At 63.9% G+C, this 45008-nt stretch carries 40 protein-coding genes, 1 tRNA gene and 1 pseudogene; 16 read left to right on the top strand and 26 right to left on the bottom strand.

Annotated features, from left to right (window positions below):
• From ACOJSJ_RS03090 to miaA, 7 genes and pseudogenes are all read right to left on the bottom strand, one after another.
• A pseudogene (locus ACOJSJ_RS03090) lies at positions 1–233 on the bottom strand (hypothetical protein); the annotation flags it as partial.
• Between the two features lie 17 nt (positions 234–250).
• Complete coding sequence (locus tag ACOJSJ_RS03085; RefSeq protein WP_420143520.1) at positions 251–868, bottom strand: YceI family protein; 618 nt, start codon at positions 866–868, stop codon at positions 251–253.
• 171 nt (positions 869–1039) lie between these two features.
• Positions 1040–2059: a ketol-acid reductoisomerase gene (gene ilvC / locus ACOJSJ_RS03080; protein ID WP_420143519.1), complete on the bottom strand. Its 1020-nt coding sequence runs from the start codon at positions 2057–2059 to the stop codon at positions 1040–1042.
• Positions 2060–2148: 89 nt separating this feature from the next.
• Positions 2149–2664, bottom strand: a complete 516-nt coding sequence (gene ilvN, locus ACOJSJ_RS03075) for an acetolactate synthase small subunit (RefSeq protein ID WP_420143518.1) — start codon at positions 2662–2664, stop codon at positions 2149–2151.
• Complete coding sequence (locus ACOJSJ_RS03070; RefSeq protein WP_420143517.1) at positions 2664–3032, bottom strand: hypothetical protein; 369 nt, start codon at positions 3030–3032, stop codon at positions 2664–2666. The genes ilvN and ACOJSJ_RS03070 overlap by 1 nt, the downstream gene beginning before the upstream one ends.
• A gap of 11 nt (positions 3033–3043) precedes the next feature.
• Positions 3044–4795, bottom strand: coding sequence for an acetolactate synthase 3 large subunit (locus ACOJSJ_RS03065; protein ID WP_420143516.1), 1752 nt, complete (start codon positions 4793–4795; stop codon positions 3044–3046).
• A 112-nt stretch (positions 4796–4907) separates the two neighbouring features.
• Positions 4908–5852: a tRNA (adenosine(37)-N6)-dimethylallyltransferase MiaA gene (gene miaA, locus ACOJSJ_RS03060; RefSeq protein ID WP_420143515.1), complete on the bottom strand. Its 945-nt coding sequence runs from the start codon at positions 5850–5852 to the stop codon at positions 4908–4910.
• On the opposite strand from miaA, the gene serB reads away from it, so the two are divergent.
• From serB to ACOJSJ_RS03045, 3 genes are all read left to right on the top strand, one after another.
• Positions 5851–6729 carry a phosphoserine phosphatase SerB gene (gene serB, locus ACOJSJ_RS03055; RefSeq protein ID WP_420143514.1) on the top strand — a complete coding sequence of 293 codons (879 nt, stop codon included), beginning with the start codon at positions 5851–5853 and terminating at the stop codon, positions 6727–6729. The genes miaA and serB overlap by 2 nt on opposite strands.
• A 154-nt stretch (positions 6730–6883) precedes the next feature.
• Entirely contained in the window at positions 6884–7138 is a 255-nt protein-coding gene (locus ACOJSJ_RS03050) for a hypothetical protein (RefSeq protein WP_420143513.1), read from the top strand.
• A gap of 68 nt (positions 7139–7206) precedes the next feature.
• A complete protein-coding gene (locus ACOJSJ_RS03045) occupies positions 7207–8682 on the top strand; it encodes a L,D-transpeptidase family protein (protein ID WP_420143512.1) in 1476 nt (491 codons plus the stop codon).
• Positions 8683–8724: 42 nt separating this feature from the next.
• On the opposite strand, the gene ACOJSJ_RS03040 is transcribed toward ACOJSJ_RS03045, so the two are convergent.
• Entirely contained in the window at positions 8725–9474 is a 750-nt protein-coding gene (locus tag ACOJSJ_RS03040) for a MauE/DoxX family redox-associated membrane protein (RefSeq protein WP_420143511.1), read from the bottom strand.
• 67 nt (positions 9475–9541) lie between these two features.
• Between ACOJSJ_RS03040 and ACOJSJ_RS03035 the strand changes: the two genes are divergently transcribed.
• Positions 9542–9955, top strand: a complete 414-nt coding sequence (locus ACOJSJ_RS03035; protein WP_420143522.1) for a MerR family transcriptional regulator — start codon at positions 9542–9544, stop codon at positions 9953–9955.
• Positions 9956–9964: 9 nt separating this feature from the next.
• On the opposite strand, the gene ACOJSJ_RS03030 is transcribed toward ACOJSJ_RS03035, so the two are convergent.
• From ACOJSJ_RS03030 to ACOJSJ_RS03015, 4 genes are all read right to left on the bottom strand, one after another.
• On the bottom strand, positions 9965–10594 hold the full coding sequence (locus tag ACOJSJ_RS03030; protein WP_420143510.1) for a helix-turn-helix transcriptional regulator: 630 nt from the start codon (positions 10592–10594) through the stop codon (positions 9965–9967).
• Positions 10595–10684: 90 nt separating this feature from the next.
• Positions 10685–11092 (bottom strand): Rap1a/Tai family immunity protein, encoded by a 408-nt coding sequence (locus ACOJSJ_RS03025; RefSeq protein WP_420143509.1) that lies wholly within the window; start codon positions 11090–11092, stop codon positions 10685–10687.
• A gap of 83 nt (positions 11093–11175) precedes the next feature.
• The gene (gene ruvX, locus ACOJSJ_RS03020) at positions 11176–11649 is read right to left on the bottom strand and encodes a Holliday junction resolvase RuvX (RefSeq protein ID WP_420143508.1); all 474 of its coding nucleotides are present in this window, start codon (positions 11647–11649) and stop codon (positions 11176–11178) included.
• Positions 11650–11681: 32 nt separating this feature from the next.
• Complete coding sequence (locus ACOJSJ_RS03015) at positions 11682–12800, bottom strand: DUF3089 domain-containing protein (protein ID WP_420143507.1); 1119 nt, start codon at positions 12798–12800, stop codon at positions 11682–11684.
• A gap of 145 nt (positions 12801–12945) precedes the next feature.
• Here ACOJSJ_RS03015 and gatC point away from each other — a divergent pair, with 145 nt between their 5' ends.
• From gatC to gatB, 3 genes are all read left to right on the top strand, one after another.
• Complete coding sequence (gatC, locus tag ACOJSJ_RS03010; RefSeq protein ID WP_420143506.1) at positions 12946–13233, top strand: Asp-tRNA(Asn)/Glu-tRNA(Gln) amidotransferase subunit GatC; 288 nt, start codon at positions 12946–12948, stop codon at positions 13231–13233.
• A 118-nt stretch (positions 13234–13351) separates the two neighbouring features.
• Positions 13352–14836, top strand: coding sequence for an Asp-tRNA(Asn)/Glu-tRNA(Gln) amidotransferase subunit GatA (gene gatA / locus ACOJSJ_RS03005; RefSeq protein ID WP_420143505.1), 1485 nt, complete (start codon positions 13352–13354; stop codon positions 14834–14836).
• Between the two features lie 98 nt (positions 14837–14934).
• The gene (gatB, locus tag ACOJSJ_RS03000; protein WP_420143504.1) at positions 14935–16440 is read left to right on the top strand and encodes an Asp-tRNA(Asn)/Glu-tRNA(Gln) amidotransferase subunit GatB; all 1506 of its coding nucleotides are present in this window, start codon (positions 14935–14937) and stop codon (positions 16438–16440) included.
• 277 nt (positions 16441–16717) lie between these two features.
• On the opposite strand, the gene ACOJSJ_RS02995 is transcribed toward gatB, so the two are convergent.
• From ACOJSJ_RS02995 to ACOJSJ_RS02980, 4 genes are all read right to left on the bottom strand, one after another.
• Complete coding sequence (locus ACOJSJ_RS02995) at positions 16718–19930, bottom strand: autotransporter outer membrane beta-barrel domain-containing protein (protein WP_420143503.1); 3213 nt, start codon at positions 19928–19930, stop codon at positions 16718–16720.
• A gap of 96 nt (positions 19931–20026) precedes the next feature.
• Positions 20027–22498 carry a TonB-dependent receptor domain-containing protein gene (locus ACOJSJ_RS02990; protein WP_420143502.1) on the bottom strand — a complete coding sequence of 824 codons (2472 nt, stop codon included), beginning with the start codon at positions 22496–22498 and terminating at the stop codon, positions 20027–20029.
• 7 nt (positions 22499–22505) lie between these two features.
• Positions 22506–23426, bottom strand: coding sequence for a FecR family protein (locus tag ACOJSJ_RS02985; RefSeq protein ID WP_420143501.1), 921 nt, complete (start codon positions 23424–23426; stop codon positions 22506–22508).
• A gap of 55 nt (positions 23427–23481) precedes the next feature.
• Entirely contained in the window at positions 23482–23994 is a 513-nt protein-coding gene (locus ACOJSJ_RS02980) for an RNA polymerase sigma factor (protein WP_420143500.1), read from the bottom strand.
• Between the two features lie 134 nt (positions 23995–24128).
• On the opposite strand from ACOJSJ_RS02980, the gene ACOJSJ_RS02975 reads away from it, so the two are divergent.
• From ACOJSJ_RS02975 to glgX, 6 genes are all read left to right on the top strand, one after another.
• Complete coding sequence (locus ACOJSJ_RS02975) at positions 24129–25325, top strand: serine hydrolase domain-containing protein (protein ID WP_420143499.1); 1197 nt, start codon at positions 24129–24131, stop codon at positions 25323–25325.
• A 125-nt stretch (positions 25326–25450) separates the two neighbouring features.
• Positions 25451–27919: a glycogen/starch/alpha-glucan phosphorylase gene (locus tag ACOJSJ_RS02970; protein WP_420143498.1), complete on the top strand. Its 2469-nt coding sequence runs from the start codon at positions 25451–25453 to the stop codon at positions 27917–27919.
• Positions 27920–27937: 18 nt separating this feature from the next.
• Positions 27938–30100: a 1,4-alpha-glucan branching protein GlgB gene (glgB, locus tag ACOJSJ_RS02965; RefSeq protein WP_420143497.1), complete on the top strand. Its 2163-nt coding sequence runs from the start codon at positions 27938–27940 to the stop codon at positions 30098–30100.
• Between the two features lie 52 nt (positions 30101–30152).
• The gene (glgC, locus tag ACOJSJ_RS02960; RefSeq protein ID WP_420143496.1) at positions 30153–31412 is read left to right on the top strand and encodes a glucose-1-phosphate adenylyltransferase; all 1260 of its coding nucleotides are present in this window, start codon (positions 30153–30155) and stop codon (positions 31410–31412) included.
• Positions 31413–31420: 8 nt separating this feature from the next.
• Positions 31421–32869, top strand: a complete 1449-nt coding sequence (gene glgA, locus ACOJSJ_RS02955; RefSeq protein ID WP_420143495.1) for a glycogen synthase GlgA — start codon at positions 31421–31423, stop codon at positions 32867–32869.
• Positions 32866–34785, top strand: coding sequence for a glycogen debranching protein GlgX (glgX, locus tag ACOJSJ_RS02950; protein WP_420143494.1), 1920 nt, complete (start codon positions 32866–32868; stop codon positions 34783–34785). The genes glgA and glgX overlap by 4 nt, the downstream gene beginning before the upstream one ends.
• A 49-nt stretch (positions 34786–34834) precedes the next feature.
• Here glgX and ACOJSJ_RS02945 read toward each other — a convergent pair whose 3' ends face one another.
• The 7 genes from ACOJSJ_RS02945 to ACOJSJ_RS02915 all read right to left on the bottom strand — a co-directional run bounded on the left by ACOJSJ_RS02945 (position 34835) and on the right by ACOJSJ_RS02915 (position 38906).
• Entirely contained in the window at positions 34835–35404 is a 570-nt protein-coding gene (locus ACOJSJ_RS02945; RefSeq protein ID WP_420143493.1) for an NUDIX domain-containing protein, read from the bottom strand.
• Positions 35405–35467: 63 nt separating this feature from the next.
• Positions 35468–35543: transfer RNA gene (locus tag ACOJSJ_RS02940), tRNA-Lys, on the bottom strand.
• Between the two features lie 42 nt (positions 35544–35585).
• Entirely contained in the window at positions 35586–36098 is a 513-nt protein-coding gene (gene folK / locus ACOJSJ_RS02935; RefSeq protein ID WP_420143521.1) for a 2-amino-4-hydroxy-6-hydroxymethyldihydropteridine diphosphokinase, read from the bottom strand.
• 7 nt (positions 36099–36105) lie between these two features.
• Positions 36106–36426, bottom strand: a complete 321-nt coding sequence (locus ACOJSJ_RS02930) for a hypothetical protein (RefSeq protein ID WP_420143492.1) — start codon at positions 36424–36426, stop codon at positions 36106–36108.
• A 7-nt stretch (positions 36427–36433) separates the two neighbouring features.
• Positions 36434–37282 carry an N-carbamoylputrescine amidase gene (aguB, locus tag ACOJSJ_RS02925; protein ID WP_420143491.1) on the bottom strand — a complete coding sequence of 283 codons (849 nt, stop codon included), beginning with the start codon at positions 37280–37282 and terminating at the stop codon, positions 36434–36436.
• 179 nt (positions 37283–37461) lie between these two features.
• A complete protein-coding gene (locus ACOJSJ_RS02920) occupies positions 37462–37836 on the bottom strand; it encodes a DUF2501 domain-containing protein (protein WP_420143490.1) in 375 nt (124 codons plus the stop codon).
• An 80-nt stretch (positions 37837–37916) separates the two neighbouring features.
• Positions 37917–38906, bottom strand: coding sequence for an agmatine deiminase family protein (locus ACOJSJ_RS02915; protein WP_420143489.1), 990 nt, complete (start codon positions 38904–38906; stop codon positions 37917–37919).
• 101 nt (positions 38907–39007) lie between these two features.
• Here ACOJSJ_RS02915 and ACOJSJ_RS02910 point away from each other — a divergent pair, with 101 nt between their 5' ends.
• Entirely contained in the window at positions 39008–39460 is a 453-nt protein-coding gene (locus tag ACOJSJ_RS02910) for a DUF6265 family protein (RefSeq protein WP_420143488.1), read from the top strand.
• Between the two features lie 4 nt (positions 39461–39464).
• Here ACOJSJ_RS02910 and ACOJSJ_RS02905 read toward each other — a convergent pair whose 3' ends face one another.
• Positions 39465–39824 (bottom strand): hypothetical protein, encoded by a 360-nt coding sequence (locus tag ACOJSJ_RS02905; RefSeq protein WP_420143487.1) that lies wholly within the window; start codon positions 39822–39824, stop codon positions 39465–39467.
• A gap of 79 nt (positions 39825–39903) precedes the next feature.
• A complete protein-coding gene (locus tag ACOJSJ_RS02900; protein ID WP_420143486.1) occupies positions 39904–41568 on the bottom strand; it encodes a M28 family peptidase in 1665 nt (554 codons plus the stop codon).
• Positions 41569–41699: 131 nt separating this feature from the next.
• Between ACOJSJ_RS02900 and ACOJSJ_RS02895 the strand changes: the two genes are divergently transcribed.
• Entirely contained in the window at positions 41700–43688 is a 1989-nt protein-coding gene (locus ACOJSJ_RS02895; protein ID WP_420143485.1) for an alpha/beta hydrolase family protein, read from the top strand.
• A gap of 76 nt (positions 43689–43764) precedes the next feature.
• Here the strand turns inward: ACOJSJ_RS02895 and rpsD are convergent, their stop codons facing one another.
• Positions 43765–44379 carry a 30S ribosomal protein S4 gene (rpsD, locus tag ACOJSJ_RS02890; RefSeq protein WP_420143484.1) on the bottom strand — a complete coding sequence of 205 codons (615 nt, stop codon included), beginning with the start codon at positions 44377–44379 and terminating at the stop codon, positions 43765–43767.
• A gap of 190 nt (positions 44380–44569) precedes the next feature.
• On the opposite strand from rpsD, the gene ACOJSJ_RS02885 reads away from it, so the two are divergent.
• Positions 44570–44866 (top strand): chorismate mutase, encoded by a 297-nt coding sequence (locus tag ACOJSJ_RS02885; RefSeq protein WP_420143483.1) that lies wholly within the window; start codon positions 44570–44572, stop codon positions 44864–44866.
• Positions 44867–45008: the final 142 nt, after the last annotated feature.

Genomic DNA, 45008 nt, shown 5'->3' with positions numbered 1-45008 from the left:
TCGGGATGGGCGGGATCGATGACGACCGTCCCTTCGGGATGCAGAAAGTCGCCTTCATAGCCGCCGATCAGCGCGTTGACACGGAATTGGACTTTGGTGGCGTCGCCATGGACCAGGTACCGGCCGGGGGCATAGAGCGCCGCCCGCACCAGGGGTGCGGGCGGCGGCATGACTGGCGGCGCAGCGGACGCCGGGGCAAGCGCGACCATGCTGAAAAGCAGGATGAACCGCACCGGCGACCACATGGCACTTATTTGTGGAAAGCGGCGATGATCTTGAGTTCGACCGCATCGCCCACGACCGGGACGGCGACGGCCATGTTGTAATCGCTGCGCTTGATCGTGCCGGTGGCGACGAAGCCGACATTTTCCTTCTTGTCCATCGGACCGATGCCCGCGCCATAGAATTCGGCGTCCAGCGTCACCGGCTTGGTGATGCCCTTGATGGTCAGGTTGCCGGTGATGGTCGCGCCGGTGGTGCCGTCCAGCTTTACGCCGGTCGATACGAAGGTGGCGGTCGGGAACTTGGCGGCGTCGAAAAATTCGGGCTTGGCAAGGTGCGTGTTGAGCGCGGGAATGCCGGTGGTGAGGTTGGCGATGGGCACTTCGATCGACACCTTCGACGCGGCAGGGTTCGCCTTGTCCAGCGTCAGCGTGCCGGTCGGCATCGCGATCACGCCCATATTGTTGGTGAAGCCCATATGGTCATAGGCAAAGACGATCTGGGTATGGCTGGGTTCGACCTGATAGGTGCCGCCGGTGACCTTTGCCACATCCTTGGTGCCGGGGGTGGCGGCCCCCTGTGCGACGACGACGCTGCCGCCTGCAATGGCGGCGAGGGCGGCGGCGGGGATCAGATATTTACGCATGCGTTCAGACTCCAAAAACGCTCAAGGGGGGCGCCAACAATATGACACGCCCCCCGATTGTTCCAGAGCCGTAACCGGAAACGGATCGTTCCCTTTCCGATATGCTCCGACGTCCTGCATAAGCCGCCCCGGACCCCGGCCTGCGCCGGGGGGATGACCTATGCGTGGCCGTCAGTTCTTGTCCTTGTCGACCAGCTTGTTGGCGCCGATCCAGGGCATCATGGCGCGCAGTTTGGACCCGGTTTCCTCGATCGGGTGACGCTGGGCCGCGATACGGCTGGCCTTCAATTCCGGCTGACCGGCGCGGTTGTCGAGCACGAAGTCCTTGACGAAGCGGCCCGACTGGATGTCGGCCAGAACGCGCTTCATTTCCTTCTTGGTTTCTTCGGTGATGATGCGCGGGCCGGTCTTGATGTCACCATATTCGGCGGTGTTGCTGATCGAATAGCGCATGGTGGCGATGCCGCCTTCATACATCAGGTCGACGATCAGCTTCAGTTCGTGGAGGCATTCGAAATAGGCCATTTCAGGCGAATAGCCTGCTTCGACCAGCGTTTCGAAACCGGCCTGAACCAGTGCGGTGGTGCCGCCGCACAGAACGGCTTGTTCACCGAACAGGTCGGTTTCGCATTCTTCGCGGAAGTTGGTTTCGATGATGCCGCTGCGACCGCCGCCGACGCCGCTGGCATAGGACAGGGCGATGTCATGCGCGTTGCCGGTCGCATCCTGATGGACGGCGATCAGGCAGGGCACGCCGCCGCCGCGCTGATATTCGCCGCGCACGGTGTGGCCGGGGCCTTTGGGCGCGATCATGATGACGTCCACGTCCTTGCGCGGTTCGATCAGGCCGAAATGCACGTTGAGGCCATGGGCGAAGGCAAGCGCCGCGCCGGGGCGCAGATTGTCATGCACGTCGGCCGAATAGATGGCGGCCTGATGCTCGTCGGGCGCCAGGATCATGAACACGTCGGCCCATGCGGCGGCTTGTGCGTTCGGCAGAACCTTGAAGCCTGCGCCTTCGGCCTTCTTGGCGCTGGGCGAACCGGCGCGCAGGGCGATGCACACTTCGGCCACGCCGCTGTCGCGCAGGTTCTGGGCATGGGCATGACCCTGCGAACCGTAACCCAGAATGGCGACCTTCTTGCCCTTGATCAGGCCGATGTCCGCGTCGTGATCGTAATAAACCTTCATTGGATTAACCCCTTCTCGTCCCCCCATGCGGGGGGCGTTAGACAATGACATGGAAACAGGCACCATGTTGCCGTGGCGCAAGCGGAAATTCAGGCCGGTTCTTTCCCCCGGATGAGGCCAGCGACGCCGGTGCGGCCGACTTCGACCAGGCCGATCTGGCGCATCAGGCCGACGAAATTGTCGATCTTTTCGGTCGTGCCGGTGATTTCGAAGATGAAGCTTTCGATCGTCGTATCGACCACCTTCGCCCGGAAGACGTCGGCCAGGCGCAGCGCCTCGATCCGGTCGTCACCGGTGCCCGCGACCTTCACCAGCGCCAGTTCGCGCTCCACGAAGGGGCCGGCTTCGGTCAGGTCGGTCACCTTGTGCACCGGCACCAGCCGGTCGAGCTGGGCGATGATCTGATCGATCACCTTGGGCGGGCCATTGGTGACGATGGTGATGCGGCTGACGCCGTGATCGGGCGTGATGTCCGCCACGGTCAGGCTGTCGATATTATAGCCGCGCGCGGTGAACAGGCCCGCGATGCGCGCCAATATGCCCGCCTCGTTCGAAACGGTCAGCGACAGGACGTGCCGCTGGCTGAGTTCTTCCTGAATATGCATCAGATGCTGGTTCCGTTATCCGTATCTTCTGCGCCGTTGCCGTCTTCTTCTTCGTCATGGCGCTGCGAAATCATGGCGGCGAAAGCGAAATGCCAGCTGCCGTCCTGGCGGTGGGCGACGCGGACCGGGAAACCCGCCACCGCATCCATCATCCGGTTCAGATGTTCGCCCACATAACGGGGGCCGACCAGCAGCGTCCCGATATGCCGGTCATTATAATCGAACCCTTCGTCCAGATGGACTTCCCAATCCTCATTATCCGGATCGACATGATCGATGGTCCAGCCGGTAAGGTCGGCCGTGCCTGCGATCCTTTCGAAATCCCATGGCTCCGTCACATGGATGCGGATTTTCAGATGCTCAGTCACATCACCGACCTTTACACCAGTGCCTTTGCCTCGTCCGACATCACGCCTTCGATCTGGTTGGGATCGAGCAGCATGTCGGTATGCGCCGCGCCTGACGGGATCATCGGGAAACAGTTGGACAGTTTCGCGACACGGCAATCCACGATCACCGGGCCGTCGGTTTCCAGCATCTGGCGGATGCCCGCTTCCAGTTCCTGCGGCCCTTCGATGCGGATGCCGGTCCAGCCATAGGCTTCGCCCAGCTTCACGAAATCGGGCAGGCTGTCCGAATAGCTGTTGGAATAGCGGCTTTCATAGGTCAGTTCCTGCCACTGGCGGACCATGCCCATATATTCATTGTTCAGGATGAAGATCTTGACCGGCAGGCGATACTGGCTGGCGGTGCCCATTTCCTGAATGTTCATCTGGACCGAGGCGTCGCCCGCGATGCAGATGGCGATGCTGTCGGGATTGCCCATCTGCGCGCCGATGGCGGCCGGGAAGCCGTAGCCCATGGTGCCAAGCCCGCCCGACGTCAGCCACTTATTCGGTGCTTCGAACCCGAAATGCTGGGCGGCCCACATCTGATGCTGGCCGACTTCGGTGGTGATGATGACATCCTTGCCCGTCGCCTTGCACGCCGAATACAGATCGGCGATCGCGCGTTGCGGCATGATTTCGGTGCCGTTTTCGGCATAGTCCAGGCTGCGCTTGGTGCGCCAGCCATCGATGCGCGACCACCAGTTCGATAGGTCGGCCTTTTGATGGCCGCGCTGTTTCCACAGGGCGATGATGTCGTCCAGCGCGCTGGCGACGTCGGCGACGATGGCGACGTCGACGTCCACGATCTTGTTGATCGAGCTGCGGTCGATGTCGATATGCACCTTGCGGCTGTTGGGCGCGAAGGCGTCCAGACGGCCGGTGACCCGGTCGTCGAAACGCGCGCCGACGCAGATGATCAGGTCCGCCTGATTCATTGCCCAGTTGGATTCATAGGTGCCGTGCATGCCCAGCATGCCCAGCCACTGGTCCGACGATGCGGGGAAGGCGCCCAGACCCATCAGGGTCGACGTAACAGGCGCGCCGGTCAGGGCGGCCAGTTCGCGCAGCAGCGCCGACGCTTGCGGGCCGGAGTTGATGACGCCGCCGCCGGTGTAGAGGATCGGCCGCTCCGCAGCGGCCAGCATTTCGACCGCCGCGTCGATCCCTGCCGCGTCCGCCTTCGTCTGCGGGTGATAGCTGGCATGGGGCTTCAGTTCCGGCTTCGCATAGGGCGCGGTCGCGATCTGAACATTCTTGGGAATGTCGATGACGACCGGGCCGGGGCGGCCGGTGGTGGCGATATGGAAGGCTTCATGCACGACCTCGGCCAGACGGCCGGGCGTCTTCACCAGATAGTTATGCTTGGTACAGTGGCGCGTGATGCCGATCGTGTCCGCTTCCTGAAACGCGTCGGTGCCGATCAGCTGCGTAGGGACCTGTCCCGTGATGACGACCATCGGGATCGAATCCAGCAGCGCGTCGGTGATGCCGGTGACGGCATTGGTCGCGCCGGGACCGGATGTGACCAGAACCACGCCGGGCTTGCCGGTGGAACGGGCATAACCCTCCGCCATATGCGTCGCGCCCTGTTCGTGGCGGACGAGCACGTGGCGGATCGTGGGGTGATTATAGAGCGCGTCATAAATGGGTAGCACCGCGCCACCCGGATAACCGAACACGACTTCGACGCCCAGATCGACCAGGCATTGAACCAATATGTCCGCGCCGCTCTTTTCGGCCACGATGATACTCCTCCGTTGATGCAAGTCCATGGATACGGGACGTGCTTTGCGCCCACGCCTTTCCATTGGCAAGGCGCCTGCCTCTAGTGGACAGAAAATGACTGGTCAATCCCTATTGTTGTAATTTAATTGCCAATTCATCAATTATTTTGTCATCTATTTTGCGTTCCTCGCGCGGCCAATAGGCCGGGGGCTGATTGGTGAACCAGGTATATTGGCGTTTGGCATATTGGCGGGTGGCCAGCGCGCCCGATGCGATGCAACTGTCCATGTCGCTGTCTCCGCGCAGCAGCGCCGCGATTTCGGGCACGCCGATCGCGCGCATGACGGGCAGGTCGGGGTTGAGGTTCCGGGTCAGAAGCTGCGCCACTTCCCCGATCGCGCCGCCCTGCATCATCTGGATAAAGCGCCGGTCGCACCGGTCGATCAGCCATTCGCGCGGCGGGCGCAGGATCATGGGGGACAGGGTGATCCGGTCGGCGATCCCGCCTTCCTTATGCTGTTGCCATGTCTTAAGCGGCCTGCCGGTGGAACGCACCACCTCCAGCGCGCGGGCGACGCGGGTGGTGTCGGCGGGGGCAAGGCGGGCGGCGGCTTCCGGGTCTTCGCGGGACAGGGCGTCATGGGCGTCCGCCACCGGCATGGCGCGGACGGTGGCGCGGATGTCGGGATCGATTTCCGGTACAGGCGCGATGCCGTCCAGCAGGGTGCGGATATAGAGGCCGGTGCCGCCGACCAGCACGGGCAGTTTCCCGGCGGTATGGGCGGCGGCGATCTCCGCCTTTGCCTCCGCCGCCCAGCGCGGCGCGGTACAGGCCTGCGCGCCGTCGATATGGCCGAACAGGCGATGGGGGACATCGCCCATCTCCTGCGCCGACGGGCGGGCGGACAGGATGGCAAGGTCGGCATAGACCTGGCTGGCGTCGGCATTGATGACGATGCCGCCACTGGCTTTGGCCAGGCGACAGGCCAGCGCGCTCTTGCCGCTGGCAGTGGGTCCGGCAATAAGCGCGACGCGGGGGCGGGATTCGCCCGGATGAGTGTCAGGAGTGTGCATGTTCGTCGCGACCTTAGTGGCAAGTGGCTCAATGGGGCAGGGGGATATTGCGCAGGCTGTGGATCGGCTGACCGATGCGGGATGCCAGCCCGGCGATGTCGCATGGCTGGACGAAGGCAAGGCGGCGGACGTCTTCTTCGCCGCCGATCCGGTTGCGGCCCGCGCGGCGCTGACCGATGTGGGCGATAAAGTGGACGTCATCGTCCAGCCGGTCGAAGGGCGTGAGAAAAAGCTGCTGATCGCCGACATGGATTCCACCATGATCACCGTCGAATGTATCGACGAACTGGCCGACTATGCCGGGATCAAGCCGCAGATCGCTGAGATCACCGAACGGGCGATGCGCGGCGAACTGGATTTCGAAGGGGCGCTGCATGGCCGGGTCGCGTTGCTGAAGGGCCTGCCTGACAGCGCCATCGACCGGTGTCGCACGGAACGCGTCGTCATCATGGGCGGGGCAAGGGCGCTGGTCCGCACGATGAAGGCGCGGGGCGCACGGACGCTGCTGGTGTCGGGCGGCTTCACCCGTTTCACCGGGCCGGTCGCGGAAGAGATCGGGTTCGATGAGAATGTCGCCAATGTGCTGGAAATCGCCGATGGCGCTCTGTTGGGCACCGTCACCACGCCGATCGTGGATGCGGCGCGCAAGCGGACCGAACTGGAGGCCGCGATTGCGGGCGGCATCGACCGGGCGCTGACCATGGCGGTGGGGGACGGCGCGAACGACATTCCGATGATCGAGGGCGCCGGGCTGGGCGTCGCCTATCATGCCAAGCCCAAGACGCGCGAAGCGGCGGCGGCGGAGATCGTGCATGGCGACCTGTCAGTGCTGCTTTATGCGCAGGGGATCGCGTCGGTCGATTGGGTCGGCGCGTAACGGTCTGGCGTTGTTACGCCACCACTGGCCGTCATTTCGGTCGGGTAATGGATTGATTCTCCCCCTCGGACGTTAGCGTCGAACCGCATGGGTCGCGGTGAGGGAACTTATGGCGCAGGGCGGTTCGTCCGCCTGCGCGCCGCAGGGAGACTTTATGCATTATAAATATCTGGCTTTGGCCGCTGGCGGGCTTCTGGCGCTCAGCGCCTGCTCCAAGAACGACGCGCCGGTGACGGCGGCACCCCCGGTCGGTCCGGGCGCGATCGCCGGTACGGTGGCCGCCGACCGCGATGGCGACGGCTATGTCGATGGCTATTACACCGCCGACGGCATCTATCATGCGGTTCAGGGTCCGCCCTGTCCGCCGCCGCCCCCGCCGCCGCCCAGCCGTCGGGGAGAACGCGGCTGATCCACGCAGTTTTTCGGGCGCGGCGATACCGTCGCGCCCTTTCGCTTTCTCTTTGCCTGATGCTTGCTATGACGGCGCAGCAGGGCGCATCGGCGCAGGACGCGGCGCAGCAGGCGGCGCGTTCCAGCGTGGCGGCCGAAATCCGGTCGGGCGTCAGTGGCAAATATAAGGATTTCTATGCCCCGCGCGGCTATTGGCCGCTATGGGTGGAGGGGCGACGCATCGGGCCGCAGGCCGACGCGCTGCTGGCGCTGATCGATCAGAGCGATGCCGACGGCCTGAACCCGCGCAGCTATGATCCGGGCGATCTGCAACAGCTGATCGACACCGCTGACCGGGAGGGTAGCCCCAAGGCGCTGGCGCGCGCCGATCTGGCGCTGTCGCGTGCCTTTGCGGAGCTGGTTGCGGACATGCGCCGTCCGGCGAAAGGGGTGAAGATCCGCTATCTGGACGCGGAACTCGATACCAAGGCGCCCGGCCCCGCCGACATCATGCGCGCGGCCGCGCTGGCGCCGTCGCTGACCGACTATATCCAGACCGCCGGGTGGATGAGCCCCATCTACATGCAGCTGCGCGGTGCGCGGGCGGCCTATCTGCGCCAATGGGGCGGGCTGCCCGCCGTGCGGGTGCCAACCGACGTGAAGATGCGCCCCGGCGGCAAAATGCCGGACATCGCCATATTGCGCCACCGGCTGGGCCTGTCGGACGGGGAAGCCTATGACAAGGGATTGGTCGCAAAGGTGAAGGCGTTTCAGGGCGACCATGGGCTGAAGCCCGATGGGGTGGCGGGTGCCATGACCATCGCGGCGCTGAACGAAGGGCCGGGGCGATATGACCGGTTGCTGGCGCTGAACCTTGAACGGGCGCGGTTGTTGCCGGGGGCGTGGACGCGCCATGTCGTGGTGGATGCGGCGTCGGCGCGGCTATGGTATTATAGCAAGGGCGTGCTGGACGGCACGATGAAGGTCGTGGCGGGCGCGAAGGAATCGCCCACGCCGCTGATGGCGGGGATGATCCGTTATGCGACGCTGAACCCCTATTGGAACATTCCGTCCGACCTGGTGGAACGGAAGGTCGCGCCCAAGATATTGGCGGGCGGATCGCTCAAGGGCATGCGTTACGAGGCGCTGTCGGACTGGAGCGCGAACGCGACGCCGCTGGCGCAGAGTGCGATCGACTGGAATGCGGTAGCGTCCGGCCAGACCGAATTGCGCGTGCGGCAATTGCCGGGCGGCAGCAACGCCATGGGGCGGATCAAGTTCATGTTCCCCAACGATCTGGGCATCTATCTGCACGATACGCCCCAGCGTGACCTGTTCGCCAAGGCCGACCGGCATTTCAGCAATGGCTGCGTCCGGCTGGAGGATGCGCAAAGGCTGGGCCGCTGGTTTTTTGGCAAGATACCCAGCACCGACAGCGATGCGCCCGAACAGCATGAGCCTTTGCCGCAGGCGGTGCCGGTGTACCTGACCTATCTGACCGCTGTGCCGACGGCGCAGGGGGTGCAGTTCCTGCCCGATGTCTATGATCGGGACGGGGGCTGAACCAGAGGTCGTTCGTGCAAGTTTCTCACGCCGTTCGCGGGGTCAGTGGATGCCCGCCAGCATCCAGAGGGCCATCGCGACCATCATCACATTTTCGGTGAGTGATACGAAGCCCAGCGGCACATTGCTGTTCCCGCCGACGCAGGCGCATTTGAGTTCGCGCTTTTCGACGTAGACCGCCCTGAACACCGACACCGCACCGATGCCGCCGATGAACAGCGCCACCGGGATCGACAGCCAGTCCAGCACCCGCGTCAGCATCAGCACGCCCGCCCCCAGTTCGAGGAAGGGGTAGGCGATGCCATAGGGCGGCAGGCGGCGGGCGAGCAGGTCGTAGTTCAGGAACATCGTCGCGAACCGGTCGACATCCTGCAATTTCAGCATGGCGAGCAGCATCATGGCGATGGCGACGAAGCGTTCCAGCGCGATGAAGGAAAGGATCGGCAGGAAAGTCAGCCAGTTGACCGCCATCGCCAGCAACAGCGCCACGGCAAAGACGGCAAGGACCGGCGTATAGCTGGTCGCCTTGGGGTCTTTGACGCGCAGGCCCAGAAACCGGCGCAGGTCGTCATGGCCGCCGATCCGCTGTCCGTCGATGAAGATTTGCGGCGTGGTCTTCACATCATGCTGGGCCTTGAACGCGTCGGTTTCCGCGCGGGTCGTCAGGTGATGATCGTCCACCGCATAGCCATGGCGTTTGAGCAGCCAGCGCGCCTTGACGCCGAACGGGCATGTGTGGCCGGGCATCACCATGCGGTAAAGGCTGGCGCTTTTGGGGGCGGGGCTGGTCATGATGCGTCCTTGGATAATCCTGCAACGCGCATCATATAGGGGCCGTACCATGGTACGGAGTCAAGAGATGGGCATGACGATTTCCGCATTGGCCAAAGCGGGCGGCGTGGGGGTGGAAACGGTGCGCTATTATCAGCGGCGCGGATTGATCGGAACGCCCGATCGCGGGGCGGGCATCCGCCGTTACGATGCGGGTGATGTGCGGCGGCTGGCCTTCATCCGCTCGGCGCAGGGGGCGGGCTTCACGCTGGATCAGATCGGCGAGCTGTTGCAACTCGACGCAGGACAGGACCGGGCACGGGCGCGCGCACTGGCGGCGGAACGGATCGCGGCACTGGACGGCAAGATCGCGGAGTTGCAGGCGGCGCGCAGCGCGCTGGAACGGCTGGCACGGCAATGCCATGCGTCGCAAGAGGGGCCTTGCCCGATCATTTCCGCCTTCGACCGTGACGGCGTAACCATGGTCAGCGGCTCCGGGTGAGCCATGCCGTCATGCGCGATCCGTGGCGCTGCCCACCAATCCGCGTAGCAGCGGCAGGCGCCGGGCGCTGAACTGCCCGTTCGTGAGCGTCAGTTCATCAAGCCTGTGGGCGAAGAACTGCCGGTAATCCTTCCGCTTTTCGCACCATGCGAGCAGTTTGATCCCCTGCGGCGGGTGAACGAGCGCCAGCGGCAATGTGGTGCGGAGCGTCGCCTGTCCGGCACGGTCGGTATAGCGGAACGAAATGGCGCGACACTGCGCTATTGCAGCATGCAGTAGCGCGAGCCGGGCCGTTGCGTCATCATCGATCGCCCGCCTGCCATAATATGGATCGGCGGGTGGCGTGTCATACAGGCGATAAATGCGTACCAGCGCCGCATCTTCGGGATGGCTGGCCTCCAGCCGGGCGATGGCCGCCTCCATTTTCGCGGACAGGATGGGATCGCCAATGTCTCCGGATCGCGCCAGACCCCGCAGGGCGGCATCGCGAAATGCCGGATCGGTCGATGCCTGCACGCCAGCCGACTGCGCCGGATTATCCGCGGCCGCATCTTCCGCGACGCCCAGCGCCGCCAACGATCCGGTCATGCCGATGGCGAAGGCCCGGCGTGAAAAGGCGAAATCAGGATCGAAGGACATGGCGGCGTCTCCGGAAGGATCGGTCCACGCTATCATGCCGCCATGATCGCCCCGAATGAAATCTTCGCCGGGATGGATGGTATGCCCGCCTCAGCGTTTCTTTCTGACCGCTTTCTTCTTTGCCGTCGCTTTCTTCGCGGTGGGGCAGGGCCATGCCTTGCGCGTGGCGGCAAAGACCTGTGACGAGGCGGATTTTTTCCGGTCGATCGGGTTCTTGCTCAGATAATTGACCGTCGTGACGCGCAACTGGCTGATCGTCACGTCGCCGGGAATACAGCTTTTGAGGTTGTTGACCTCCCGCGTCGTGTTGAACGCGTCCACCGCCCCACTGATATAGCCGAGGCATTCATAGCTGCGTTCGAAATAATCCTTGCCGTCCCGGTCCGCAGTACAGGCCGCATAAAGTTCGTCGCCGCTGTAAAATCCCGCATGGGCGGTGGCGGGGAGGGCTGCTGCGGCGGCGATGATGGCGGTGGTGAGCAGATGGCGGGCGTTCATGAACATGTGCCTCCGATAGGGCGGGCGCGTCTTTGTCTGAGATCCCGGCCTGCGCCGGAGTGACGGATATGGGGAAGGCGTGGTTATTCCATGCCCGCGACCAGACCGTCGATCGCCCCCTGCAATATGTAGCTGGCGGCGAGTTTGTCGACCAGTTCGTCGCGGCGGGCGCGGCTGGCGTCGGCTTCCAGCAGGGTGCGGGTGACCGCCTGCGTCGACCAGCGTTCGTCCCACAGCAACACCGGATAACCAAGGTCGGCGATATTCTGGGCAAAGGCGCGGCTGGCCTGACTGCGCGGGGAGTTGGTGCCGTCGAGGTTCAGCGGCAGGCCGATGACGATGCCCTTCACCTGCTGTTGTTCGATAAAGGCGGCCAGCGCAGGCTTGTCCTTGCTGAACTTGCCACGATTGACGGTGTAGGCCGGGCTGGCGATGGTCCACAGCGCGTCGCACAGCGCAAGTCCGATCGTCTTCGTGCCGACATCCATGCCGATCAGCCGCCCGCCCTGCGGCAATGCCGCGCGAAAGGCGGTGCGATCCGTTGTAACCAGTGACATGGGCATTCCCCTGTCACTTCTTGCGGTCAAAGTCACTTCCTGAGAAAGGCGGCCAGTCGTTTTTGCGCGTCCTGCCGCACATTGCCCCAGAACAGGCTGTAGTCGTAGACGTGATAATTATTGCCGGGCAGGGTGAACGGACCCATGTCGACCGGCTCCCCGATCATCAGCACGCCGCTGGTGTCGCAACGGGCGGGAACGACGCCAGTGACCAGTTTGGGCGGCTGCCCCGGTTCGCGGGCGTCGAGCGTGCCGATATTGCCGCTGGCCGGGGCCGCGCCGTTGAACGCGCCAGTAATGGGGTTGGTGCACAGCATATGCGTGCCCTTGCGCGGTCGTCCGGTATAGCCGGTCTTGCGCTCGAACGTTTCGACCACGGCGGACGGATCGGCCGGTTCGGCATAGCTTTGCCAGCTGACGATGCAATGCGACTGGTCCTGCCGCGCGCAGGCGGGCAGGCCGAGCGCGGGCAGGTCCGCCTCCACCGACACCGGCCATCCCACGACATAGGCGGCGACTATACGGCTTTCGACGGGCTTTCCGGCCACCTGTTCTCGCAGCAGTTGCAACAGGTGGCGCGACCCCTGGCTGTGCCCCGCCAGGATCAGCGGGCCGGTGGGGTTGGCTTTCAGGAATGCGGCAAAGGCCTGTGCGACGTCGCGATAGGCGACGGCAAGCGCCTGATCGCCGGCGGGCTTGTCCGTCAGGAAGGCGCCATAATTGGCCTGCCGGTAACGCGGCGCCCAGACATGGCCCGCCGCGTTGAAGGCGCTGGCCTGGCTCATGACGAAACGTTGCGCCGTGGCGTCGGCATCCTTGTCACCGATGCGCGCGTTCCAGTGGGCATCGCCGAATGTGGTGATGTAACTGGTGGGATGGATGAAGAAGATCGCGGCCTTTGGCCCATCCTTTGGCGTTTCGACGCCAGCGGGGGTCCACAGCGCCACATTGCCCTTCACGATGTCGGGCCGGGCCACCCACATCTCCGCCTTGTCATAGGCGTCGGCGGGCAGCGGCTGAAGCTGGGCGAAATCTTCGCGCGGGACCATGACGGCGCGGATCAGCTGCATGCCCCAGACGCGATAGACGAGCAGCGCCGCGATCACCAGTACGACCAGCGTCGCGATGACATAGAGGAATTTGCGGGCCACCCATGCTCTCCGAAAATCTTGCCTCTTGTCTGACGCATGGCGCGGGCCTGTGCAAGGGGAAGCGGCGCGAGCAAAGCGCGCCCATCAGGCGACGCCCAAGAAACCCGCTTGAAGCTGGCAGGTGCGGATGCTAGCGGCTGGACCCATGTCGATAGACCTTCAGACCGTGAAAAAGATCGCCAGCCTTTCGCGCATTTCGGTGACCGACGCCGAAGCGCAAGCCATGGTGCCCGAACTCAACAACATCCTTGGCTGGGTGGAGCAGCTGGGCGAGGTGGACGTGACCGGCGTGCAGCCGATGACCGCCGTCATCCCCAACCATCAACGGCTGCGCGACGATGTCGTCAATGACGGCGACATGCGGGCCAAGGTGCTGGCCAACGCGCCGCAGGCCGAACATGGCTTTTTCGCGGTGCCCAAGGTGATCGAGTGACGCAACAGGCGTCGATCGATCATCCTGAACTTGTTTCAGGATCTGGTGCCTCAAGGGCGGCCCCGGTTTGTCGGGCCAAATGGATGCTGAAACAGATTCAGCATGACGGGTTGGAAATATGACTGATCTTACTGATCTTACTGTAGCCGAAATCCGCGATGGGTTCCGCGCGGGCGATTTTTCGGCGCGCGAAGTGGCGGAAGGCTTCAATGCCAATGTCGCCGCGGCGAAGGCGCTGAACGCCTTCATCGTGGAAACGCCGGAAAAGGCGCTGGAAGCGGCCGATGCCGCGGACAAGGCGAAGGCGGCTGGCGAAATGCTGGGCGCGCTGTCCGGCGTGCCGATCGGCATGAAGGATCTGTTCTGTACGCAGGGAACGCAGACCACCGCCGCCAGCCACATGCTGGAAGGCTTCGTCCCGCCCTATGAATCGACCGTGTCGGGCAAGCTGTGGGCGGCGGGCGCGGGGATGCTGGGCAAGCTGAACCTTGACCAGTTCGCCATGGGTTCTTCCAACGAAACCAGCTATTTCGGCAATGTGATTTCGCCCTGGCGGCGGAGTGGTGGCGATAATGCCGCGCTGGCGCCCGGTGGCTCCTCCGGCGGGTCTTCATCCGCCATTTCCGCACGGCTGTGCCCGGCGGCGACCGGCACCGATACCGGCGGTTCGATCCGTCAGCCCGCCGCCTTCACCGGCATCAGCGGGATCAAGCCGACCTATGGCCGTGGTTCGCGCTTTGGCATCGTGGCTTTCGCCAGCTCGCTGGATCAGGCCGGGCCGATGGCGCGCACGGTGCGCGACAATGCGATCCTGCTGGAGGTCATGTCGGGCTTCGATTCCAAGGATTCGACCAGCCTGAATTTGCCTGTGCCCCAGTGGGAAGCCGGTCTTTCCAGCGATCTCAAAGGCAAGAAGGTCGGTATTCCCAAGGAATATCGCCCCGACGGCCTGAACGCCGAAATCTCCGCCATGTGGGATCGCGGGATCGAATGGCTGAAGGACGCGGGGGCCGAGGTGGTGGACGTGTCGCTGCCGCATACGAAATATGCGCTGCCGACTTATTATATCATCGCCCCGGCGGAGGCTTCGTCCAACCTCGCCCGCTATGACGGTGTGCGTTATGGCCAGCGCGACCTGCCCGATGGCGCAGGTTTGCAGGACATGTATGCCGCAACCCGCGCTGCCGGTTTCGGGCCGGAGGTCAAGCGCCGCATCATGATCGGCACCTATGTGCTGTCGGCGGGCTTTTACGACGCCTATTACACGCAGGCGCAAAAGGTCCGGGCGCTGATCGCGCGCGATTTCGAACTGGCGTTCGAACAGTGCGACGTCCTGCTGACCCCGACCGCGCCAAGCGCATCCTTCGCGCTGGGCGAAAAGCAGGCCGATCCGCTGGCCATGTATCTGAACGACGTCTTCACCGTGCCTGCTTCGCTGGCCGGACTGCCCGCGATGGCGGTGCCGGGCGGTCTGGATTCGGCGGGGCTGCCGATCGGCCTCCAGATCATCGGCAAGGCGCTGGACGAACAGACCGTGCTGAACGCGAGCCTGGCGATCGAAGAACGCGCTGGCTTCACGGCGCGGCCGGACAAGTGGTGGTAACCAATCATCGTCATGCCAGCGACAAGCTGGCATCGCAGGCGATGTGGCACGACATACGAGAAAGATCCCAGCCTCCGCTGGGATGACGGTGTGAAAAGATGACTGAATCAACCTATCGCATTCAGGGCGCAACCGGCGAGTGGGAGGTCGTGATCGGCCTGGAAGTCCATGCGCAGGTGACGTCGAACGCGAAGCTGTTTTCCGGCGCCGCGACGGCATTTGGCGCGGAACCCAATACGCAGGTGTCGCTGATCGACGCGGCGATGCCCGGCATGCTGCCGGTACCCAACCGCGAGTGCATCCGTCAGGCGGTGCGCACCGGCATGGCGATTGACGCGCAGATCAACAAATGGTCGCGGTTCGACCGGAAGAATTATTTCTACGCCGATCTGCCGCAGGGCTATCAGATCAGCCAGCTCTACCACCCGATCGTGGGCGAAGGGCAGATCGAGATCGTTCTGGATGAAAAGAACCCCGAAGCCAGCACCAAGGTGATCGGCGTCGAGCGCATTCATGTCGAGCAGGATGCGGGCAAGCTGATGCATGATCAGCATCCGACCAGCTCCTATGTCGACCTGAACCGTTCCGGCGTGGCGCTGATGGAAATCGTGTCGAAGCCGGACATGCGTTCTCCTGCCGAAGCAGGGGCCTATCTGTCTAAGCTGCGGACGATCCTGCGCTATGTCGGGTCGTGCGACGGCAATATGGATCAGGGTTCGATGCGCGCCGACGTGAATGTTTCCGTGCGTCGTCCGGGTGAGGAATTCGGCACGCGTACCGAAACGAAGAACGTCAATTCGGTTCGTTTCGTCATGGCGGTGGTGGAACATGAAGCCAGCCGTCAGGTGGACGTGCTGGAAGCGGGCGGCAAGGTGGTGCAGGAAACGCGCCTCTATGACCCGGACCGCAATGAAACCCGGTCGATGCGGTCGAAGGAAGATGCGCATGACTATCGCTACTTCCCCGATCCCGACCTGTTGCCGCTGGAACTGGACGACGCTTTCCTGGAGGAATGCCGCCAGTCGCTCCCCGAACTGCCCGACGCCAAGCTGCGCCGTTATGCGCAGGATCTGGGACTGAGCGCGTATAATGCCGCGACGCTGACCGCCGACGCCGATACGGCGCGCTGGTTCGAGGCGCTGCTGGCCGAAGGCGCGCGCATCCAGAAGAAAAGCGAGGGCGAAGTGGCCAAGGCTTCGGCCAACTGGCTGCTGTCGGAACTCTATGGCGCGCTCAACCGGCTTGGTAAATCGCTGGAAGAAAGCCCCGTAAGCCCCGAAGAAGGCGCCGAATTGCTGGCGCTGGTGGCCGATGGCACGATCAGCGGCACCATCGCCAAGCAGGTGTTCGAGATCATGCTGAAAACCGGCGAAAAGCCGGGCCGGATCGTCGAGGAAAAGGGCCTGAAGCAGACCAGCGACACCGGCGCGATCGAAGCGGCCGTGGCCGATGTTCTGGCCAAGAATGGCGACAAGGTGGAACAGTATAAGGGGGGTAAGGAAGCGCTGTTCGGCTTCTTCGTTGGCCAGACGATGAAGGCCATGCAGGGCAAGGCCAATCCGCAGGTCGTCAACGAACTGGTGAAGAAGGCGCTGTCGGCCTGATCGCCGCGCCCTGTACTGGGATTATGAAAAGGGAGCGGCCGCAGGGTCGCTCCCTTTTTCTTCGGCGCGCGCCATCGGTCGTGCCGGTCGGCATCGTTCCGGAACGTCCTGCCGGTCCATGATCAGGTGAGCCAAAAAATTAGGGGGCGCCGCCGGGGTCAACCAGACGACGCCCCCCTTTATGTCCGGCGCCCTTGGGGAGGGAATGTGGCCGGAACGGAAAGGACGGACCGGGAGGGTCTGTGGGGTGTGGCCCGTCCTTTCATCCTTCAAGACGTCACAGAACGAAGTTCACCGTCGCCCGGAAAGAGATGGCGACGTGATTTTGTTGTTCTTCCGCGCCAAATTCACCGCCGACGCGGAACGTGTCGTTCCCGCCATACAGGCGCGCCCGGCCGGTCCAGCCATTGGTGCGGTCTTCCGATACCAGGGTGAAACGGTCGCCGCCCTTGAAATAGGCGACGGTATCGCCCAGCGACCCGCCGACGATCTGGCGACGGCCGCCTTCCAGTTCGAGGCGCAGCCAGCCGTCCGCGCGGTTCAGGCTGCCAAAGTCGTAACCGGCGGTGACCGTGCCGTTCACCGTCGTTTCGTCGCTGGTGCGGCCCAGCACGGTCAGGTTGAACGCATCGCCGCCGCCATTTTCGGCATAGCCGTCTTCCTTCAGGCGATAATAGTCGATGCCTGCCGCCGGGCGCAGGCTGAACCGACCCATCTGAAGCTGGTAGGATGCCCCGGCCGTGGCGGAATAGAGCTTGCCGGTCCAGTTGCCCGTCGCGGTGCGCAGCACGTCGTCGCTTTCGAAACGGCGCGTGCCGTGGAATTTCACATGAGCGGCCGACACGCGGGCGAAGCTTTGCAGCGGACCCCATTGGCCGCGCCAGTGCGCCGCCAGTTCGAACTGGTCGGAATCGACGGCGTTACTGGAACTGCCCGCCGAATCGCTGCCGTGAATATAGGCGAAGGCCGCGCCGAACGCGCCCAGTTCGCTCAGATATTCCGCGCCGCCGCCCGCGCCCCAGCCGGTAATGTCATAGGATGCGGTGCTGCCCACGCTCTTGGCACTGCCAAAGGCGACCTGTTGCAGCCAGAAGCCGACGCGGCCATCCTTCGTGCGATAGATGCCGTTGGGGTCTGACAGGATGCGTGCGGTCGCGCGCGAACCCGATGTCACCGCTTCGAACGTGCCACCGGCATGGTCGGGCAGCATCTGTTGCAGATTGGCGCTGAGCGCCGCGCCGTCGGCTACCGCCAGATAGCTGCCCGCCACATCGGCATCATTGTCCAGCGCGTTGAAGATCGCGGAATAGGCGCGGGCGGTCGATCCGGTCAGGCCCAGTTCCGACACGCTCTTGGCCGCGATGGACAGGGTGACGGTGCCCGCCGACGCATCGCTGGCGACGCTGCCCTTGAACATATAGGGCAGCAGGGTGGTAGTGCCCAGCGCCGGCGATCCGCTGAGCGCGCCTGCCCGCACGATGACATAGTTGCCCTGCGACCCGCCGACTTTCGTCAGGGCGACCTTTACCTGTGATCCGCTGGCGAAACTGGCCGCGCCTGCGACGTCATATTGGGTATGGGTACCGGCGGCGGCATCGATGGTGACGCCCAGCGTCGATGTGCCGCTGGCGGCCAGCGACGCCAGCGCAACCGGACCGGCATTGGTGGCCGCGAGCGTGCCGCCATTGAGCACGACGGCGACATTGGACGCATTGTTGATCGCGCCCGACAGCGACGATGTGCCGCCCAGCGTCAACGTGCCCGCGCCACCGCCGAAATCGACGCTGCCGCTCGCCTTTGCCGTGTCCGCCAGCGAAAGGCTGTTAGTGCCGCTGCCAAAGGCGATGGCGCCGCTGAAGCTGGACGTACCCGACAGGGCGATGGAATCGTCGCCAGCGCCCATGGTCAGGTTGCCCGCAATCGCGCCCGCCGATGCGGTGATCGCGTCGTTGCCTGAACCCAGGCGGATGTCGCCGACGATGGACGGGGCGGCGGCGGTGGCCGAAGCGGCAGCCTGGCTGATGGTCACGCCGGTCGTATTGGCGCTCATGTCGATGGCGATGTTCGATCCGGCCTTGCCCCCGGTCGCGCTGATCTTGCCGGTGTTGGACAAAGTCCTGACCGTGCCCGACGCGTCCAGAATGGCGGTGGCCGCGCCCTTTTCGGAGCTGCCCGACGTTGCGCCCACGCTGCCGCCGATGCTGATCGACCCGGCGGTTGCGCCAGCGTCGATCACCAGCGCGCGGGCGATGGTGCCGTCCTTCGTGGAACCGGCCGCCGCCAGCGTGCCGCCGATTTCGATCGCGTCGGCGCGCGTGCCCGAACCCAGACGCAGGGCAGTGGCGTTGCTGTCATAGGAGGATGCGGCGATCGTACCCTTGACCTGAATCCCCTTGGCGATGGAGACGTTGCCGCCCTGACCACCGATGACCATGCCGTTGGCATCGACGCCGTCATAGACGCCATAGCCCGCCACGCCGCCATTGACGATCAGGCCATAGCCGGTGCCACCCGCCGCGACCGCGCCGATGGTGGTGTCTTCATTGGCGGCGCCGATCCGCACGGCTGCGGCCGATCCATAGGTGACGACGGCCGCCGACCCTTCGGTCGAATCGGTCAGCCCGTCCTTGTCGACATCGGTGTCGGTCGTGCTCTGATTGGTGGGGGGGACGTCGAAGATGATGCCGCCGGTCACATTGCCCGCGATCACCAGCGCCGATCCGCCCTGAAGCAGGTCGTCGGCATCCAGTTTCGATACGTCGGTGGGACGGGTGACGGACCGGTAACCGGTGCTGGTGATGCTGCCCTGAATTTTCAGCGCGCCGTTGACGTCGCCCAGCAGGGCCGCGCCGATGCTGCTCTGGCCCTGAACCGTGGTCGACCCGCGCAGCGTAACGTTGCCGTTGACGTCGTTGGCCAGCACGCCCTGGCTGTCGGCGCCCACGACGGAGATGGTGCCGCTGGTCGACAGGCTGCCGTTCAGCGGGCTGTCGATGCGGATGCCGCTCGACTGGTTGCCTTCGATGGAGATGGTGCCGCTGTGGCTGATATTGCCGCTATGGGCCGCGCCGGACTGGACCCAGATGCCGCGCTTGTTGCTGCCCTTGGCAAAGGGGCCGTCCACATCGCCGTCGCTGTCGGTGTCGGTCGCGGTGTAATTTTCGGTCAGCGTGATGGTGCCGCTGTTGGTGATGTCGCCGGTGGTGCCGGGGGCGACCAGAATGCCGGTCACATTGTCGGCATCGTTGATGATGATGGAACCGGCGTTCGACACCTTGTTGTTGCTGTCGACCGTGACCGCGGTGCCGCTGGTCAGCGTGATCGTACCTGCCGAACTGATGGTGATGTCGTCCGCGCGGCCGCTGGCCACAGTGGAGGTCTTGACGGCCGTGGTGGTGGCGGTGCCGATGGTCGTTTCCGCCGCCGCATCGGCCATGGTGAGCGCCGCCAGCACGGGGGCGATGGCCGTGCAGGCCAGTAGATGTCGCATGATGTCTCCTCTGCGTGTCGCGCTGTATGTTTTGCGCGCGTGCGCATGGGACGTCGCCCGGCAGGCAAAGCCGTCAGCACCGGGGCGATTTATAAATTAAAAAGCGAAATCCATGCCGATGCGCACAGTGCGCGGGCGCAAGGGTGTGTAATAGTCGCTGCGCAGGTCGAATGGCGTGCCCAGCGAAAAGCGGTTCCCGTCGCTGTCGAACAGGTTGGCCAGCGACAGCGAATATTGCACCGGGCCGCGGCGCAGCGTCGCGGACAGGCTGGTGTCGACATACTGGCCCTGCGTCCGGCCCAGGATCGGCCCGACGCCCAGTCGCGATTTGCCGACATAGCGGGCGGAGGCGGACAGGTGGAACGGCATGTCGTCGCCCAGCGTGGCATGATAATCCATGGCGAGCCGGGTGCTGAGGTCGGCGACATTGGGTAGGCCCAGCGATCGACGGTCATATGCCACGGCCCGTATGAACGCCGATGGCTGGGTCAGGCGCCCGTCATTGTAGATGGCGCTGGCATCGATGGTCAGCGACTGGATCGGGCGCAGGACGACGCGCCCTTCCACCGTATAGATGCGTCCATCGCCGATATTGGCCGTCGTGGGCAGGCCGATGCGGTCGGTGACGTCGGCCTGAATATCGCGCCAGTCGGTATAGGCGACATTGGCGCTGGCCGCGAACAGATCGCGTCCCGGCACGCCCTTGCGCGCACCGATTTCCACGGTCGATATGCGATCATTCTGATAACGGCCGACCCATTGATTGTCGACGGCCAGCCCGCCAGGGCGGAAGGCCTGCTGGAACCGGGCGTAAAGGGTAACGTCGGGAATGGCGTCGGTCAGCAGGGATGCCGACGGCATGAATATGGTCTCGCTGCGATCCGCCTGCGCTTCGGCGCGCGCGATCTCCTGTCTGGACAGGGCGACGACGTCTGCCGGTCCGGCAAAGGCGGCGGCCGTGTCGAGCGCCTTGCCCGACAGGCGGCTGTTGGTCAGGCGGCCGCCAATGGTTGCGATCAGGCCCCTGACCGGTTCGAACGACGCTTCGCCGAACAGGGTCGCTTCATCGATCGTGTTGCGTACGCCGGTCGCCGTCGCCACCGTGCCAAGGCCGACGATCGGGATGCCCGCGATGCTGGTTGGCTGGAATATCGGTCCGCCATATCCGGTCAGAGACCGGCGCAGTTCGGATGAACTGTGCAGATAGGAACCGCCCAATATCCAGCCCAGGCCATTGTCCAGATCGCGCACCACCCGGTTTTCGATCGAGAAGATGTCGACCCGGTTGCGCTGCTGGAACAGGGCGGGCGGGCCGCTGACCTGCGTCGCGTCATAGCTTTCGTTCAATATGTGCCGGACATAGCCGGCGGTCGATATGAAGCGCAGACTGTCCCATTGTTTTTCCACCCGGACATTGGCCAGCGTGTAATCCGCGTCATAGGGCTGTGCGACCTTGGATGCGCGTTGCAGTTGGCCGGCCGAACGGGTGGCATATTGGGCGTCGTCGCCATCGATATGCTGGTACACGCCGTTCAGGTCGATGGTCCAGTCGTCGCTGGGCGCGAAACGCAGCGCCGCCCGCCCGCCATAGGTGCGGGTGCGGTTGACGTCCCGTTCGTCGCGATCGATGTCGTCGATATAGCCGCCATCCCGCACGCCATAGCCCACGACGCGCAGCGCCAGCTTTTCCGGCACGATCGGCACGTTGAGCGTGGCCGACAGGTCGCCGCCCGGATCGCCATGCTGGGTGGCGGACAGGCCCATCGACATCTGCCCGCCATATTCGCCCAGATTGGGTGCGTTGGGCATGACCCGGATGATGCCGCCCAGCGACCCCGCGCCATAGAGCGTGCCCTGCGGCCCTTCCAGCACCTCTACCCTGCCGACGTCATAGAGTTTGAGGTCGGGATCGGGCGCGGCATAGTTGAGGCGCATGTCGCCCAGATATTGTCCGGTGGTCGCCTGCGTCGGCCCGGCCACGCCCGAATCCGCGATGGCCCGGATGAACAGCTTGTTGCGACCTGCGCCTGCATGGGTGGAACTGAGGCTCGCCACATGATTGAGCAGCGTGGCGGTGCCGCCCGCCGCTTCGGCCGTGGTAAACATGTTGCTGTCCAGCGTATCGGCGACGCCCGCATAGCGCAGCAGGGGTATGTCGCGTTTCGACGCGGTGACGATGATGTCGGCGGGCGGCTGATCGGCGAGCGGCGCGGCCTGAATGGGGGCGGGCGCGGCGGCGAATGTCCGCACGGGCTGCACGCGCATGATGCGCCAGCCATTGCCGCCGATCCGCTGCGCCTTTGCGCCTGTCCCCTTGAGCAGGTGGCGCAGCGCGGCTTCCGCGCTCATCCGGCCGCTGACGCCGGGGGTACGGATGCCCGCCAGCGACTGGTCGGACATGCCGATGCTTGCGCCCGTCTGACGGCCGAGCGCTATCGCCGCCTCGCCCAACCGACCGGGGACGATGCTGATGCTCTGTCGTTCCGCCCCGTAAGCGGGCGCTGCTATCGCTATGCCGATCGCGATGAAGGGGGCGGTGACGGTGAGGAGTTCGGCTCTGCGGCGCATTCCCCTGTTACTTCGGTCCTTCCTTCAACAACCATCCATCGCCCTGACGCACGGCGGTCAGGCCCATGAGCGGCGCGGCCTCCGCGAAAAAGCGGACCGGATCGCGATCAAGCCGGATCGTGCCGGTAAAGCGGGCAAGCCCGGCCTGCGGCGTGAACTGCACCGACAGGCCCAGCGAACGGGCGGCATCCTGCGCCACCTGCGTTACCGGGGCGTTGGCGTAGATCAGCTGCCCCTGACGCCAGCTGGCGACGGCGGCGGGCGCGACGTCCATGACGCGCAGACCCTGCGCATCGTCGGCCAGCCCGCGCCCGGCGGGCAGGGCGATGGCTTCGGCGCTGGGGTTGTAGATGACCTTGCCTTCGGCCACGCCGATGCGGGTGGCGTCCGACGTATGGACGATGTTGAAGACGGTGCCGGCATCTTCGAACACGTCGTCGCCCACGGTCACGCGGAACGGGTTGGCGGCGTCATGGCGCACGGTGAAGGCGGCTTCGCCCGCGTCCAGCGCGGCAAAACGGGCATCCTCGCGGTCGAAGCGCATTGTCGTGCCGCCGTTCATTTCGACGGTCGTGCCATCGTCCAGCGCGATGACGCGCACTTCGCCCGGCTTCGTCGTGACGCTGTAGATGTCGCTGCGGTTCAGAACGGCGATGGAGACGGTGGCGACCAGCGCGGCGGCCACCGCGCCGCCCGCGATCCAGCGCATGGGCCGACGCGACGGCACGCCCGGATCGTTCGCGGCGACAGGCATGGCGACGGGTTCGGGCGGCGTGATGCCGTCCAGTTCGCTGTCCGCCAGCATCATCGCGTCATAGGCGGATGCATGCGCAGGGTCGGCCTCCAGCCACAGCGTGAAGGCGTCCCAGTCCGCAAATTCCGGATCGCGCGTGCGGATGACCCAGCCCAGCGCCTCCTCTTGTATCATGGCCTTCGCCCCGTTCCTTTTTTGCCCCTTGATGAAGCAGACGTCGCCGACACGGTCATTCCGTATCCATTTTTTTCTTGAGCGCGATCATGGCGCGATAGGCCTTTTGCAGGTCTTTTTCGACCGTGGTCAGGCTGATCCCCAATTCCTCCGCAATCACGCGCTGGCCCACCCCTTCGATCCGGAAGCGGCGGAAGACGAGTTCGACCCGCGGCCCCAGATCGCGCAGCACGGCGCGTGCCTGATCCAGTGCTTCGTTCAGGATCATGCGGTCGTCCACGGCGACATCCTCGGTGGGATCGGCCATCACGCCGCCGGCCCCTTCCGCCCAGTCCTGTTCCCGCCGTTCGCGCCGGGTGGCGGACCGGTATCGGTCCAGCATCAGGTTATTCGCCATGCGATAAAGATAGGGCAGCGGATCGGACACCGGGCCAAGATCCTTGGCCTCCAGCTTCATCCACATGTCCTGAAGCAGATCTTCGGCATCGTCGCCCGCGCCGCGCGCGCGCAAAAAGCGCAGCAGCGGGGCGCGATGGGCCATGAAGATTGCGGAGAGGCCGGTGGCCATGCCTGTACTAGCGTCCAGTCGATAGGGTCTGGCGCGTTGCCATAGAGGGCCGGGTGGGGTCTTGGCAACGGCCAAGCTGTTTACCTGTCCTTCGGGCTGGGGTAGCGGGGAAGCAATTTTCAGGAAGGCGCGGCATGACGGACGGGATCGACAAAATGGCGTGTCAGGCGGCGGGGATGGACCCGGACCGGCTGGGCGCGCTGGTCGATGCCCTTGACGCCGCCTATATCGCCACGGGCAAGCTGCCGCATATGCAGTTGCTGGTGTCGCGGGACGAACGGCCCGTGCTGTCCGTCGTGCGCGGCCATGCGCGGGCCGGTGGCGATCTGTTGCGCGACGATGCGCTCTATCGCATCGCGTCGATGACAAAGCCGATGACGTCGGTCGCCTTCATGATGCTGGTGGAGGCGGGCAGGGTCGCGCTGGATACGCCGGTGACCGATGTGATCCCCGAATTTGCCGCCCTGCGCGTGGGGGCGGCCGGTACGCCGATCGCCGGGCGGCCGATGCTGATGATCGACCTGTTGCGCCATACGTCGGGGCTGACATATGGCCTGCAACGGCAGACGCCCATCGACGCGCGCTATCGCGACATGGGGCTGGACGAATTTCAGCAGAAGCGGACGTCCGACGCATTCATCGCCGATCTGGCGACGCTGCCGCTGGAATTTTCACCGGGCGAGCGGTGGAATTATTCCGTGTCCACCGATGTGCTGGGCGTGGTGGTGGAACGGCTGAGCGGGATGGCGCTGGGCGATTATTTCCGCACCCGCATCTTCGACCCGCTGGGCATGGTCGACAGCTGTTTCGCCCTGCCGGACGAAAAGGCCCACCGGATGACCGACGCATGGCGGCTGGACCCGGCCCAAGGACTGGTCGTTGCGGACATCGGTGCGCGCAGCGGCTGGCGGCGGACCGGCCGTTTCCAGTCGGGCGGCGGCGGACTGGTGTCGTGCGTGGCGGATTATCATCGCTTTGCGCGCATGCTGTTGCGCGGCGGGGAACTGGACGGCGTACGATTGCTGTCGGCGCAGACGGTGGAACAGATGCGCAGCAACCAGTTGCCGGGCGGTGGCGACCTGTCCAGCCTGTCGAGCGCCATGTTCAGCGAAGCGGATTACAAGGACATCGGTTTCGGGCTGGGCTTTGCCATGGGCCTCAAAAGCGGGGAATATTATTGGGGCGGCGTGTTTTCGACCTATTTCTGGATCGACCCGGTCCAGCGGCTGATCGGCATTTTCATGACCCAGCACATGCCGTCCAGCACCTACCCGGTGCGGGCGCAGTTGCGCAACGGCGTGGATCAGGCCGTCATACAGCGGAACCGGTAAAAGGTTCCGTTCGAAAACGGCTGAAATCAGCCAATATTTCTTGTTGCGCCGCAAAAATGGCGATGGCGTGGCGCTGGGGCCTGTGTCATCATCGCGGGCGACTCAGCAGGGGATGAAAAGCGCCTATGACGATCAAGGGCCAGACCAGCCTTCCCAAGCCGGCCCCGCGTCAGGTGGACCCGCAGATACTGGCCCATGAAATCGTCGAGCGGCTGACCTACCGCATCGGCAAGAATGCGGCGGCGGCCAAGCCCCATGACTGGCTGCATGCCGTCATCCTGGCGATCCGCGACCGGGTGATCGACGCATGGATCGTGTCGACCCAGAAAACCTATGAGGAAGAAGGGCGCCGGGTCTATTATCTCAGCCTGGAATTTCTGATCGGGCGGCTGATGCGCGACGCCGCGTCCAACATGGAAATGCTGGACGATATGCAGGCGGCGCTGGCGTCGCTGGGCGTCGACATCGACATCATTGCCGCGCTGGAGCCGGACGCGGCGCTGGGCAATGGCGGCCTTGGGCGGCTGGCGGCCTGCTTCATGGAAAGCATGGCGACGGTGGACGTGCCCGCCTATGGCTATGGCATCCGTTATGTGAACGGCATGTTCCGGCAGGAAATCAGCGACGGGTGGCAGGTGGAACTGCCCGAAAACTGGCTGGCGCACGGCAACCCGTGGGAGTTCGAACGGCGGGAGGCCAGTTACGAAATCGGCTTTGGCGGCCGTGTCGACCCGGCGGAGGGCGAGGATGCCGGGCCGCACCAGATGCACTGGAAACCGGGCGAGCGGGTGATCGCCACCCCCTATGACACGCCGATCGCAGGCTGGCGAGGCAAGCGGGTCAACACGCTGCGCCTGTGGGAAGCGCAACCGATCGACCCAATCCTGCTCGACAAATTCAATGCGGGCGATCACCTCGGCGCGCTGTCCGAAAGCAACCGGGCAGAGGCGCTGACGCGGGTGCTCTATCCCGCCGACAGCTCGCCCGCCGGCCAGGAATTGCGGTTGCGGCAGGAATATTTCTTCTCCTCCGCTTCGTTGCAGGACATCGTGCGGCGGCATATCCAATATTTCACCGACGTGCGGACGTTGCCGGACAAGGCGGCGATCCAGTTGAACGACACGCATCCGGCGGTCGCGGTGGCCGAATTGATGCGCATCCTGCTGGACGACCATGGCGTCGATTTCGGCGAAGCGTGGGACATCACCCGCCGCACGTTCAGCTATACCAACCACACGCTGCTGCCCGAAGCGCTGGAAAGCTGGCCGGTGCCTCTGTTCGAACGGCTGCTGCCCCGGCATATGCAGATCGTCTATGCGGTCAACAGCAAGCTGCTGGGCGAGGCACGCAGGAGCGGACAGTTTGACGATGGCGCGATCGGCGCGATTTCGCTGATCGACGAAGGCGGCGAGCGGCGGGTGCGGATGGGCAATCTCGCCTTTGCCGGGTCGCACAGCGTCAATGGCGTGTCGGCGCTGCATACCGACCTGATGAAGGTGACTGTCTTTGCCGACCTGCACAAACTCTATCCCACGCGGATCAACAACAAGACCAACGGCGTCACCTTCCGCCGCTGGCTGATGCAGTGCAATCCGGGGCTGACCGGCCTGATCCGCGAAGCGATCGGCGACCGGTTCATGGACGATGCCGAAGCGCTGCGCGATCTGGACAGTTTTGCCGACGACAGTGCGTTTCAGGAAAAATTCCTGGCCGTCAAACGCGCCAACAAGGTCGAACTGGCGCAATTGCTGCGCAGCCGGGTGAATGCGCGGATCGATCCCGACGCGCTGTTCGACATCCAGATCAAGCGCATCCACGAATATAAGCGGCAGTTGCTGAACATCGTGGAGGCGGTATCGCTCTATGACCAGATCCGATCGCACCCGGAAAAGGACTGGCAGCCGCGCGTCAAGCTGTTCGGGGGGAAGGCCGCGCCCAGCTATCACAACGCCAAGCTGATCATAAAGCTGGCGGGGGATGTCGCCCGCGCGGTCAATCACGATCCGGCGGTGCAGGGCCTGCTGAAACTGCAATTCGTGCCCAATTACAATGTCTCCATGGCGGAGGTGATGATCCCCGCCGCCGACCTTTCCGAACAGATTTCGACGGCGGGGATGGAAGCGTCCGGCACCGGCAACATGAAGTTCGCGGTCAACGGCGCGCTGACCATCGGCACGCTGGACGGCGCGAATGTCGAAATGCGCGATCATGTGGGCGAGGATAATATCGTCATCTTCGGCCTGACCGCGCAGGAGGTGAACGACCGTCGCGCCAATGGCTACACCCCCCGCGACGTGATCGGCCAGAGCCGCGAGCTGGGGCAGGCGCTGGACGCGATCGCCAGCGGCGTGTTTTCCCCGGACGATCCGGATCGGTACAAGGGGCTGGTGCAGGGTATTTACGATCATGACTGGTTCATGGTCGCGGCCGATTTCGACAGCTATTCCGCGGCCCAGCGCCGCGTCGATGCGATGTGGGCGGATCAGGCCATCTGGGCGAAAAAGGCGATCCATAATGTCGCGCGCATGGGGTGGTTCTCATCCGACCGCACGATCCGCGAATATTCGACCGACATATGGAAGATCATGGCTTAACCGGAGGTGACGCATAATGTGGCTTTGACATCAGATCAGATCGAACGGCTGGTCAGCGGGCTGGACGACGATCCCTTTGCCACGCTGGGCGTACATCCGGCGAACAAGGGCTTTTCGGCCTGTGTCCTGCTGCCTGAAGCGGTGACGGTGGAGGCGCAGATGCTGGACGGCAAGCCCGTCGGCGCGCTGCCGCAGATACATGCCGACGGCCTGTTCCATGGCAAGGTGACCGTCCGCAAGCGTCAGCCGCTGCGCTATGTCGCGACCTATGGCGACGGCAGCAGCTATGCCCTGATCGATCCCTATGGCTTTGGGCCGGTGCTGGGGCCGATGGACGATCATTATCTGTCCGAAGGGTCGCATGCCCGGCTGTTCGACAAGCTGGGCGCGCACGTCATCACCCATGAAGGCGTGACCGGCACCCATTTCGCGGTCTGGGCGCCCAACGCCCGGCGCGTGTCGGTGGTCGGTGATTTCAACCGATGGGACGGGCGGCGCGGCATGATGCGCCATCGCGCCGATGCGGGCGTATGGGAATTGTTCGTGCCGGACGTGGAGCCGGGCAGCCCCTATAAATATGAAATCGTCGGGGCCGATGGCGCGCTATTGCCGCTCAAGGCCGACCCCTATGCCTTTCAGAGCGAATTGCGGCCGTCCACGGCCTCCATCGTCGCCGCGCCGCAGGACCATGGATGGGGCGACGATCGCCATCGCGCCTTCTGGCGGGGCAGCGATGCGCGACGCCAGCCCATATCGATCTACGAAGTCCATGCCGGGTCGTGGCAACGGGGTGAGGATGGCGATTTCCTGTCATGGGACGACTTGGCCCATCGCCTGATCCCCTATGTCGTGGGCATGGGCTTTACCCATATTGAATTTCTGCCGGTCAGCGAATATCCCTATGATCCCAGCTGGGGCTATCAGACGCTGGGGCTGTACGCGCCGACCGCGCGGTTCGGCGATCCGGCGGGGTTCGCCCGTTTCATCGATGGCGCGCATCGGGCGGGGATCGGAGTCATCCTCGATTGGGTGCCGGCGCATTTCCCGACCGACGAACATGGCCTGGCGCAGTTCGACGGCACCGCGCTTTACGAACATGCCGACCCGCGCAAGGGCTTCCACCCCGACTGGAACACCGCGATCTATAATTTCGGTCGGCGGGAGGTTGCGCAGTTTCTGCTGAACAATGCGCTGTTCTGGGCGGAGCGCTACCATATCGACGGACTGCGCGTGGATGCGGTCGCGTCGATGCTCTATCTCGATTATTCGCGCAGGGACGGGGAATGGATTCCCAACGACCATGGCGGGCGCGAAAATGTGGAGGCTGTCGCCTTCCTCCAGCAGATGAACCGGGCGCTGTACGGCGCGCATCCCGGCGTCATGACCATTGCGGAGGAATCGACCAGCTGGCCGGGCGTGTCCAAGCCGGTGGATGCGGGCGGCCTTGGCTTCGGCTTCAAATGGAATATGGGCTACATGCACGACACGCTGCGCTATCTGGAGCGCGATCCGGTGCAACGGGCGCATCATCATCAGGACATCACCTTCGGCCTGCTCTATGCCTTTAGCGAGAATTTCGTGCTGGCGCTGAGCCATGACGAAGTGGTGCATGGCAAGGCGTCGCTGCTGCACAAGATGTCGGGTGACGACTGGCAGAAATTCGCGACCCTGCGGGCCTATTATGCCTTCATGTGGGGCTATCCGGGCAAGAAGCTGCTGTTCATGGGGCAGGAATTTGCCCAGCGCGACGAATGGAGCGAAGCGCGTGCGCTCGACTGGCATCTGCTGGATCATGGCCCGCATCAGGGGGTGCAGCGGCTGATCGGCGACCTCAACCAACTCTACCGGTCCCGCGCGGCGCTCCATGCGCGCGATTGCGAAGCGGACGGGTTCGAATGGGTATTGGTGGACGGGGCGGCCGACAGCGTCTTTGCCTGGCAACGCCGTGCGCCGGGGGTGCGGCCCATCGTCGTCATCAGCCATTTCACGCCGATCCTGCGCCATGGCTATCGCATGCGGTTGCCGTCGGGCGGCCTGTGGCGCGAGATTTTGAACAGCGACGCGCAGGATTATGGCGGCAGCGGCGCGGGCAATATGGGTCAGGTGACGGCGGATGAGGAAGGATGGGCCAACATCACCATCCCGCCCTTTGCAACCCTGATGCTGGAACTGGATTATTGAACGGGAAGGGCGCGCGCGATGCAATGCGCGCGACAAGAGGAGAGGCGCATTAATGCAGAGCAAATATCAGCCGATTGCACGCGATGCCATGGCCTATGTGCTGGCGGGTGGGCGCGGCAGCAGGCTGGCGGAACTGACCGACAGGCGCGCCAAGCCCGCCGTGCATTTCGGCGGCAAGGCGCGGATCATCGATTTCGCCCTGTCCAACGCGCTCAACAGCGGCATCCGCCGCATCGGCGTGGCGACGCAGTATAAGGCGCATTCGCTGATCCGCCATTTGCAACGCGGCTGGAACTTCCTGCGCCCCGAACGCAATGAAAGTTTCGACATTCTGCCCGCCAGCCAGCGCATTTCCGAAAGCCAGTGGTATGAAGGAACGGCCGATGCCGTATTCCAGAATATCGACATCATAGAAGCCTATGCCCCAGAATATATGGTCATTCTGGCGGGCGATCATGTCTATAAGATGGACTATGAACTGATGCTTCAACAGCATGTCGACAGTGGCGCGGACGTCACGGTCGGATGTCTGGAGGTGCCGCGGATGGAGGCGGTGGGCTTTGGCGTGATGCATGTCGATGAAGCGGACGTCATCACCGCCTTCATCGAAAAGCCCAAAGACCCGCCCGGCATCCCCGGCCAGCCCGACATGGCGCTGGCGTCGATGGGCATCTATGTGTTCCGCACCCGTTTCCTGATCGAACAGTTGCTGCGCGACGCGGACGACCCGCACAGCAAGCGCGATTTCGGCGGCGACATCATCCCCTATATCGTCAAACATGGCAAAGCGGTGGCGCATCGCTTTTCCAACAGCTGCGTCCGGGCGGAAAGCGAACTGGTCCCCTATTGGCGCGACGTCGGGACCATAGACGCCTATTGGCAGGCCAGCGTCGATTTGACCGACGTGGTGCCCAGCCTCGACCTTTACGACCGCAGCTGGCCGCTCTGGACCTATTCGGAAGTCACGCCGCCCGCCAAATTCGTGCATAATGAAGATGGCCGTCGCGGATCGGCGACATCCTCTCTGGTGGCGGGCGGGTGCATCGTGTCGGGATCGTCCCTGCATCGCAGCCTGCTGTTTTCCGGCGTGCGCACCCACAGTTTTTCGTCCGTGACCGAAAGCGTCATCATGCCCGATTGTGAGATTGGGCGCGGCGCGCGGCTGCATAAATGCGTGGTGGATTCGGGGATCATCATTCCGCCGGGCCTGATCATCGGCGAAAATCCGGACTATGATGCGCAGCGTTTCCGCCGCACGGACAGCGGCGTGTGTCTGGTGACGCAGGCGATGATTGATCGGCTGGCGGCCTGACCAGCGCCATGACCATCAACCTGCTGTCGGTCGCGTCCGAAATCTATCCGTTGATCAAGACCGGCGGCCTTGCCGATGTCGTCGGCGCGCTGCCCGGCGCGCTCGCGGGGCAGGGGGTGGCGGTGCGCACGCTGGTGCCCGGTTACCCCGCCGTCATCGCGCGATTGGGTAAGGCAAAGGTCGTGCGCCGGTACGACGCGCTGTTCGGCGCGCCTGCGACGATAGTGGCGGCCAGCATCGACGGCATGGACCTGCTGGTGCTGGATGCGCCGGATTTCTTCGCACGCGAAGGCGGTCCCTATGGCGATCATGGCGGCAATGACTGGCCCGACAACTGGAAACGCTTCGCGGCCCTGTCGCGCGCCGGGGCGGACATCGCCGAAGGACTGATGAAGGGGTGGCGGCCGGACATCGTCCATGTCCATGACTGGCAGGCGGCGATGACGGCGGCCTATATGCGCTTCGGTCCGGCCGCCCATGTGCCCCGCATCGTGACCATCCACAACCTCGCCTTTCAGGGGCGGTTCAGCGCCGACATCTTCCCGCAGCTTGGCCTGCCGCCCGAAGCATGGGGCGTGGACGGGGTCGAATATTATGGCGGCACCGGCTATCTGAAGGCCGGGCTGATTTCCGCCGACGCGATCACCACGGTCAGTCCCACCTACGCGCAGGAAATCCGGTCGCCCGTCCACGGCATGGGGCTTGACGGCCTGATCAACGGGCGGGTCGACAAATTGCACGGCATATTGAACGGCGTTGACGTCTGCATATGGAATCCCGCCGCCGACGATCTGATCCCCAAAAGCTATGGCGCGAAGTCGATCGCCGGGCGGGCTGCAAACCGCAAGGCGCTGGAAAAGGCATTTGGCCTCGACCACGACGGCGCGCCGCTGTGCATCATCGTCAGTCGCCTGACCTGGCAGAAGGGGATGGACCTGATGATCGACGCAGCCGAACATCTGGTGGCGCAGGGGGGCAAGCTGGCCGTGCTGGGATCGGGCGACCATGCGCTGGAGGGCGCATTGCTGGGCGCGGCGGACCGGCATCGCGGGCGGATCGGCGTGCGCATCGGTTATGACGAGCCGCTGTCCCACCTGATGCAGGCGGGCGGCGACGCCATATTGATCCCGTCGCGGTTCGAACCATGCGGCCTGACCCAGCTTTATGCGCTGCGCTATGGCTGCGTGCCGGTGGTGGCGCGGGTCGGCGGCCTGGCGGACACGGTGATCGACGCCAATGAAGCGGCAGTGAGCGCGAGGGCGGCAACTGGGATCGTCTTCGCGCCGTCCGATGCGCTGGCGCTGCATGGCGCGATCAATCGGCTGGTCGCCTTGCATGGCGACCGGAAGGCGTGGCAGGCCATGCAGCGCGCCGGAATGGCCGCCGATTTTTCCTGGACCAACAGCGCGGCGCGCTATGCCGACCTGTATCGCGCGCTGATGGCGGGAGCGGCGTGACGGTGGGCGCGACGGCCGGGCCGGTGATTGGCGCGGGCAGCACCCGCTTCACCGTCTGGTCGCCCGATGCCAGCCAGCTGTGGCTGTGCCTGTTCGACGCGGCGGATCGCGAAAGCCGCCTGCCGATGTTGCGCGATGCGGATGGCTATTGGCATGTCGAGGCGGCGGGCGTGGGCGCGGGTGCGCGCTATGGCCTGCGCGCCGATGGTCCCCATGATCCCGATGCCGGGCTGTGGTTCGACCCCGACAAGCTGCTGATCGATCCCTATGCGCAGGCGCTGGACCGGGAATTTCGCTACGATCCGGCACTGGCCGCGCCGCGTGGACAGGGGGGCGACACCGCCCCCCTGATGCCGAAGGGCGTGGTGATGGCAGCGCCCGAACAGGTGGAGGCGCAGCCGCCATGCTTCACGCCGGGCGGCCTGATCTACGAAGTGCAGGTGCGCGGCTTCACCATGTTGCATCCCGAAGTGCCCGAAGCGCAGCGGGGGACCATCGCCGCGATCGCCCATCCGGCGGTCATCGCGCATCTCAAAAGCCTGCATGTCGCCGCCATCGAAATCATGCCCATCAACGCATGGATCGATGAACGGCATCTGGGGCCGCTGGGCCTGACCAACGCTTGGGGCTATAACCCGGTCAGCTATTTCGCGATCGACCCGCGCCTTGCGCCCGGTGGCATGGCCGAATTACGGGAAGCGGTGGTGGCCCTGCATGAAGCGGGGATCGGCGTCATCCTCGACATGGTCTATAATCATGATGGGGAAAGCGACCGGCACGGGCCGACCCTGTCGCTGCGCGGGCTGGATGCGCGGGGCTATTTCCGGCACGATGCCGACGGCCGCCTGATCAACGATACCGGCACCGGCAATACCATCGCCTGCAACGCGCCGGTCATGCGCCGCCTGATCCTCGATTCGCTGCGTCATTTCGTCATGCAGGCGGGGGTGGACGGTTTTCGTTTCGACCTTGGCCCCGCATTGGGACGGATGGCGGACGGGTTCGATCCCGATGCCCCGTTGCTGGCGGACATGCGGGCCGATCCGCTGCTGGCGGACCGCATCTTGATTGCCGAACCGTGGGACATCGGGCCGGGTGGCTATCAACTGGGCCGCTTTGGCGCGCCATGGCTGGAATGGAACGACCGGTATCGCGACGATATGCGACGCTTCTGGCGTGGGGACGGGGGCACGCTGGGCGCTTTTGCCACGCGGCTGGCGGGATCATCCGATATTTTCGGTGGCGAGCGGACGCGCAGCGTCAATTTCCTGGCCGCGCATGACGGTTTCACGCTGGCGGACCTGACCGCTTACGAACAGCGCCACAACCACGCCAATGGCGAGGATAATCGCGACGGCCATGGCGAAAATTTCAGCTGGAACAATGGTGTAGAGGGCGCGAGCGACGATCCGGCGGTGCGCGATGCCCGCCGCCGCGATATAAAGGCGCTGCTATCGACCCTGTTCGCATCGCGCGGCACCATCATGCTGACCGCAGGCGATGAATTCGGGCGCAGCCAGCTGGGCAACAATAATGCCTATGCGCAGGATAATGCGATCGGCTGGATCGACTGGGCTGGGCGTGACCGGGATGTAGAGGCGCATGCCTTCGCCCTGGCTACATGGCGCGCCGGGACGCCCGACCTGCGCGCCATCGACATGCTGAACGACGGGGATGTCGAATGGCTGGATGAGGGTGGCCAGCAGATGACGGTCGCGCAATGGGAAGACCCGGATCGCCGATGGCTGGCGATGCGCTATCGTGCGAGCGGGCTGGCGATCTGCGTCAACGGAACGACGCAGGCCTGCCTGTTCCACCTGCCCGAAGAAGCGGTGGAAGTACCTGCGCGGGCCGTAGAGATCAGGGCATCATCTGCTGACCCGGAAAATGCGGGAGGCAAAAAAAGGAGAGGATGATCCGATTCAGTATGAACGGATCATGTTCTCATCCCCATCGGATCATGTTTCAGGCGACCGGCACGCTGAACAGATCGGGTCGCCGCAGCCGCAGCGCCATCAGAGTGATGGCCAGCTTGCCGTCGCCGATCCGCTTTTGCGCTAACCGCGTCCACAGATCGTCCAGCGTCATTTCATGGACGGTGATATTTTCCTGTTCCTCGTCCAGTCCGCCACCCGCCGCGATCCGATCCTGCGCGCGATATTCTGCCAGGAAATAGTCGATTCGTTCGGTGACGACGGTGGGAATGCTCCAGATCTGGCCCAGATGGGTCAGATCGCCCAACCGCACGCCCGCTTCCTCCATCGCTTCGCGCCGGGCGCAATCGGCCGGTTCATCCTCCAATATCCCCGCAATGGGTTCCAGCAGGTCGGGCAGGCCCGCCAGCATCACCGGTGTGCGGGGCATGGAGACGACCAGCGCGACCCGGCGGTCGGGATCATAGGGCAGCACCACCACGGCGCGGTTCATTTCCACGACATGGCGATCATAATGGGTGCCGTCGATGCCGCGCATCGCCACCATGATCAGATTGAGCCAGCCCTGATAGATGGGGCGCGTCGAAAGGATGCTGGTCATTGGCAGTTCTCCGCTTCACCAACGCCCTTAAAGGTCGGGCGCCGCTGTGCCAATGACGGGAAATGGTGAGTCCAACTGGGTTCGAACCAGTGACCTACTGATTAAAAGTCAGTTGCTCTACCGACTGAGCTATGGACCCCCGAAGCGGTGCAGGTCGCCCTAAAGGCGGTGGGCGCGATGGTCAAGCGCGCTGTGCCGCTTTTTGCAGTCTGGCATGAAGATGGCGGATGGAAAGCCCCGTCACCGGATCGCGCCAGTCAGGGGCGATGGCCAGCAAGGGCGTCAGGACGAAGCCTCGATCGCGGCAGGCGGCGTGGGGAATCATGAGGGTGCGGCTGTGTCGGAACGCCGGGGGCCACATGCCGCCGGACCACAGGATGATGTCGATGTCCATGCTGCGCGCGCCCCAGCGGCGATGACGGCGACGGCCGAGATGATTCTCGATCTTCTGCAATGCGGCGAGCATGGCGGGCGGGGGCAGGGCGGTTTCGACCAGCAATGCGCCATTGGCAAAGCGCCGCGCCGACGGGCCAAGCGGCGGGGTCGACAGGATCGGCGCAATGCCCCGCACCGTGCCGATGGCGCCGATCCGCATGGCGGCCTCGGTCAGCAGCCGTGCGGGGGTGCGGCGCGCCGACAATGGCCGGTTGGACCCCAGCGCCAGCGCATAGATATGGGGCGCATCGCCCGCCATGGGGCGTTCAGCGAACCTTGTCCCGGACATGCGCCTTCATCTGCGCATAGGCGGCGTCCCGCGCGTCTCCGCCAAGGGACAGCAGATAACGGCAGGCATCCTTATAGGTCAGGAACGGCCGTTCATCCACGATCACCGGCACGGTGCGGGCGTTATAGAGGCGCTTCAGCAACCGTTTTTGGGGACGGCTGAGATTGATAAAGGCTTCGGTCGTTTCCGCAGCTGCCTCTCCGCTCGTTTCAACGGTCAGTTCAGCAGCCGTCTCCGCGGTCGTTTCAGCGGGCAGTTCTGCGGGCGTTTCTGCCGGAATTGCGATGTCGTCGTTCATGTCGCGATCAGATGTCCTGCGCGATCCGGCCGTAAAGGTCCGGGCGACGGTCGCGGAAAAATCCCATGCCTGCGCGATGGATCTTGGCCTTTGCCAGATCCAGCGTCGCGACGATCGCGCCATGATCCTTCGCGTCGGCTTCGGCCGCGAAATCGCCCCATTCGTCGCTGATGAAGCTGTGGCCGTAGAATTTCTGGCCCTCTTCATCGCCGATGCGGTTGGACGCGATGACCGGCATGCAGTTGCTGACGGCATGGCCAATCATGGCGCGGCGCCACATGCGGCTGGTGTCGAGTTCCGCGTCATACGGTTCCGATCCGATGGCGGTCGGGTAGAACAGCATTTCCGCGTCCATCAACGCCATGCATCGCGCCGTTTCGGGATACCATTGGTCCCAGCAGATGCCGACGCCGATGGTGCCATATTTTGTCGGCCACACCTTGAACCCTGTATTGCCGGGGCGGAAATAATATTTTTCCTCATAGCCGGGACCATCGGGAATATGGCTCTTGCGATAGACGCCCATGATGTCGCCCGCGTCATCGATCATGGCCAGAGAATTGTAATAATGATGGCCGTCCCGCTCGAAATAGCTGGTCGGGATATAGACGCCCAGTTCCTTCGCCAGCTTGCGCATCTCCTGCACGGCGGGGTGACTGTCGGTCGGGTGGGCGCGGTCGAACAGCGCCTCATCCTCCACGCGGCAGAAATAGGGGCCTTCGAACAGTTCGGGCGGAAGGATGATCTTTGCCCCGCGCGCGGCGGCCTGACGCACATGGTCGGCGACCAGCGCGATATTGTCGGCCATGTCGTCCGAAAAGGCGAGTTGCAGGGCGGCAACGGTGACGCGGGTCATTCTTCACTCCATGGCGGGGAACAGCGCGCCATATAGGGGGTGTCGTCGCGACATGCTACCCGTCCAGATCAGGATCGGGGCATGATCCGATTATCCGCGATCGGATCATGTTCCGACCGTCTTCCATCTATCGCATTTCGCGGGTCATCATCGGTGCAGGATGACTTCAATGATAAACCCTAGATCAGCGATCCTGCATGGCGCAGCACCAGATCGCACGCCTTTGTCTTCACCTTTTCCTTCAGCCCCGCGATGGGCAGCGCGCCGCCGTCGCCCTGAATGGTGCCGGTCTGGCCCAGTTTAAAGCCGTTCGATTCCGTGACGCCCGGCTTGCCCGTCAGCTTGCTCAGGATGGAACTGGCGCTGGTCGCATTGACCAGCTTGTTCTTCACGCAATAGCTGAGCACGCCCGCCGCATTGCCCGCGCCCACCGACGCGATATTGGGCATCGCCCCGCCCAGCAGTCCGCCCAGATTGCCAAGCTGCGCGGGGGATGCGCCTGCCACGGCCAGCATCGCGATGGTCAGGGCGGCGCGAACGGACGTGCGAATCACGAACAGTCTCCCCATCCGGCGACTCCCGCCGGGACGGGGCAAAGCCTGATCCCATCCACGCCCGTTCGCAACCACCTTTATCAGGCGATCGACGGCATCTGCTGGCTGCAACAATGGAAGCTGCCGCCGCCCGACAGGATGGCGTCGCTGCGCAGTCCGACGATGTCGCGACCGGGGAAGAAGGGGCGAAATGCGTCGAGCGCCGCCTGATCATTGGGCTGGCCATAGATCGGCACGATGACGGCGGCGTTGCCGACGTAGAAATTCATGTAGCTGGCCGGGATGGCTTCACCGTCCACCAGCACCAGACCGGGGGAGGGGATGTCCACCACTTCGACCCCATGCGCCTTCGCACGGGCGCGGGCGTCGGCGTAGATGACCGCGTTGGGATCGTCATCGGTCGTCGCGATCGGCAAGGCCAGGTGCCCCGGCGCGACGAAGCGGGCAAGGTTGTCGACATGGCCGTCGGTATGATCGTTCAGCAACCCGTCGCCCAGCCACAGCATGTCCGAGAGGCCCAGCGCGCCCGCCAGCAGCGTTTCGATCTTGCCGCGATCCAGATCGGGATTGCGGTTGGGGTTCAGCAGACATTGTTCCGTCGTCACGAACAGGCCGGTGCCGTCGGTGTCGATCGCGCCGCCTTCGAACACCCAGTTCTGGGTGGAGGTAGGCAGGCCTGTGGTCGCGGCCAGGCGGGCGCCAATATCTTCGTCGCCCGGCATCTGATATTTGCCGCCCCAGCCATTGAAGCCGAAATCGACCAACGCTTTTGCGCCCGCGCCATTCAGCACGGCGATGGGCGCGGTGTCGCGCAGCCATACGTCGCCCAGCCTGTGGACGATGACCGACACGCCGGGCGTCACAAGGGCGCGGGCGGCCTGTGCATCGGCTTCGTTCGCGACGACCAGCCGCACCTCTTCACCCCTGCCATCGGCGTCGAGGGCGCTGGCGAAGGCGGCGATCTGAACCCGTGCGTCTTCGAACGCGCCGAGCCATTCGGCGGGGTTGGTCGGAAAGCCGATCCAGGTCCAGTCGTGCGGCGCCCATTCGGCAGGCATGCGAAAAGTCATGACTTTTTGTGTCCTTGTTCAGTCGGGGACTGATCCGTGATAGCGGGATGTCGCGCGCTCCATAGCGCGCCCGACCGGGTCTGGACAGAGGGCGAAAAGCCATGCGGAAAAGAGTTTCGATGATCGCGGCGTCGCTGCTGCTGGCACTGGCAGGGCGCGCCCACGCCGCCGACCTGCCCGACTGGATGACCGGCGAATGGCTGCAACAGCGCGACGACCGCTGGAGCGAGGAGGTGTGGAGCCTGCCGCGCGGTGGCACGATGATCGGCATGGGGCGGGTCGGACGCGGGGAAAGCCTGCGCAGCTGGGAAGTGATGCGCATCGTGCGCGCGGCAGACGGCACGCTGACGTTACACGCGGCGCCGGAAGGCGGCAAGTCGGTCGCCTTCCCCGCGGTGGAGCAGGGGGTGCGCGACATCATCTTCGCCAACCCGGACCATGATTATCCGCAGCGCATACACTATTGGCGCGAGGGCCGATTGTTGATGGCGGAAACCGCGAAGATGGATGGCAGCGAAGCGCAAAGCTGGACTTATACGCCCGCCGGTCAGTGATCCGTCAGGGGCGTTTGGGCTGGGCGCGCTGCGCCTGCGTCAGGCTCTGAAGCACGCGGCCGCGCATGTCGAGTTCTCGCCGTTCCGAATGGGACAGGCCGTCGCGCGCATAGCGGTGCGCCAGAGCATCATTGGCATCGGCTTCACGGCGAAGCCCACGCGCTTGGCTCTTGGTCAGCGTGTGGCTCCTGCGCCCTTCGCGAATGGCTTCGCGCGATTTCTGCAATTCATGATCGCCGCCATCGGACGGCCTGATCCGTATATCGACGGGGCCGGACGGCGTTTTGGGCTGAGCCGATGGAGCGATCTGCGCCGACAGCGCAGCAGGAAAGGCCAGTAACTTCAGGGCAAACAAGATGCGCATGCGGAACGCCCTTGGTCGGGTTGGGGGCAGGTTCGGCGGAACGGCGTGAACCGTCGCTGAACCTGCCCCGTCTGATGCCTTATTGGCCCGCCCGGTCCTTGTCGCGGATGGCGCGGAATTCATCCCCATCCATCCAGTTGGGCCAGTCGGTCGTGGACGCCAGATCGCGGCCCACGGTGTAATAGATTTTCAGGTCCGCCAGCACGCCGGTCCAGTCCCAGTTGGGATCATATTCGTCCTTGGGGCCATGGTAGCGGTTCTTGGTATAATCCTCGGCGGCGGCCATGCCCGCGTTGGTTCCGCCCTTCACCAGATCCTCGCCGCCTTCGAAATAGAGCATGGGCAGGCCATGTTTGGCGAAGCTGAAATGGTCTGAACGGTAATAATAGCCCTTTTCCGGGGTCGGCTCGGTCGTCGCGACGCGCCCTTGCGCCTTCAATGCGCGGTCGAGATAGGCGTCCAGCTGCGACTTGCCCTTGCCGATGACGACGACATTCTTCGCCTCGCCCGCGACGCTCAGCGCATCCATGTTCACGCCGCCCACCGTCTTGACGAAGGGATAGATGGGGTTGTTGCCATAATAGGCCGATCCCAGCAGGCCCGATTCCTCTGCCGTCACCGCCAGAAACACCTGACTGCGGTCGGTCGGGCCAGCCTTCACATTGGCTTCGGCCAGCGCGACCAGCGCGGCGGTGCCGGTGGCATTGTCCACCGCGCCGTTACAGATGTCGTCGCCGTCGGGTGCTGCCTGACAATGGCCCAGATGATCCCAGTGGGCGCTGTAGAGGACATATTCGTCCGGCCGCGTCTTGCCGGGCAGCAGGGCCACGACATTCTTCGAACTATGTTTGCGCAGGGTGTTGTCGAAGGAAACATTGGCCTTCACATTGCCCAGCGGCACGGCCTTGAAGCCCTTCTTCTTGGCGGCGGCCATCTGCGCCGTCAGGTCCATCCCCGCGCTGGCGAACAGGGCGGCCGCCTTGTCCTTCTGCATCCACCCGATGGCGGCGCTCTGGTCGGCATTGCCGTTGGCGCTGTCGGCCACATGCTGCGCGCCGGTCCAGCTCGACTGCACGACGTTCCAGCCATAGGCTGCGGGCACCGTGTCATGCACGATGATCGCGGCGGCCGCGCCCTGGCGCGCCGCCTCCTCGAACTTGTATGTCCAGCGGCCATAATAGGTCATGGCCCGGCCATTGAAGGGACCGCTCAGCCCTTCCGTCTCATAATCGGGATCGTTGACCAGGATGACGACCGTCTTCCCCTTTACATCGACCCCGGCATAATCGTTCCAGCCCTTTTCGGGCGCGTTGATGCCATAGCCGACGAAGACGACCGGGCTGTCCTTCACATCGATATGCTTCTGCGTCGTGCGATAGGTGCCGACCACCATTTCCGGGCCATAGGCGGCGGTCACGCTGCCCTTGCCGCCGGTGAAGCTGAGCGGCGACACATTCTTCGCGGTGATTTCCACCAACGGCACGTCCTGAAACCAGCTGCCCTTGTTGCCCGGCTTCAGGCCCAGCTTCTCGAACTCCTTCGCCAGCAGGGCGAGCGTCTTTTCCTCGCCAGCGCTGCCCGGTGCGCGGCCTTCATAGGCGTCGGACGAAAGTTCCTCGACCAGCCGCTTCATCGTATCGATCGACGGCGCGCCCGTGGCCGAAGCGGCGGGCTTGTCGGTGCCTTCGGTCGAACAGGCGGCCAATGAAAGGAGAACGGCAATCGCCGCGATGGAAGAGCGCATGGGACAACCCCTTCTGTTTTACGAATGTGCGGGTGATGCCATTGCAGGTCGCTCAGGGCAAGCGATCGGGATTGCCATCGTTCAAGAGAATGCCTAGCCCATCACCATAGTCGATTTGCCAGGGGGCATGAATGAAGTGGCTGAATAGGGGCGGTTTTTCTTCGGCTTTGATGATGACGACGGCGTTGTCGGCGCAAACGCCGCCCGATCCGATAATATTGGCAAAAGCATTCGGGGCGCGGGAGGGAATACAGCATGCCAGCCTTTCTCCGGACGGCAATCAGGTGGCCTTCATCACGCCACAGGCTGGTCGAGCGTCGGCCGTTTCCATCGTCGATCTGCAAAATTCAGGTGCCATCAACCCGGTACAGATACTTCAGGCGGCCGGTACGCCTGAGCGACTGTCATTCTGTAAATGGGCCAGTAACAGCCGCCTGCTTTGTAATGCCTATATCATGCAACAAATGTCGTTCGGGCTGGCACGGGTAAATCGCATCGTGGCCCTCGACAAAAATGGCGGCAATCTGAAAATCCTGCAAAATAAGCAGATGAACGGCCTGTCATTGGGTGTCAGCCTGTTTGGCGGCGACGTCATAGACTGGTCGCCCGGCGAAGACGGTCATGTTCTGATGATACGACAATATGTGCCGGAACAGACGACCGGCACGCGCGTGGCGCAGACGCTGGATGGATTTGGCGTGGACGATGTCGACAGCGTTACGTTGCGCACGAAAACCGTGGAGCGGCCACGGCAGGATGCGCGTGAATTCATCAGCGACGGTCATGGCAGGGTGCGGGTCATGGGTGTGCGGCCCACGACGGCGACCGGCTATGAAGCAGACAGGATCAATTACTTCTATCGTCCCACGGATGGTGGGCCTTGGAAGCCGCTCAGCGTCCTTGGGGCGGATGTGAACGGGTTCGACCCCTATCATGTCGATCGGGCGCGCGATCTGGCCTACGGCCTGAAAAGCAAGGATGGTCGTATGGCAGCCTACAGCAAAGCGTTGGATGATGACGGCGCGGAAACATTGCTGTTCGCGCATCCGCAGGTCGATGTGGATGGCTTTGTCACGATCGGCCGCAATCGGCGCGCGGTGGGGGTCAGCTATGTGACCGACAGGCGCGAAGTGTTCTATTTCGACCCGACCGTCGCCAAACTGGCATCTGCCCTGTCGCGCGCCTTGCCCGATCAACCGCTCGTCCAGGTGATCGATGCCAGTGACGATGAACAGAAACTGCTGCTGTGGGCTGGCAGCGATGTCGATCCGGGGCGCTATTACTTGCTGGATCGTACGACCAACCATATGGAATCGCTGGTGGCGACGCGCCCGCAACTGGATGGGGTCAAGCTGTCGCCGGTGAAAGCTGTCAGCTATCCGGCGGCGGACGGCACGATGATTCCGGGCTATCTGACATTGCCACCGGGGGGAGCCGTGAAAGGCTTGCCTGCGATAGTCATGCCCCATGGTGGGCCGGGGGCACGCGACGAGTGGGGATTTGATTGGCTGTCGCAATATTATGCCAGCCTCGGCTATGCCGTGCTTCAGCCAAATTTCCGCGGATCGACCGGCTATGGCGACGCATGGTTTGAAAAGAACGGGTATCAAAGATGGCGCACGGCCATCGGGGATGTGGATGACGGCGCGCGCTGGTTGGTGAAGGAAGGCATTGCGCAGCAGGGTAAGCTGGCGATCGTGGGATGGTCCTATGGCGGCTATGCGGCGTTGCAATCGGCGGTGACCGAACCGGGATTGTTCAAGGCGGTTGTGGCGATTGCTCCGGTGACCGATCTCGATCGCCTGAGGGAGGAGCATCGCGAATGGAGCGACTATGCGCGGGTCAGTGCTTTTATCGGCACGGGCGCGCATATCGAGGCAGGCTCGCCTGCGCGGCATGCCGACGCCATAAAGGTGCCGGTCATGATGTTTCATGGCACCTATGACCGCAATGTCGGCGTGGGCCAGTCGCGCATGATGCATGATCGATTGAAAAGTGCCGGTGGGGTGTCGGAACTGATCACCTATGACGGTCTGGATCATTATCTGGATGATAGTGACGCGCGCGTGGACATGCTGACGCGCAGCGCCGCCTTCATCGCAAAAGCCCTGCATCCATGATCGACTAAAAAGCCAAAGAAAAAGGGCGGCTCCTTGCGGGGCCGCCCTTTTTTGTAACTCTGTTCGGTGACCCGAATTAGCGCGAATAGAATTCGACGACCAGATTGGGTTCCATCTTCACCGGGTAGGGCACTTCGTCCAGCGTCGGCACGCGGACATAGGTGACCTTGGCGGCGCCATCGGGCGACACATAGTCGGGGATGTCGCGTTCCGGCAGGCTCTGCGCTTCCAGAACCAGCGCCATTTCCTGCGCCTTCTTGCCCAGGGTGATTTCGTCGCCCGGCTTCACCAGACGCGACGCGATGTTGCACTTCACGCCGTTCACATAGATGTGGCCGTGCGAAACGATCTGACGGGCCGAAAAGATGGTCGGCGCGAACTTGGCGCGATACACGACGGCGTCGAGACGGCGTTCCAGCAGACCGATCAGGTTCTGGCCGGTGTCGCCCTTCATGCGGCTGGCTTCGAAATAGTTCTTCTTGAACTGCTTTTCGGTGATGTCGCCGTAATAGCCCTTCAGCTTCTGCTTCGCGCGCAGCTGGATGCCGAAGTCCGACATCTTGCCCTTGCGGCGCTGACCGTGCTGGCCGGGGCCATATTCGCGCTTGTTGACGGGCGACTTGGGGCGACCCCAAATGTTTTCGCCCATGCGACGGTCGATTTTATACTTGGCGCTGGTGCGCTTCGTCATATGTAATTCCTTGTCAATTGCGTCTAACGTCATCCCCGGTATCGCCTGCTTTCCATATTTCAGGGGCAGGGCCACCGCTTCACCGGGATGCAGGGCCAATCGCGAAGCGGCGCCTATGACCATCGGATGACAATATGTCAAGCACGGACTGGGCCTCGACAGGTGCCATGCGGCAGCTTAATCGGCGGGCATGAACCCAGACAGCTATACCAGCATGATCGAAGTGCGCGCGGGCGTCGATGAACTCGACCGCCAGATCGTCGCGCTGCTTGGCCAGCGTTTCGCCCATATGCGCGCCGCCGCCCGGATCAAGCCCGACCGCAGCGCCGTGCGCGACGAAGCGCGCAAGGCGCAGGTGATCGATCAGGCCCGCGCAGAGGCCGAACGGATCGGCGCGCCGGGCGACATTGTCGCGGACCTGTGGGAACAGCTGGTCGAAGCGTCCATCGCCTATGAAATGGACGTGTACGACCGGACGAGAGGATAAGTGTCTCTCCATCCGTTCAGTTAGCGCCAAGCGCGAACTGAACGGGGAAGGAAAAAAGCGCTCCCGTGGGCGGTTGTGGTGGGAAAGCACGCCGCGCCGCGTCCGCACCACCAGATGATTCCCGCCCGGCTTGGTGAGCAGG

This window comes from Sphingobium sp. (assembly GCF_048594625.1).
Taxonomy (GTDB): domain Bacteria; phylum Pseudomonadota; class Alphaproteobacteria; order Sphingomonadales; family Sphingomonadaceae; genus Sphingobium.
The sequence above is the reverse complement of the archived record's forward strand: the minus strand, read 5'-3'. Positions and strand labels throughout refer to the sequence as shown.

Coding starts and splice junctions, on each gene's coding strand:
- ACOJSJ_RS03085 (WP_420143520.1), bottom strand. CDS start 868: ATGCGTAAATATCTGATCCCCGCCGCCGCCCTCGCCGCCATTGCAGGC.
- ilvC (WP_420143519.1), bottom strand. CDS start 2,059: ATGAAGGTTTATTACGATCACGACGCGGACATCGGCCTGATCAAGGGC.
- ilvN (WP_420143518.1), bottom strand. CDS start 2,664: ATGCATATTCAGGAAGAACTCAGCCAGCGGCACGTCCTGTCGCTGACC.
- serB (WP_420143514.1), top strand. CDS start 5,851: ATGTTCGTCGCGACCTTAGTGGCAAGTGGCTCAATGGGGCAGGGGGAT.
- miaA (WP_420143515.1), bottom strand. CDS start 5,852: ATGCACACTCCTGACACTCATCCGGGCGAATCCCGCCCCCGCGTCGCG.
- ACOJSJ_RS03050 (WP_420143513.1), top strand. CDS start 6,884: ATGCATTATAAATATCTGGCTTTGGCCGCTGGCGGGCTTCTGGCGCTC.
- ACOJSJ_RS03045 (WP_420143512.1), top strand. CDS start 7,207: ATGACGGCGCAGCAGGGCGCATCGGCGCAGGACGCGGCGCAGCAGGCG.
- ACOJSJ_RS03040 (WP_420143511.1), bottom strand. CDS start 9,474: ATGACCAGCCCCGCCCCCAAAAGCGCCAGCCTTTACCGCATGGTGATG.
- ACOJSJ_RS03035 (WP_420143522.1), top strand. CDS start 9,542: ATGGGCATGACGATTTCCGCATTGGCCAAAGCGGGCGGCGTGGGGGTG.
- ACOJSJ_RS03030 (WP_420143510.1), bottom strand. CDS start 10,594: ATGTCCTTCGATCCTGATTTCGCCTTTTCACGCCGGGCCTTCGCCATC.
- ACOJSJ_RS03025 (WP_420143509.1), bottom strand. CDS start 11,092: ATGAACGCCCGCCATCTGCTCACCACCGCCATCATCGCCGCCGCAGCA.
- ruvX (WP_420143508.1), bottom strand. CDS start 11,649: ATGTCACTGGTTACAACGGATCGCACCGCCTTTCGCGCGGCATTGCCG.
- gatC (WP_420143506.1), top strand. CDS start 12,946: ATGTCGATAGACCTTCAGACCGTGAAAAAGATCGCCAGCCTTTCGCGC.
- gatA (WP_420143505.1), top strand. CDS start 13,352: ATGACTGATCTTACTGATCTTACTGTAGCCGAAATCCGCGATGGGTTC.
- gatB (WP_420143504.1), top strand. CDS start 14,935: ATGACTGAATCAACCTATCGCATTCAGGGCGCAACCGGCGAGTGGGAG.
- ACOJSJ_RS02995 (WP_420143503.1), bottom strand. CDS start 19,930: ATGCGACATCTACTGGCCTGCACGGCCATCGCCCCCGTGCTGGCGGCG.
- ACOJSJ_RS02990 (WP_420143502.1), bottom strand. CDS start 22,498: ATGCGCCGCAGAGCCGAACTCCTCACCGTCACCGCCCCCTTCATCGCG.
- ACOJSJ_RS02985 (WP_420143501.1), bottom strand. CDS start 23,426: ATGATACAAGAGGAGGCGCTGGGCTGGGTCATCCGCACGCGCGATCCG.
- ACOJSJ_RS02980 (WP_420143500.1), bottom strand. CDS start 23,994: ATGGCCACCGGCCTCTCCGCAATCTTCATGGCCCATCGCGCCCCGCTG.
- ACOJSJ_RS02975 (WP_420143499.1), top strand. CDS start 24,129: ATGACGGACGGGATCGACAAAATGGCGTGTCAGGCGGCGGGGATGGAC.
- ACOJSJ_RS02970 (WP_420143498.1), top strand. CDS start 25,451: ATGACGATCAAGGGCCAGACCAGCCTTCCCAAGCCGGCCCCGCGTCAG.
- glgC (WP_420143496.1), top strand. CDS start 30,153: ATGCAGAGCAAATATCAGCCGATTGCACGCGATGCCATGGCCTATGTG.
- glgA (WP_420143495.1), top strand. CDS start 31,421: ATGACCATCAACCTGCTGTCGGTCGCGTCCGAAATCTATCCGTTGATC.
- ACOJSJ_RS02945 (WP_420143493.1), bottom strand. CDS start 35,404: ATGACCAGCATCCTTTCGACGCGCCCCATCTATCAGGGCTGGCTCAAT.
- folK (WP_420143521.1), bottom strand. CDS start 36,098: ATGGCGGGCGATGCGCCCCATATCTATGCGCTGGCGCTGGGGTCCAAC.
- ACOJSJ_RS02930 (WP_420143492.1), bottom strand. CDS start 36,426: ATGAACGACGACATCGCAATTCCGGCAGAAACGCCCGCAGAACTGCCC.
- aguB (WP_420143491.1), bottom strand. CDS start 37,282: ATGACCCGCGTCACCGTTGCCGCCCTGCAACTCGCCTTTTCGGACGAC.
- ACOJSJ_RS02915 (WP_420143489.1), bottom strand. CDS start 38,906: ATGACTTTTCGCATGCCTGCCGAATGGGCGCCGCACGACTGGACCTGG.
- ACOJSJ_RS02910 (WP_420143488.1), top strand. CDS start 39,008: ATGCGGAAAAGAGTTTCGATGATCGCGGCGTCGCTGCTGCTGGCACTG.
- ACOJSJ_RS02905 (WP_420143487.1), bottom strand. CDS start 39,824: ATGCGCATCTTGTTTGCCCTGAAGTTACTGGCCTTTCCTGCTGCGCTG.
- ACOJSJ_RS02900 (WP_420143486.1), bottom strand. CDS start 41,568: ATGCGCTCTTCCATCGCGGCGATTGCCGTTCTCCTTTCATTGGCCGCC.
- ACOJSJ_RS02895 (WP_420143485.1), top strand. CDS start 41,700: ATGAAGTGGCTGAATAGGGGCGGTTTTTCTTCGGCTTTGATGATGACG.
- rpsD (WP_420143484.1), bottom strand. CDS start 44,379: ATGACGAAGCGCACCAGCGCCAAGTATAAAATCGACCGTCGCATGGGC.
- ACOJSJ_RS02885 (WP_420143483.1), top strand. CDS start 44,570: ATGAACCCAGACAGCTATACCAGCATGATCGAAGTGCGCGCGGGCGTC.